The sequence below is a fragment of the Pantoea sp. LMR881 genome, from assembly GCF_027157825.1.
Classification (GTDB): Bacteria; Pseudomonadota; Gammaproteobacteria; order Enterobacterales; family Enterobacteriaceae; genus Pantoea; species Pantoea haifensis.
This window is the reverse complement of the sequence record NZ_JAPVOK010000002.1, coordinates 3,458,044-3,515,714: the sequence shown is the minus strand read 5'-3', so window position 1 is coordinate 3,515,714 and position 57,671 is coordinate 3,458,044. Positions and strand designations below refer to the sequence as shown.

The window sequence follows — 57,671 nt, the reverse complement described above, 5'->3', positions numbered from 1 at the left end:
TCGGCGCAGAGTATGTTTTACGCATGGTGCCGCGCGGAACGCATGATGTGAAAAAGTTTATTCGCCCTTCAGAACTGCTGGGCTGGGTTGATGAAACTTCCCTGCGCGAGAAAAACATCACCGGCCTGCACTACAATCCGCTGACCAACCGCTTCAGGCTCGGCGCAGGCGTGGACGTTAACTACATGCTGCATACGCACCGGGAAAGATAATTTACCCGTTTTAGTTTCTCCTCCCCTGACGGGAGGAGAAGGTTCGTCTCAGGGAAACATCACGTTGAAGGTGGTTTTTTTCTTGGTTCGGACATCAACGCTTCCAGCGCATCCACGCAGGCAAGATAGTGCGGCGTTTTTTATATGTGCCAGTACCGCCGCTTCATCCGCGTAAGCTTCATAAATGAAGAAGCGCGTAGGGATTGCAGGATCCTGTAAGACATCGAAACGTAAATTGCCCGGCTCCTGGATTGCGCCCAGATGATTATCTTTGAACACGCGCAGAAATTCGTCGATACAGTCGGCTTTAATATTGATTTCCACCATCGTCACTTCCATGGCCCCTCTCCTAGAAGTTGTAGTTATCGATATTCTCTTTGGTAAAGACCACACGCTCAGGAAGCAACACGATGCCGTTTCCTTTCGCCTTATAATCGTAGCCCTGAACGCTGTTCTCAGAGACGGTGACTTTGCCGACATCAGGCACCTCCAGCGAATCGCCGGGATTAAGTTCGCCTTTTAACACCTGATTAGCAACCGCGATGGAAATCTTGCCCTGCTTCACCACATCCCACAGACCAAACTGCTGTACCGTGCCGCGCTTGACGTAAGGCCGCATAACGTTAGGGGTACTGAAGCCCACAATAGTGACGTCTTTACGTCCGAGGTTTTCCGCCGCCTGAGCTGCGGCCGGTAAAGCGTTGGCGTCCGGCGCGATGATCGCATCCAGATCTGTCCAGGATTTCATAATGCCCTCTGCGGTTTGCAGTGATTTAGTGGCATCGTTATAGCCATACTGAGTCGTGACAATTTCCCAGCCTGGATGATCGTTGGCGATTTTCGCTTTCGCCTCTTTAACCCACTGATTCTGATCGGTCACCGTGGGGCTGGAGTAGAAAAAAGCCACTTTGGCTTTATCTTTTTTCACCTGGCTGGCGGCCATATCCACCAGCATGCCACCCAGTTGGGTTGGCGTTCCCTGATTAATATAAATAGAGCGACATTCCGGTTTGGTATCTGAATCCCAGGTTAGTATTTTAACGCCGCGTTGCATGGCGCGCTTCAATGCCGGGCAAAGTCCGTCAGGTGAAACAGCAGCAACCACAATCGCGTTATAGCCCTGATTAACGTAGTTGTTGATCATCTGAACCTGCCCCGAAACGCTGGGTTCAGTTGGTCCGTCATAGGTGACATCCACGCCCAGGGCTTTTCCGGCGTCGGTGGCCCCTTTTCCACCGCTGGTGAAATACCCTACCCCAACCAGCTTGGGAATAAAGGCAATTCGTTCGGCGGCCTGAAGACTCATGCTGATGCCCAGCGCACAGCTAAGCGCCAGTGTTAATCCCTGCATTTTCATCATTTCTACTCCCGGTCAGATGCGGGATGTCGCGTTATTCGCGCCCGCAAACGCCAGCATAACTGGCGCACAATGCCTGGATTCAGGCTCCACGAGCGTCCAATCACCGCAAGGATCAGCAGTGCACCCGACAGCGCGCTGCTCACCTGACTCGACACCCCTACCATTTGCAGTCCCTGTTGCAGAAAGCCAATCAGCAGCGTGGCCAGCGCAGTGCCCAGAACCGATCCTGCGCCGCCGTAGATATTTGCTCCGCCCAAAACCACGGCAGTTATTGCCGGCATCAGCAAAGGTGCGCCAAGATCGGCCCGGGCCGATCCGAAATAGGCGCTCATGATCACCGCCGCGATCGCTGACGCCAGCCCGACAAGGCTGTAAAGCGTCAGTAAGGTGCGATGCACCGGTAGTGCACCGTAGCGTGCCGCACGTAAATTTTGTCCCAGCAAAAAAACGTAGCGCCCGGTGCGCGTGCGGTGCATCAAGGCCCAGAAAAGAGCACCAAGCACAACAAACAGCAGCAGCGGCATCGGCATACCCAGTGGTGTCAGGTTGATCCAGTCGGTAAAGGCGGCTGGGAAGTTACCAATGCCTTCAAAGCCGGTAGCGCCTGCCAGCCCGGAGAGCAATAAGGCGCTGCCGCCGTATAAGTAAAGCGTGCCGAGCGTGATCACCAGCGGATTCACCCCGGTCCAGAGGATCAGTGCGCCATTAAGCAAACCGCACAGGCTACCAAGCAGCAGCGCGCAGAACAGCGCCACCGGCAACGGCCACTGGTTTTGCAGCATGATCCCCAGAGCAACAGCGCACAGCCCCACCACGGCGGCGAAGGAGATATCGATACCGCCGCTGACAATCACCAGCGTCAACGGCAGCGCAACCACCCCGACAGTAATAAAATCGCTGGTGCTAAACAGCAGCGTATCAACGTCTGACATGCGGGGATTGGCCCAGCCAAAAAGTACAATTTCCAGCACCAGAAGTAGCGCCAGTGCGCCTTCCCACTTCATATATCGCTTCATTCAGTGGCTCCTCTGCGCGAGGCTGAGGGTGGCGGAGAAGGGTGCGTTCTTTTTCGCACCGGCGGCTCCCTGAAGCGGGCATATTTCTGCCGTTTTATCCGCTCCGCCAGCGCACGGCGTAATCGCCCGTCAATCACCAAAACCGCCAGTAGCACCAGACCGGAGATAAAATCGTTCCACCATGCGGGCAACCTTAGCAGCACTAACACACTGTCGATTTGGGTTAAGAACCAGGCACCCAGTACCGCACCTAACAGCGTACCCGTGCCGCCCAGCAGGCTGACGCCGCCTAACACGCAAGCGGCAATCGCTTTCATCTCCATTCCCGTTCCGGTCTGATTGGGAATAAAACCAATTTGGGCAGCGAAGACGATACCCGCCAGCGCAGCCAGTACGCCGTTCGCCGTAAAGGCCAGCAGGCGCACCTGATTAACCGGTACGCCCAGCTGGCGCGCCCCTGTAAATTATCGCCTGTGGCGTAGAAATAGCGTCCGGTGGCACTGCGTGACAGAAACAGCATCATGACGATCAGCAGGAGCACGATCATCATTCCCAATGGAGAGATACCGGCAATGAGCGGCGCGGCAAAGATTTTCAGCTGCTCCGGCAAACCCTCAATCCATTTGCCTTCGGTCAGCAGCAGCATCAGCCCGCGATATAATCCCAGCGTACCGAGCGTGGCAACAATCGCCGGAATGCGCAGTCCCGTGACCAGCACACCATTGAAAAGCCCGGCCAGCATTCCCGCGCCGAGCGTGAACAGGCAGGCAAGCGGCAACGCCATGCCCTGATTAAGCAATACGCCGAGAACGGCTGCGCACAACCCCATGGTGGAGCCAGAGGAAACGTCTATGTTGCGGGTTAGCAGCACCAGCGTTGCCCCCATCGCCAGTAAAATGGCGATCTGCGCGCTGCCAAAAATCATTCCGATCAGTTGCAGACTGACACGGCCAGGGTCCAGCACTAAGGGCAGCAGAAACAGCAGCACAATCGCCAGCAGCGTGCTTACTTCACGATGGGTTTGCAGGTATTTCAGCATGCGCGCTCTCCCGCGTTCTGTACCGACCGTCCCCAGGCCAGCTGCATGATGTTCTCAACGCTGACCGCTGAATCGGCTAACTCGCCAACCTGCTCTCCCTGATGCATGACCAGCACCCGATCTGCCAGTTGCGCGATCTCATCAAGATCTGACGAGATAATGATCAATCCGACCTGCTGCGCCACCACGCTGCGCAGTAGCTGATAGATATCCGCACGTGCAGCGACATCTACGCCGCGCGTCGGCTCATCAACAATCAACACTTTTGGCATCGCTTCCAGACAGTTTGCCAGTAACAGCTTCTGTTGATTTCCACCGGAAAGCGTCCGCGCCGCCTGATCATCACGGCTGAGTTTAATGCTCAGGGCGCGCTGATAGCGCGTCAGCACGGCTGACTCCTGGCGTGGACGTAACCACCAGCTTCGACGCCGCAGCGTCAAAGCCGTCACGTTCCAGGTCAGAGGCGCATCAGGATAAAGGCCGGAGCTTTGTCGATCTTCCGGCAGATAGACCAGCCCGGCGCGCAGTCGCTCCGCGGTAGGAAGGGTCAACAGCGATTGCGTACGCAGCCGTACTGTTCCGCTGCTGGCGCGACGTAAACCGTATAGTGTTTCCGCCAGTTCTGTGCGTCCGGCACCGACAACACCTGCCAGTCCGAGGATTTCGCCGGCACGCACCTGCAATGAAATCTCACGAAAGCCCTCACCGCTCAACGCATCTACCGCCAGTAAAACCTCTCCGTCACCGCCTGACGGGCTTGCGCCCGCCTGCAACCACAGTTGCTGTTCAGCACTCAACCGCGACGGCGTCTCTTGCGGCATCATTGCCGCCACCAGCGCGTCATCGCTAATCCCGGACAGGCTGCCTTGCAGCACGACGCAGCCGTCACGCATTACGCTGACCTGCTGAGCCAGCGCGCGAATTTCGGGCAACTTATGCGAAATAAACACCACGCCAACGCCCTGCTCCGTAAGCTGACGCACCAGCCGAAACAGACGCTCGGTTTCAACCGGCGTTAACGAGGCGGTGGGTTCATCAAGGATCAATATCTGCGCGTCGCGCATCAGGCCACGCAAAATCTCCACCAGCTGTTGGTCAGCCATCTCCAGCGAGCCAGCTAATACATCCAGTGACAGGCTGCTGCCCATCTGGCTGAGTAACCTGTGCAACCTGCTGTCGCGGGCTTGCTGGCGTGGCAGGCGAAACAGAATATTTTCACGCACCGTTAGGCTGGGAAACAGCAGCGGTTCCTGCGGTACCAGATAAATCCCCTGCTGATGCGCTTTCGCTGGCGTCATCAGGGTAAGTGGCTGGCCCGCCAGCGAGAGCGTGCCGCTGTCCGGCTGCTCAATACCGGCAATGATTTTCATCAGCGTCGATTTTCCCGCACCGTTTCCGCCAAGTAGCGCATGGATCTCCCCGGCCCGTAGCTGGAACTGAATACCCTTGAGCACCGGCACGCCCGAGAACGCTTTCGTGACATCGGTAACCTGTAAAAGCAAGGCAGACTGCTTAGCGGATTGTTGTTGCGCCATCACGGCTCCGGTAAGAACAAATGATTTCTGGATTTAATAATGTTCACAATCCTGGTTAAGCTTTACGCAGAAAACTCTCGCAGCGGTCACAGATTGCGCGTTGGTGTAGTGCACGGGTATGCTGAGCGAGAAGTTGTTGTGTGAATTGCCAGTTAGTTCACATTTTATTCACATCCCTTACAGAACAATTGATTTAACTTTTATAAAGTGTTCATTATGAAAAGCGATATCAGCCCACTTAACGGGCTAACAGTGGATAACACTATGGGTGAGGAAGAGCTGTTGGCGCGCACCGCCTGGTTCTATTACCACGACGGTCTGACCCAGAATGAAATCGGCGAGAGACTCGGCCTTACCCGGCTTAAAGTGTCGCGTCTGTTGGAAAAAGGACGTCAGTCCGGAGTGATCCGCGTCCAGATAAATTCACGCTATGAAGGCTGTCTGACGCTTGAACATGCGCTGCTTGAACGCTTTCCGCTGAAACATCTGCGCGTGGTGCCTCAGCTTAATAGCCCCAATCTCAGCCAGCGGCTGGGTGTCGGAGCCGCACAGATGTTAATGGCCGTGCTTCAGCCACAGCAGCTTCTGGCGGTGGGATTTGGTGAAACCACCATGAATACTCTGCAGCACCTGAGCGGCTTTATCGCTTCGCAGCAGATTCGGATGGTGACGCTCTCTGGAGGCGTGGGTCCTTATATGACCGGCATCGGTCAGTTAGATGCGGCGTGTGGCATCAGTATTATTCCTGCCCCCTTACGTGCTTCAAATGCCAGCGTGGCGCAAATCCTGCGTCAGGAGCGCAGCGTACAGGATGTGATGCTGGCGGCCTGTGCTGCTGATGTGGCGATTGTGGGTATCGGCGCACTGGATCAAAAGCGGCAGGCCACCATTTTGCGCTCCGGCTATATCAGCGAAGGCGAGCAGCTGCTGTATGGCCGTAAAGGCGCGGTAGGCGATATTCTCGGCTACTTTATGCGCCCGGATGGGCAGCTGGCCGATCCGATGCCAATCCATGATGAGTTGATTGCTGTCAGCCCGGAAGAGCTGGCTACGATCCCAACAGTGATGGGCGTAGCGGGCGGCAAAGAAAAAGCCGAAGCGATTGTTGCTGCCCTGAAAGGCGCACGCATCAATGCGCTGGTGACGGAAGAAGCAACGGCACGCGCAATGTTGGCTTTTCTCTAGCTATCCACTCTGCGCGGCGAAGGTTCATTTGCTGTTTTTTCATCAGGAGAAACCGAGATGACAATTTCTTACGCCCCGCATTTGATGGCACTTGATGCTGGCACCGGTAGCATCAGGGCCGTTATTTTTAACCTGCAAGGCCAGCAGGTTGCCGTCGCGCAGGCTGAATGGCACCACCTTGCGGTGCCAGATGTGCCGGGTTCAATGGAGTTCGATCTGCAAAAAAACTGGCCGCTGGCCTGTCAGTGTATTCGTCAGGTTTTGCAGCAGGCTCAGCTTCCCAGCAGCGCCATTCGCAGTATCGCCTGCTGTTCGATGCGTGAAGGCATCGTGCTGTATAACAAAGCCGGTAAAGCAATCTGGGCCTGCGCCAACGTGGATGCCCGCGCCAGCCAGGAAGTCAGCGAACTGAAATCGCTGCACAACGGTGAGTTTGAACGTGAGGTTTACGCCTGTTCAGGACAGACGCTGGCGCTGGGTGCGATGCCGCGCCTGCTGTGGCTGGCGCATCATCGCCCCGATATCTATCGCCAGGCCGCGACGCTGACCATGATCAGCGACTGGCTGGCTAAATGCCTGAGCGGTGAACTGGCGGTGGATCCCTCCAATGCCGGAACCACTGGCCTGCTTGATTTACGCACCCGCAACTGGCGGCCTGAACTTTTGGATATGGCGGGTTTACGGGGAGACATGCTTTCTCCGGTAGCGGAAACCGGTACGCTGCTGGGTCATGTGACTGCCGAAGCGGCAGATGCCTGCGGTCTGGCCACAGGCACAGTCGTGGCGATGGGCGGCGGCGATGTGCAACTCGGCACGCTGGGTTTAGGCGTGGTTGAGCCAGGTGAAACGGCGGTGCTGGGCGGCACGTTCTGGCAACAGGTGGTCAATTTACCGCAGCCGCAGGTCGATCCGGCGATGAACATTCGCGTTAACCCGCATGTGATCCCGGTATGGCTCAGGCCGAAGCGATCAGCTTTTTTACCGGGCTGGTAATGCGCTGGTTTCGTGATGCGTTTTGCAGCGAAGAGAAACAACTGGCAGAGCGCCTTGGCGTAGGCTGCTATAGCCTGCTGGAAGCGATGGCGGCGCGTGTTCCCGTCGGTGCCTGGGGTGTGATGCCGGTCTTTTCTGATGCCATGCACTTCAATAAGTGGTATCACGCTGCCCCGTCATTTATTAATCTCTCAATCGATCCTGAACGCTGCAATAAACAGACGCTTTTTCGCGCACTGGAAGAGAATGCCGCGATCGTTTCTGCCTGCAACCTTGACCAGGTCACCGCTTTTTCCGGGGTGCGCGCTTCACATCTGGTATTTGCTGGCGGGGGCGAATGGCAAACTCTGGAGCCAGATCCTCAGTGACGTTACCGGACTGGCAGTAAAAGTACCGCAGGTTAAAGAAGCCACCGCCCTGGGCTGTGCTATCGCAGCCGGGGTTGCCGCTGGCGTTTATGACAATTTAGGCGATACCGGCCGTGCCCTGGTGCAGTGGGAACGGGAATATCAGCCCAACAGTGAAAACCATGCGCTTTATCAGCAGCAAAAAGCCACCTGGCAAAAAGTGTACGCTGATCAACTCACCCTGGTGGATAGCGGCCTGACGACATCCATGTGGAAAGCGCCAGGTTTGTAAGCGCATGCCGTGATGGGAAGTTAACGCCTTTGTCATAAAAAATTCATCACCTGTTCTGGCTAAGCCCGCCAGGGATAAGCCTGCTGACGCATTTTTGTACCAGGAAATTTTTCTTAGGGCAGCGATTGAATAAGAAATACGCGCTCGATCAAAAATAGGAATTTTTTCCTAAACCCGTTGACATGATGGCGGGCCTTACAACACGCGGCTTAAGAAATTTCGCAAAAAAACAACCCCCGTAACTATCATTTTTTCCTCTTGTTAAGCTGCGACAAATTACTAGAATAAGCCTTCATATAGTTATGATTTTGCCCGTAACCCCTAGATGTAGTGTTTATCCACAACATTATTCACAATGAATATGCTGTGCATAACACGGGATTTCTTTTAATTTTTGCATACTCACGCAAAGGTAAAAACGCGACATGAACCAAAGTCTGCTCGTTACTAAACGCGATGGCCGCCAGGAGCGCATTGATCTCGACAAAATTCACCGTGTACTGGACTGGGCAGCCGAAGGGTTGAACAACGTTTCCGTTTCTCAGGTTGAATTGCGCTCCCACATTCAGTTCTATGATGGCATTAAAACGTCTGACATCCATGAGACCATCATCAAGGCCGCTGCAGACCTTATTTCTCGCGATGCCCCTGATTATCAATATCTCGCTGCGCGTTTAGCAATTTTCCATCTGCGCAAAAAGGCCTACGGTCAGTTTGAACCTCCGAAGCTGTACGATCAGGTGGTCAAAATGGTTGAGATGGGTAAATACGATCGCCATCTGCTGGAAGACTACAGTGTCGAAGAGTTCGAGCAGATGGATGCGTTTCTTGACCACTGGCGTGATATGAACTTCTCCTATGCTGCCGTGAAGCAGCTTGAAGGCAAATATCTGGTGCAGAACCGCGTCTCAGGTGAAATCTACGAGAGCGCGCAGTTCCTGTATATCCTGGTCGCTGCCTGTCTGTTCTCAGCGTATCCGCGTGAAACGCGCATGGATTATATCAGGCGTTTCTATGATGCGATCTCGACCTTTAAAATCTCACTGCCGACGCCAATTATGTCCGGTGTGCGTACCCCTACACGCCAGTTCAGCTCCTGCGTGCTGATTGAGTGTGGCGACAGCCTTGACTCTATCAACGCCACCTCCAGCGCGATTGTGAAATATGTCTCTCAGCGTGCCGGTATCGGTATCAATGCGGGTCGTATCCGTGCGCTTGGCAGCCCAATTCGTGGCGGCGAAGCCTTCCACACCGGCTGTATTCCGTTCTACAAGCACTTCCAGACAGCAGTTAAATCCTGCTCTCAGGGCGGCGTGCGCGGCGGTGCGGCGACGCTGTTCTACCCAATGTGGCATCTGGAAGTGGAAAGCCTGCTGGTGCTGAAAAACAACCGTGGTGTTGAAGGCAACCGCGTGCGTCATATGGATTACGGCGTACAGCTCAACAAACTGATGTATCAGCGCCTGCTCAAAGGCGAAGAGATCACGCTGTTCAGCCCGTCTGACGTGCCTGGCCTGTATGATGCTTTCTTTGCCGATCAGGATGAATTTGAGCGTCTTTACACCAAATATGAAAAAGACGACAGCATTCGCAAACAGCGCGTGAAAGCCGTTGACCTGTTCTCGCTGATGATGCAGGAGCGCGCTTCTACAGGCCGTATCTATATCCAGAACGTCGATCACTGCAATACGCACAGCCCGTTCGATGCCAGCATTGCGCCGGTTCGCCAGTCCAACCTGTGCCTGGAAATTGCGCTGCCAACCAAGCCGCTGCAGGACGTGAACGACGAAAACGGTGAAATTGCGCTCTGTACGTTGTCTGCCTTCAACCTGGGTGCCATCGAAAGCCTTGATGACCTGGAAGAGCTGGCAACCCTGGCAGTGCGGGCACTTGATGCGCTGCTCGACTATCAGGATTACCCAATCCCTGCGGCTAAACGTGGCGCAATGGGTCGCCGCACGCTGGGAATTGGTGTGATCAACTTCGCCTACTATCTGGCGAAACATGGCGTGCGCTACTCAGACGGCAGTGCCAATAACCTGACGCACAAAACGTTCGAAGCGATTCAGTATTATCTGCTGAAAGCCTCAAACGCGCTGGCGAAAGAGCAAGGTGCCTGCCCGTGGTTCAATGAAACCACCTATGCGCAAGGCATTATGCCGATCGATACTTACAAGAAAGATCTGGATGCGATCTGCAACGAGCCGCTGCATCTGGACTGGGAAGGTCTGCGTGAGCAGGTCAAAACCCACGGCCTGCGCAACTCCACGCTCTCTGCACTGATGCCGTCTGAGACCTCTTCACAGATCTCCAATGCCACCAACGGTATTGAACCGCCGCGCGGCCACATCAGTATTAAAGCGTCGAAGGATGGCATTCTGCGTCAGGTGGTACCGGAGTATGAGCGTCTGAAAGATCAGTACGAACTGCTGTGGGAAATGCCGAACAATGACGGTTATCTGCAACTGGTTGGCCTGATGCAGAAATTTATCGACCAGGCGATTTCGTCTAACACTAACTACGATCCGTCGCGCTTTGCCAACGGTAAAGTCCCGATGAAGCAGCTGCTGAAAGATCTGCTGACAGCCTACAAGTTTGGTGTGAAAACGCTGTATTACCAAAACACCCGTGACGGTGCAGAAGATGCGCAGGATGACCTCGCACCTTCAATCCAGGATGATGGCTGCGAAAGCGGCGCGTGTAAAATCTAACGGTCAGGCGGGGATCTCTCCCGCCTTCGCTATTTCACGGGGCAGCTTCGCGCCCCGTTTACCATTGGACAGTTTGTATGGCTTACTCCACTTTTTCTCAGAACAAAAATGATCAGCTGAAAGAACCGATGTTCTTCGGTCAGTCTGTTAACGTGGCCCGGTTCGATCAGCAAAAATATGACATCTTTGAAAAACTGATCGAGAAACAGCTCTCGTTTTTCTGGCGTCCGGAAGAAGTTGATGTGTCACGCGATCGCATCGACTATCAGGCGCTGCCAGAGCATGAGAAACACATTTTCATCAGTAACCTGAAGTATCAGACGCTGCTGGACTCTATTCAGGGTCGTAGCCCGAACGTGGCACTGCTGCCGTTGATTTCTATCCCGGAGCTGGAAACCTGGATTGAAACCTGGGCGTTCTCGGAGACTATCCACTCACGTTCTTACACCCACATCATCCGGAATATCGTTAACGATCCGGCTGTGGTATTTGACGATATCGTGACGAACGAGCAGATCCTCGCACGCGCGCAGGATATCTCTAAGTACTACGATGATCTGATCGAAATGACCAATTACTGGCATCTGTTAGGTGAAGGAACCCATCAGGTTAATGGTAAAACCGTTACCGTTAATCTGCGTGCACTGAAGAAACAGCTCTACATCTGCCTGATGAGTGTTAATGCGCTGGAAGCGATTCGCTTCTATGTCAGCTTCGCCTGCTCCTTCGCCTTCGCTGAACGTGAACTGATGGAAGGCAATGCTAAAATCATTCGTTTGATTGCACGTGACGAAGCACTGCACCTGACCGGCACCCAGCACATGTTAAACCTGATGCGCACCGGTGAAGACGATCCAGAAATGAAAGAGATTGCGGCTGAATGCCGTGATGAGTGTTTCGATCTGTTTAAAAAAGCAGCAGATCAGGAAAAAGAGTGGGCAGAATATCTGTTCAGCGGCGGCTCAATGATTGGCCTGAATAAAGATATTCTTTGCCAGTACATTGAGTACATCACCAATATCCGCATGCAGGCAGTGGGCCTTGATCTGCCGTTCCAGACCCGCTCGAACCCGATCCCCTGGATTAACTCATGGCTGGTGTCTGATAATGTACAGGTTGCGCCACAGGAAGTAGAAGTCAGCTCTTATCTGGTCGGTCAGATCGATTCAGAAGTAGGCGAAGACGACTTTAACGATTTCCAGCTCTAGTCATGAGCCGTTCTGTTGTTATTCTGCGCACCTCCGGCACGCGGCTGGAGTGCGCAGACGATCACCCAAACCTGCTTCAGATGCTCGAAGCGCAAAATATTTGTGTAGAGTTTCAGTGTCGCGAAGGTTACTGCGGCTCCTGTCGGACGCGCTTGCTGAAAGGTGAAGTGCATTACGCGGAAAAGCCACTGGCCTTTGTTGAACAGGGTGAAATTTTGCCCTGCTGCTGCAAAGCAAAGGGTGAGATTGAGATCGCGCTGTGATAAACCGGGCGTCAGCAAGACGCCCGTTTAACTTAATGCTTCACCGTTTCCAGAATATCAATCCAGCCGTGGCCGGTACTGACTTCGCTGCCCTGTAACCAGCGGCGCAACATATTCATCGCCATCATGGCGACCACTTTCTGCCGTATTTCCTGATTGTGACGACCGTGCGCAAACTTCACCCGCTGTCCCCAGGAGGCTTCTGGCGTATGCAGCGCCACAGCTATTTCACCGTCTACTAACGCACCAACGGATAATGCCAACGGCGTCTGTTGACGCGTGGCCAGCATCTGTGTGCGCATCACCTGCACTTCCAGCGCCTCGTCCTGCTCAGGTAAAAGCTCAGCAGCACTGAGCGGCACTTCGGCAGCGGCTAACTGCCAGTGCAACAAGCCAGCGGTAAACTGCTCACTCACCGCCAGACGAAAATCCCGTGATTTCAGTTCACGCGCCAGCAGCGCCGGTAAACCTTCGGTGCCTTCGAAAATCGTGCATTCTGCCAGTTGCAGACGCACCTGTTGCCAGACCTGTTCCATCGCCACGCGCTGGCTGGCAGGACCGGTAAGCTTGATTTCAATAATGGGCATAGAAGAGCGGTATCCCATTACCGCCCCTTCTGGTAGCGCGAACGGCTCCAGCTCTGCTGCTAAATCGCTTTCACCGCGACCAAATGTCGTCAGACGCAAACAGAGCGGCGGCTCCGGCAATTCAAAGGCGCTTTTCAGGCGGGGAATAATCTGTTGCTCAACCATGACTTTAAATTCGGACGGCACGCCTGGCGTAAAGAAGATCCAGCAACGATTGAGTTTTAAGGCAAAACCGCAGGCAGTGCCAACCGGATTATCCAGCATTTCTGCATTGGCTGGGATCTCAGCCTGTTTACGATTGCTGGCTGCCATCGGGCGTCCACGACTGGCAAACCAGGCTTCCATTTTCTCCAGCCAGGCCTGTTGCAGCACCAGCTCAACGCCACAGGCAGCAGCTGCGGCCTGAGCACTGAGGTCGTCACTGGTCGGGCCGAGGCCGCCGTTGACAATCAAAACATCCGCTTCCAGACTGCGCGCCTTTAACGTTTCCACCAGCGAAGCCATCGCATCGCCAACAGTAGTGCGACTGGTCATTGGTAATCCGTGCTGGAACAGCACATCAGCCAGCCAGGCCGCATTGGTATCGACGATTTGGCCATGCAGCACCTCATCACCGGTTGACAACATCTCAACTCTTATCACGTTTCGTTCTCCTTTTGCCGGTGTTTTTACTGTAAGAGGCCTGTGGACGAAACACAATCTGTCGCATGAATCTGTGCGGGTTACAGCAAAAAAATGCCAATAAAAACGGCGGGATAACCCCACCGTTTGTTATTTTTATTGCTGATGTCGTTTAGCGGCGTGCCAGCAGTAAACCTAATACCAGCCCGGCGGTTGCGCCGATACCGATGCCCTGCCAGGGTTTCTCATGCACATAATCATCTGCACGATAAGCGGCTTGTTTAGCACGATAGTAATAGCTGTCTGACGCATGGCTGACGCGCGATTTCACATCATGCAGCGCCTGCTCCGCTTTGGTTTTGAGCTCAATGTACTTCTGGTCAGCCGGATCGCCTGATGACTTTAACACCTCTTCCAGCGTCTCGGTCAGCAGGGTTAAATCATCATCCAGGCCAGTCTCAAACGGTTCGTTCTGTTTTTCCATTGTTTCCTCCGTGTGCATTGCAAAGCAGTTCATTAACTATAGCCCCTTATTTCCGCTCTGCCGTAAACCCGCACCAGGAATCACCCGAGATTTCATCTGCTAACGTTAAGGTTGCTTGCACGCTACGTCTGAGACATACGCAAAGAAGTGTAATCCTGACGTGCGCCGCGTGAATTTCTCTTCGCTTCTTTGATTAATCTGATAAATTTTGTGCGGACTGAATTTTTCAAAGACCCGGCTGTCGTACCCTCCTGTTGCCTGCGATTATCAGGCCATGAAAGTGCTTTTTGCACGACAGTCACGACAAACTCGAACAGCTAAGGAAAGATTTCTGGCATGAATCGAAGAATGTTTATGAAAGCGTCAATGGCCTTCTCCGCTGTCAGCGGTATGACCGGCCTGTCAACGCTGTTTGCGCAATCCGCCTGGGCAGAAGATGGCATTGCTGACGGAACCGCAGTACGCTTCGATTTCGACGTATTGAAGAAAAAAGCGGCAAATCTGGCAAAGCAACCGTGGAGCGGCGCGCCGGGCGCACTTCCCGAAACGTTGGCCACTCTGACACCGCAGGCGTACAACGAAATTCAGTACGACGCCAGCCACTCATTGTGGAATAACATTGCTGACCGCCAGCTTGATGTGCAGTTCTTTCACGTGGGCATGGGCTTTAAGCGCCGCATTCGCATGTTTTCTGTCGAGGCTGACAGCCGTGAAGCGCGTGAAATTCACTTCCGCCCCGAACTGTTTAACTACAACAACGCCAAAGTCGACACCAGACAGTTAGAAGGTAAGAACGATCTGGGCTTTGCTGGCTTCCGTGCCTTTAAAAAACCTGAGCTTGCACGTCGCGATATCGTCTCCTTTTTAGGTGCCAGCTATTTCCGTGCGGTTGATGAAACCTTTCAATATGGCTTATCGGCCCGTGGCGTTGCCGTAAATACCTTCAGCAACGGCCAGGAAGAGTTCCCCGATTTCACTGCATTCTGGTTTGAAACGCCTGATGCCAACGACACCACCTTTACCTGCTACGCCTTGCTGGATGGTGCCAGCCTGACGGGAGCGTACAAATTTATCATTCATTGCGAAGATAAACGTGTCGTAATGGAAGTTGAAAATCATCTCTATGCACGTAAAGAGATTCGTCAGCTTGGCATTTCACCCATGACCAGTATGTTTAGCTGCGGCACTAACGAACGTCGTATGTGCAACACTTACCATCCGCAGATTCATGACTCCGATCGTCTGGCGATGTGGACCGGTAAAGGTGAGTGGATTGCCCGTCCGCTGAATAATCCGCAGCGTTTGCAATTTAATGCTTACGAAGATGAAAACCCGCGTGGCTTTGGTCTGCTTCAGCTCAATCATGACTTCAAAGATTATCAGGATGTGATTGGCTGGTACGACAAACGCCCGAGCCTGTGGGTCGAGCCGATGGGTAAATGGGGCAAAGGGGCCATCAATTTGATGGAAATCCCCACCACGGGCGAAACGCTGGATAACATCGTCTGTTTCTGGCAACCGGCAGAACCGGTTAAAGCGGGCAGCGAATTCAGCTTCTCTTATAAACTTTACTGGAGCGGCTTGCCGCCGGTTCGCAGCGATCTGGCCCGTGTTGACGCCACGCGCACCGGCATTGGCGGCTTCCCGGAAGGTTGGGCGCCAGGCGAACACTTCCCGGATACGTGGTGCCGTCGCTTCGCCATCGACTTTATCGGCGGCGATCTGAAAGCGGCGGCGCCGAAAGGCATCGAGCCGGTTATTACCGTGTCGTCGGGCACCTTTAAACAGGTGGAGATCCTCTACGTCGAGCCAATTAACGGCTATCGCATTCTGTTTGACTGGTATCCAGACAGCAGTGCCACTACGCCGGTAGAGATGCGCCTGTTCCTGCGAACAAAAGATGAAACGCTGAGTGAAACCTGGCTTTATCAATACTTCCCGCCACCGCCAGACCAGCGTAAATACGTTGATGACCGGCAGATGACGGTGAGTTAAACAAAACGGCGAGGGTAATCCTCGCCGTTGTTATTTCTGCATATCGATGTGAGGAATATTATCTTCAAGATAAACTTCGCTGACCACCGCAAAACCATGTCCGGCATAAAACCGCTGTAAGTGTGCCTGTGCCGAGAGAAAGACGCTGTGCGCTGGCCAGTGTTGCGCGCAGATCGCCAGCGCCTGCTCTATTAAGCGATGACCCAAATTAAGGCCGCGCGCCTTATCCGAAACGATCACCCGACCCATTTTCACCGGCTCGCCAGCCTCTTTCGCCGCGAGAATACGCGCATAGGCCACCACATCGTCGCCGCGTACGCCAAGCAGATGGCGATTATCCGCCACCAGATCCTGACCATCGATATCCAGATAGGGACAATTTTGCTCCACCACAAAGACGGTATTGCGCAACGCCAGCACGGCATAAAGCTGCTGCACGGTTAAATCACGATGGTGTAAATCCAGCCAGATAATATCCATAGGTTCTCCTTGTTAACGCCGTTACTATACGCTATTCACGTCGCCGCTGCGTTAAGGCAAAACCGGTGAAAAAGGCGCACAGGATGGCAGCCATCCAGGGCAAGCCGTGCAGAGTAAGTGACATCGCTGCGCCGCCAAGCGCCGGGCCAATGAGCGCACCGATCCCCAGGCGACGGAGAGCGCAGCATAGGCACCCGCCAGCTCAGCGCCCTGAAAACGTTGTCCGATTAGAGTAATGATCACTGTATAGATGCCGACAAAGACTCCGCCCCAGCAGAACAGTAAAAACCGTGCCAGCCAGAGCGAATGCAGCGCCAGCGGCCACATCAGCGCGCCCAGCGTGGATAACGCAGCCAACCAGACAATAAGCCCTTGCCGATCCAGTCGATCGGCTAACCAGCCAATCGGTAACTGCAATACAATGGCACCCACCATCAAAATAGTGATTAGCGAGGTGGCCTGCGCTTCAGGCCAGCCCAGATTCATGGCGTAAATAGCCAGCAGGTTCATGCCCGCCGCTTCCAGGGCAGCATTGAGTAAGGTGGCAGCCAGCGCCAGCGGTAACAGCTTCAGCCAGCGCGATAACTTACGCGGCGTGCGGATTTCGCTGTTAAGGCGCAAACCACGAGCGGTAAGCATTGTCCCCGCAGCAACAACCGCTAACAGCGCCGCCGTGATAAAGGCACTGCCGCCACTGCCCTGCAGCGTTAAGATAAACGGTCCCAGCGCAAACCCAGCTGACAGCATCGCGGTATAGGTTGCCAGCATCCGGGCACGATTGCGCTCAACGCTTTGCTGATTCAGCCAGGTTTCAGTGACGACCAGTATCACTTCGGTAGCCATGCCCAACAGCAGGCGCAGGGCAAAGCTGCTTCCTGACGGCAACAGGGGAAAAAGCGCCAACAGCCCAGCGACGCTGATCAATGATCCCATCAGAAGCCTGGCGGGCGTAAAGCGGCGACAAAGTGCCGGAAGCCACGGCGCTATCAGCAATACGCCCACAGCATGCATCGCTGCGTTGATGCCAATCAGTGCTTCACTGTAGCCTGCTGCTGAGAGACGAAGCGCGATAAGCGGTGCACTCAGCCCGTATGTCAGACCAAAAATCGTAACAGCCAGCAAAACCACACTGCTGTTGCGCGTCATTTGACCACGCTGCGCGATGGCGCCCTTTTCTGCTGCCACAGCGCATACCGTAAGCGTAACCCCTGCCACAGTCGAACCGGCCAGAGCTGGCTCGGGTGCGGTTCAATCACCCGCTTCAGCAAGCGTACATAATCCAGCGCCAGGCCGGGCGTCCAGGTCATCTCCTCTGCCCGACCACGTACCACACCCAGTAACCAAAAGTTGGGATCGCTTAGCAGGCGAATGCCGGCATAAGGCTGTTTAGCCAGTATGCCCTCAATGGCCACATCCAGCGCCTGGATCACCGTTGAAGAGCAGTTACGTGCTGTGAGGTTATAAGTGGTATTCGCACTGTAGCGTAACCAGTAATGGCGCAATGCAGCCTGGTTATAGTGAGGAAAAATAACCTGCTTATCCGGCCGACACCATGAGGCGATTTCAGCTGCCAGCGAGGGAAGAAAGCGGCCAGCGACATCGTTGTGTTCCCCGGCGCGTAACACCGCGCGAAAGTTACCGCTGTCGCGATCGATTTCATCGCGCGGATAGTGGCTGATATAGATATCCTCCGCGCCCATCGCCGCATGGCCAGTGGAAATCACCCCATTGTGATCCACTGCCGCAATATAACGATCGATAAGACGATAACGTTCACGTACTACGCTCGACCCGACAGGCGTCCAGACATAGACCGTTAAGGGTTGCGAAGGTGGTTGATCGGGAAACGGCGGATGCACATAGCGGCTACTGTGCCAGCGGCGTAATCCCGCGGCCTGAAACAGCGGCAGCACGGTAACCGAACTGTCATCGGTTAACAGATGTGCCTGACGCGCCATCAGCAGTAAATTGATGGCAATGCTCAACAGCAATAAGGCAAAGCAGAGCGGTACGGTGATGTGATGATGAAATGGCCAGTCGCTGATAATCAAAACGCTCAGCAGCAATTCCACTACGCCAGTGAAGCAATGTTTACGCCAGCGTACGCCCCGTAAAACCAGCGCGGCCGCGATGCGAAACATACCGTCGAGGAAAAAAGCGATACCGAACAACAGGGCTGAGACATCGTTGTTATCTTCAGGAATATCAAAGATGAGGAAGGCGACAAAAGAAAGCCCACGCCTTTCAGCATGGTTAGCCAGTCAATGAGCATCTCTTTCGTCAACGCCAGCACCATCTGGACGATGCCTTCAATAACGAAAAACGTAGCAAGGGTATCCAGCGGCACCGATAACAGACCATCACTGCTGATGTCGTAAAGTATCGACAGTGCCAGAATCAGTAACGCCACGCCGAAAAAGGCAAGCCAATACCAACGTTTACGCAGCACCTGTGCGCCGGTTAACAGAAAGATCAACTTGATCACAGGACCTCGCCGGGCGAAATCGACACTGATTAAAAATTAGCAATATCCGGCGCGATTGTCAGACAGCAGGCAAAAAAATCAGGCCCGGAGGCCTGATTTCGTCACATCTTCACGTTTACATCAGCGGCTGGGCCAACTGCACCAGGTTAATCAGCGGTTGCGGATAGACACCCAGTAACAGTACCAGAATCGCGGAGATCAGTACCACGACACCACCGGCGGTGAATGCCCAGTTTCCGGGCGTATCACGCGTATGCAGTTCTGGTGGGCTGAGATAAAGACTCACGGTAACGCGCAGATAGTAATAGAGGCCAATTGCACTGCCCGCTACAACCGCGCCGGTCAGCCACCACAGGCTGGCACTCACACCGGAGGCGATGACGTAGAATTTACCGATAAAGCCCAGCGTCATGGGGATACCCGCCAGCGACAGCATCATCACCGTCATGACCGCAGAGAGGATTGGGCGATGCCAGAACAAACCACGGTAAGAGTAGAGTGAATCAGCATCGGGGCCCCGGTACGGGCTGGACATCAGGCTCACCACACCAAACGCGCCCAGGCTGCTGAACAGATAACCGGCCAGATAGACGCCAGCGGTTTCCAGCGACAGCTGATGCGATTTCACGGCAATCAACGCCACCAGCAGATAACCGAGGTGGGCAATGGAGGAGTAACCCAACAGACGCTTGATGTTACTCTGGGAGATTGCCATCAGGTTACCGAACAGAATCGAAACAAAGGCGATAAGAGCCAGCACGGTGCGAACGGCTTCGCTGTCAGTCACTGGCGCGTACATAAACAGACGCATAATCACGCCGAAAATGGCGATTTTGCTCGCTGTAGCCAGGAAGGTCGATACTGGCGCAGGCGCACCCTGATAAACGTCTGGCGTCCAGAGATGAAACGGCACCAGCGACAGTTTAAAGCCAAGGCCGATAATCAACATGCCCAGCCCCACCAGCAGCAGCGGTTCCTGAATCATACTGTCAGTCAGGCTTCTGCCCAGTTCAACGAAGCTCAGGCTGCCTGAATCGGCATAGACCAAAGCAATACCGAACAGCAGGAACGAAGAGGCCGCCGCCGACAGAATGGTATATTTCAGTGCCGCTTCCAGTGAACGCTTTTGGCGGAACGCATAGCCAATCATGCCAAACAGTGGCAGCGACAGCAGTTCAATACCGATAAACAGTGAAGCCAGATGATTGGCGCTCGCCAGTACCACACCGCCCAGCGCCGCAATCAGCACCAGCAGATAGAACTCATCCTTGTTGTCCGGAAACCCGACCAGCCACGGATAGGCAAACGTACAGGTCGCGAGGCTCGCCAGCATGACCAGTGCGGTGTAAAACATGGAATAACCGTCTACGCGCATCAGTGGCGTGACGTCCATTGCACCCACCTGCCCGACAAAGTAGAGCGAGAAAAGCGCGAGGTTGAGGCCAATCACCGTCAGCGTGGCGTTAACGAAATGGTTGCGTCGCCAGGCAATGGACAGCATCACAACCACCACCGTCAATCCGACGATCAACAGCGGCAGCAACGCGATCAATTGTTGAGGAGTTATTGTCATGGCGAATTACGGCCTTGTAGTTGAAATTGAAGCGGTAAACCACTGCTGAATATTGCTCATCGCAGCGTGTGAGGTGTCCAGAATCGGCTGCGGATAAATCCCCAACAGCACCAGCAGAACCACCAACACCATAATGGTCAGAAACTCTCGCGGCGACATTCCCGCCAGCGGCTCTTTTGACTTTGCTTCGCCGTAATAGGCGCGCTGCATCATGATCAACGAGTAAACCGAGGCAAACACCAGACCGAACGTACCAATAACAATAATCACCGGTACGACCTGGAAGCTACCAGTCAGGATCATGAACTCACCAGCAAAGTTGCCGGTGCCCGGCATCCCCAGGTTAGCGACGGCGAAAAACAGTGACAGCCCCGGGATCCATTTGATGCGTGACCACAATCCGCCCATTTGACGCATATCACGGGTATGCAGACGCTCATACAGCTGACCGCACAGGATGAACAGTGCCGCAGCAGACAGGCCGTGCGCAATCATCTGGACAACTGCGCCCTGGAACGCCAGCTGGTTGCCGGTATAAATAGCAATCAACACAAAGCCCATGTGCGAAATCGAGGTGTAGGCAATCAGGCGTTTGATATCAGTCTGTGAAAATGCCATCCAGGCACCGTAGAAGATACCGATGACACCGAGCCACATTGCGACAGGTGCAAACTCTGCCGAGGCATTCGGAAACAGCGGCAGGCTAAAGCGCAGTAAACCATAGGCTGCGGTTTTCAACAGAATCCCGGCGAGATCCACTGAACCGGCCGTCGGGGCCTGGCTGTGCGCATCCGGCAGCCAGCCATGCAATGGCACTACCGGCATTTTTACAGCAAAAGCGATGAAGAAGCCCAGCATCAGCACATACTCAACGGTGCGTGACATTGGGGTGTTCAGCAGCTGTTCATAGTTAAATGTCCAGACGCCCGTCGCGTTGTAGTGCACAAATACCAGACCCAGAATGGCAATCAACATCACCAGACCTGACGACTGGGTATAGATGAAGAACTTGGTCGCTGCGGTAATACGGGTTTTACCGTCTGATGCCTTATGACCCCAAAGTGCGATGAGGAAGTACATCGGCACCAGCATCATTTCCCAGAAGAAGAAGAACAGGAACATGTCGATGGCAAGGAACACACCGATCACGCCGCCCAGAATCCACATCAGGTTAAGATGAAAGAATCCCTGATATTTGTTGATCTCATTCCAGGAACAGAGCACCGCCATTAAGCCCAGCAAACCGGTCAGTACCACCATCAGTAATGACAAGCCATCCAGTGCTAAATGAAAGCTGATACCAAAACGCGGTATCCAGGGTACGGAGAAATCAGATTGCCACTGCGGAATGCCCGCTGCCTGCGTCAGTGAATACCCCCCTGCAACCAGAGTTGCAGCGAAAGTGCCAACGTCAGCCCCATAGTGATCAGGGCGATCCAGCGTGGCATCTTCGCGCCAAGGCGCTCAGTAAGCCAGCAGAGCAAGCCACCGACGAAGGGTATGATGATTAGCCAAGGTAGTAGCACGGCGTATTATCCCTTTTTTTTGCTTTTGTTCGGGCTAGCTTACTGGCCATTTTCGTCTCTGCCCGTGCACGCAATCCTCACGTATTTCAGTACGCTCCGGTTGTTGTGCGCTGACAGTGACAAATCTGGCTACAGCGATAACGCCCTGACATCAGCTAATTTTGTCATTCTTAATGGGTAGGCTTTAAACCTACCCTGCTCATCAATCTTTAAATCACCAGCATCAGCGCCAGGACGACTACGGCACCGACGCTCATCGACGCGACATACCAGCGCAGATAACCGTTTTCACTCACGACCAACCCTTTGTTGGCGATGCGGGAAATCAGTGCAGGCAGATTCATCAACGCATTAAGCGGATCGCGCTGCAGCAGCCACGCAATGCCCAGATACGGTTTGACGAATACCTTGTCGTAAAGCCAGTCGAAGCCCCAGGCTGCAAACCACCAGGTGCCAAAGAAGCGGCCCGGTGCGCTGTTGGCCACGCGGGTTACTCTCTGACGATCGCCCAGCCACAGCGCGGCAGCAATCAGAATGCCGACAATCGCCACAACGCCAGAGGTGATTTCCAGTGCGACTTTTCCGCCTTCACCAAACTCACCGGCAGGCAGTACACCCGCCAGCGGAGGCGTAATCAAGGCACCCACGAAGGTCGACAGCACCAGCAGCACAATCAGTGGCAGATGATGAGTAATACCCTTACCGGCATGCGCATGAATTTTCTCTTCGCCGTGAAACACAATAAAAATCATGCGGAAGGTATAAATCGAGGTCAGGAACGCACCGACCAAACCTGCAACCATCAGATTAATATGGCCGTTGGCTAAAGCACCAAACAGGATTTCGTCTTTACTGTAGAAGCCTGCCGTAATCAGCGGCAATGCTGCCAGCGCAGCGCCCCCACCAGGAAACAGGTATACACCAGCGGAATGCTTTTACGCAGCCCGCCCATCCTGAAGATGTTCTGCTCATGGTGACAGGCCAGAATGACAGAGCCTGAAGAGAGGAACAGTAACGCTTTAAAGAAAGCATGCGTCATTAAATGGAAAATAGCGGCATCCCACGCCTGCACGCCTAATGCCAGGAACATATAGCCAATCTGACTCATGGTGGAGTAGGCAAGCACGCGTTTGATATCGGTTTGCACCAGCGCAGCAAAACCCGCCAGCACCAGCGTGATAGCACCCACAATGCCAACCAGATGCAGCACATCTGGCGTCAGCAGGAACAGGCCGTGGCTACGTGCAATCAGGTAAACGCCTGCGGTCACCATGGTTGCGGCATGAATCAGCGCCGAAACCGGGGTTGGACCCGCCATCGCATCGGCTAACCACGTCTGTAATGGCAGCTGCGCCGATTTACCTACCGCGCCACCTAACAGCATCAGCGTGGCCCATTGCAGCATATGATTATCAGCTGCAAAGTGCGCCGGAGCCAGTTCCATCATTTCGCGGAAGTTCAGCGTGCCCAGTTCGTTGTAGAGAATGAACAGAGCAAAGGCGAGAAACACATCGCCGACACGGGTAATGATGAACGCCTTCATTGCCGCTTTACCGTTATCCGGATTGCTGTAGTAGAAGCCGATCAGCAGGTAAGAGCATAGCCCCACCCCTTCCCAGCCGAGATACATCAGCATCAGGTTATCGGCCAGCACCAGAATTACCATGCTCGCAATAAACAGGTTGGTATAAGCAAAGAAGCGCGAATAGCCCTCCTCACCACGCATATACCAGCTTGCGAACATGTGGATAAAGAAGCCGACTCCCGTGACCACTGACAGCATGGTCAGTGACAAGCCATCCAGCGTCAGATTCACTTTAATGTCGAAGTTACCGACCTGCATCCAGGTCCAGAGCGCCTGCGTGAAGACCTGTTGACCATGCGCAAAAAAGTCAAATCCGGCATAGACCGTAACCAGTGCCGCAAGGCCAACCGAACCCATGCCAACCGTTGCCGACAGGTTCTCTGACCAGCGGCCGCGAGAAAACGCTAACAGCAAAAAGCCAATTAGCGGAAACAGTACCGTTAAATAGAGAAGATTCATCCGCGCATCTCGCTCACAGTATCAATGTTCAACGTCTGACGACGACGATAAAGCTGGAGCAGCAGCGCCAGACCAATACTCGCTTCTGCTGCGGCCAGGCTGATAGCCAGGATATACATCACCTGTCCGTCGGCTTGTCCCCAGTAGCTGCCCGCCACCACTAACGCCAGTGCCGCAGCGTTGATCATGATTTCGAGACCGATCAGCATGAATAACAAATTACGACGCAGCACCAGTGATGTCAGTCCAAGGACAAACAGCACGGCGGCAAGAATCAATCCATGTTGTAAAGGGATCATGCCTGCTCCTTATTCACTTGCTGGGCGTCAACCGAGCGGTTGCTCAGCACTTCGCCCGGACGCTCTTCGCGCCCGATATGGAACGCCACCACCAGGCCCGCCAGCAGCAGCATTGAAGCCAGCTCAACCGCCAGAACATAGGGGCCAAACAGACTAATACCCACCGCTTTAGCATCAATGATTTTGCCGTCAATGCCCTGATCGTTTGCAGTCAGGATAGCGTAGATCATTACCACTAAAAGCAGCAGTGACACGATGCCTGGCCCAATCCACAGCGAAGGCTTCAGCCATTCACGCTCCTGTTTTTCAGTGGTTTTGCCGAGGTTCAGCATCATCACCACAAACACAAACAGCACCATGATGGCGCCCGCGTAGACAATGATTTCCAGCGCACCAGCAAAGTAGGCGCCCAGCGAAAAGAACACACCGGCAATCGACAACAGCGAAACGATCAGGTACAGCAACGCATGTACCGGATTAGTGTGGGTGATAACGCGCAATGTCGTTAGCACCGCCACCAGTCCGCAAAGATAAAACGCAAATTCCATGCCTTGCTCCTTAAGGTAATAAGCCTTTAACGTCGACAGGTTTAGCTTCGTTTTCCGCTTCACCTTTATCTTTGCCGTCAATCGCCATACCCGCCATGCGGTAGAAGTTGTATTCCGGATATTTACCTGGGCCCGAGATCAGCAGATCGCCTTTCTCATACACCAAATCCTGACGTTTAAACTCGCCGAGTTCGAAGTCTGGCGTGAGCTGAATCGCAGTGGTTGGGCAGGCTTCTTCACACAGACCGCAGAAGATGCAGCGTGAGAAGTTGATACGGAAAAATTCCGGATACCAGCGACCATCTTTTGTTTCCGCTTTTTGCAGCGAAATGCAGCCTACGGGACAAGCAACTGCACACAGGTTACAGGCAACGCAACGCTCTTCACCGTCAGGATCGCGCGTTAACACGATGCGACCGCGATAGCGTGGTGGCAGGTAAACCGGCTCTTCGGGATACATTTGCGTTTCGCGTTTAGCGAAAGCGTGCATACCTATCATGAAAATACTGCGCACTGTCGTGCCGAAGCCAACGACAATCTCTTTTAACGTCATTTGTTAACCCCTTACTGCGCTGTGTAGAGAATCACTGCGGCGGTCGCCAGCAGGTTCAACAGCGTCAACGGCAGACACACTTTCCAGCCGAACGACAGCACCTGGTCATAGCGTGGACGCGGAAGCGCAGCACGAATCAGGATGAACATCATCATGAAGAACGCTGTTTTGATAGCGAACCAGATGAACGGCGGCAGGAACGGCCCATGCCAGCCACCAAAGAACAGCGTCACGATCAGCGCGGATACGGTGGTAATCGCCACATATTCGCCCACAAAGAACAGACCAAATTTCATACCGGCATATTCGATGTGATAACCATCGGCCAGTTCCTGCTCGGCTTCCGGCTGGTCAAACGGATGGCGGTGACACACCGCTACGCCAGCAATACAGAAGGTCAAAAAGCCGAAGAACTGCGGGATAATATTCCAGAGATGAGCCTGGCTATTCACGATGTCATTCATATTGAATGAACCCGCCTGCGCCACAACACCCATCAGCGACAGGCCAAGAAACACTTCGTAGCTCAGGGTCTGTGCAGAAGCACGCATTGCACCCAGCAGCGAGTATTTGTTATTACTCGACCAGCCCGCAAACAGCACTGCATAAACAGCAAGCCCGGCCATCATCAGGAAGAACAGCAAACCGATGTTCAGGTCAGTCACGATCCAGGTCGGCGAAACCGGCACAATCGCAAACGCCAGTAGCAGAGAAACGAAGGCAATAACTGGCGCGAGGGTAAAGATGAAGCGATCGGTGAACGGCGGAACCCAGTCCTCTTTAAAAAACATTTTGATCATGTCTGCCACCAGTTGCAGCGAGCCGCCCCAACCCACGCGGTTAGGCCCGTAGCGATTCTGGAACAGGCCGAGCAGACGACGCTCGGCAAAACTCATGAACGCGCCGCAGGCCACCACCACCAGCAGAATGACGATGGCTTTAACGATAGCCAGCAAAATGTCGATAACATCCGGTGTTAACCAGCTCATTGCGCCGCCTCCTGCAGTTTTTCAATGTTGCCGTTTGCCAGGAATGGCGGTACGCCCGGCATTCCCAGCGGCAGACCGACCTGCCCCGCCTGCAACGCAGATGAGAAACGCACAGGCAGGCGCAGCGTTTCACCGGCACAGATTAACTCGACTGACGCACCGTTATTGACACCCAATTTAGCGGCATCATCAGGATTGATAACTAACATCGGCTGCGCCATGCGCTTCTGGAAGGTTGCTGAACGCTGCGACATCTCTTCACTGCCAAACAGCTGATAGTAAGGTGCAACGCGCCAGTTATCGCCGCTGACAAATGAAGAAGGCACATTGCTGAACCACGGCAGTTGCGTTTCGCTGACCTCAAACAGACGCACACCTGGATCGCCATTACGTAATTTACCGCCCACTTCGTCCTGGAATTTATTCCAGGCCTGCGGTGAGTTCCAGCCCGGTGCCCAGGCAAAGGAATTTGCGAACGCGGCGCGCCCGGCTGGTTGTTACCTTCCATTGAGAAGGCAAACATTGAGTCTTTATCCTGCGGCTGACGTGGTTCGTGCACGCTGATGTTAGCGCGCGCGGCAGTACGTCCGCTGCTGCGATGAGGTGAGCGCGACAGCTTTTGTCCACGAATGCGGAAGCTGGCATCCGGTGCGGCATCTTTAATGCCTTTCAGCTGTGGCAGCGTGGTCACCACGGCATCGATCACATGGTCCAGCTGCGTCCAGTCAACGTGGCGGCTCTGCAGCGTACTGTGCAGTGAATGCAGCCAGCGCCAGCTTTCCAGCATCACAATGCTGTTATCGTAGTAAGCCGGATCGTAAACCTGGAAGAAGCGTTGCGCACGGCCTTCGTGGTTGATAGACGTACCGTCACTCTCCGCGAAGCTGGCGGTGGAGAAGACTAACCCCGCTTTTTCCAGCGTAGCGGTACGTTGATGATCGACCACAATAATGTTATTAGCGTTGGCTAATGCCTTATCCACCAGTGCTTTTGGTGCATGGCGATAGAGATCATTTTCCAGCACTACCACAGTATCGGCTTCGCCGTTGCGCAGCTGCTCCAGCGCAGCATCCAGCGTGTTACCCCCATTAAGCCCAGCCCCATGCTATTCGCATGGCCCGCTAACAGAGTGATACCGACGTCTGAACCCCGTGCTTTTAACGCTTTCGCCACGTTGGCTGCCGCTTCGATCATGGCGGTGCTGCCAGAGTGCGTACCGGAAATGATCAGCGGTTTTTTCGCACCGGCTAACGCCTGCACGATAACATCCAGCTTACCTTTCAGGCTGCTGTCAAAATCGTTAACGACCGGTGCCGTTTCATCCAGCGCACTGGCGATAGCGAAGCCCAGACGCGCCTGATCTTCTACCGGCGCACGGTAACTCCACGCGGCAATATCATCCAGGCGGGTTTCATCAACGTTAGTTACAAACAGTGGATGTTTGGCATGCTGACCAATATTGAGGATGGCGGCAATTTGCCAGTCAGCCACTTTCTGAGCGGCGGCCATTTCACGCGCTTTGCCCTTCACGGCCTGACGAACAGAGAGTGCCACACGTGCACCCACCTGGGTTAAATCTTCACCCAGCACCAGTACCGCATCATAGCTTTCCATTTCACGCAGTGACGGCGTATAAACGCCTCCTTCGCGTAAAATGTTAAGCATCAGCTCAAGCCGCGCCTGCTCACCTGCTGGCATGCCGGTCGAGAAATTCTCTGCACCCACAAGCTCACGCAGCGCGAAATTACTTTCGATGCTGGCGCGAGGCGAGCCAATACCGACCACTTTTTTTGCCTGACGCAGCACGTCGGCACCAGCGTTGACCGCCTGTTCAGCGTTGAGATGCACCCAGTCATTGCCACGCAGCAGCGCAGGATGGCGCGGGCGATCTTTACGGTTGACGTAGCCATAGCCGAAACGACCACGGTCACACAGGAAGTAGTGGTTTATGGTGCCGTTGTAGCGGTTTTCGATACGACGCAGTTCACCATAGCGTTCACCTGGGCTGGTATTACAGCCGACGCTGCACTGCTGGCAGATACTCGGGGCGAACTGCATATCCCACTTACGGTTATAGCGTTCGGAGTGGGTTTTATCGGTAAATACGCCGGTCGGGCAAATTTCTACCAGATTGCCAGAAAATTCACTTTCCAGCGTGCCATCTTCGGGACGACCAAAGTAGACGTTGTCATGGGCGCCGTAGACGCCGAGGTCTTTACCGTCAGCATAATCTTTGTAATAGCGCACGCAGCGATAACAGGCGATACAGCGGTTCATCTCATGTGAAACGAACGGGCCGAGATCCTGATTACGGTGGGTACGTTTCGTAAAGCGATAGCGGCGGAAGCTATGACCGGTCATGACGGTCATATCCTGAAGGTGACAGTTACCGCCCTCTTCACAAACCGGACAGTCGTGTGGATGGTTGGTCATTAACCATTCAACCACGCTCTCACGAAACTCTTTTGCTTCGCCATCATCAATAGAGATGAAAGTGCCATCAGACGCCGGCGTCATGCAGGACATGACGAGACGGCCACGGGTATCTTCGGCATTCTGGAATTGCTTCACCGCGCACTGGCGGCAGGCACCCACGCTTCCCAGCGCCGGATGCCAGCAAAAATAAGGAATATCAAGGCCCAGAGAAAGACACGCCTGTAGCAGGTTGTCCGCTCCGTTCACATCATACTCTTTACCGTCTACATGGATTGTAGCCATAGTGAACATGCTTCCGTAAGGCTCGTTAACAACGAGCGTTAATCATATTCTTGCCCCTGACTGCATCAGGGACAGCGGCGCAAGGCCAGGTTCCGTGTGCTGCGGTGATTTACCAGCGCGCTTTCAGCAGGTTTGGCTGAATACCACCAATCGATCGGGTATTGCCAAACACCTGCGGCGCGATGCCGGCTTCAAACTCTTCACGGAAATATTTAATCGCGCTTTGTAGCGGCTCAACGGCACCCGGCGCATGTGCGCAGAACGTTTTACCTGGACCGAGCTGGCGGCAAAGCTGCTGTAAGGTTTCGATATCACCCGGCTGGCCTTGCTTTTGTTCCAGCGCACGGAGGATTTTCACGCTCCACGGCAAACCATCACGGCAGGGCGTACACCAGCCACAAGATTCACGCGCAAAGAACTCTTCAAGATTGCGCACCAGCGACACCATGTTGATTTCATGATCAACAGCCATAGCCAGTGCCGTTCCTAAACGGCTACCCGCTTTACCGATGCTGGCGAACTCCATCGGCAGATCGAGATGCTCATCGGTCAGGAAGTCAGTTCCTGCCCCGCCCGGCTGCCAGGCTTTAAATCGCAAGCCATCGCGCATCCCGCCAGCGTAATCTTCCAGAATTTCACGAGCAGTGATGCCAAAAGGCAGTTCCCATACGCCTGGATTTTTCACGCGGCCGGAAAAGCCCATCATTTTGGTGCCGGTGTCATCGCTTTTTGACAGCCCTTTGTACCACTCCACGCCGTTAGCGAGGATGGCGGGCACGTTCGACAAGGTTTCAACGTTGTTAACGCAGGTGGGTTTACCCCAGGCACCCGCACTCGCCGGAAAAGGCGGTTTAGAGCGTGGATTCGCACGACGCCCTTCCAGCGAGTTGATCAGCGCCGTTTCTTCACCGCAGATGTAACGTCCCGCACCCGTGTGCACAATCAGCTCAAAATCGAAGCCGGTGCCCAGAATGTTTTTGCCGAGGTAACCCGCTTCCAGTCGCCTCAGCGATAGCGCGACGCAGATTCACCGCCGCTTCAATATATTCACCGCGCAGGAAGATGTAACCACGATAAGCTTTAAGCGCGAAGGCGCTGATCAGCATGCCTTCAACCAGCTGGTGTGGCATCTGTTCCATCAACAGGCGATCTTTATAGGTGCCTGGCTCCATTTCATCAGCGTTACACAGCAGGTAACGGATATTCATGGATTCGTCTTTTGGCATCAGACTCCACTTCAGGCCGGTGGAGAAGCCCGCACCGCCGCGTCCTTTCAGACCCGAATCTTTAACCAGCGCAACAATCTCATCCGGTGCCATGCCGTTGAGTGCTTTTTCCGCGCCGCCGTAGCCGTTTTTGCTGCGATATTCATCCATCCAGACCGGCTGCTGGTCATCACGCATACGCCAGGTCAGTGGATGGGTTTCCGCAGTACGAATGATCTGTTTGATGGTCATTGATACTGCTCCAGTAACGTGGCGATGGATTCTGGCGTCAGATGAACGTGCGTATCTTCATCCACCATCATGGTTGGTCCTTTATCGCAGTTGCCGAGGCAGCAGGTTGGCAGCAGCGTGAAGCGCCCATCGGTGGTGGTCTGACCCGGCTTGATATTGAGGTTTTGCTCCAGCGCAGCCTGAATACCCTGATAACCGGTAATATGGCATACCACGCTGTCGCAATAGCGAATTACATGGCGACCCACCGGTTGGCGGAAAATCTGACTATAAAATGTCGCTACCCCTTCGACGTCACTGGCGGGAATACCTAATACGTTAGCAATGGCGTGAATGGCGCCATCTGGCACCCATCCGCGCTGCTTCTGCACGATCTTCAGCGCCTCAATCGACGCTGCGCGCGCATCTTCGTAATGGTGTTTTTCGTGCTCAATGGCGTGATGCTCTTCCTCGCTCAGCACGAAGACCTCGTTTGGGTCGATCGTTTTAACGGCAATGTATTGATCGTGCATAATTAGCGGTCCACGTCTGACATAACAAAATCGATACTACCGAGGTACACGATCAGATCGGATACCAGGCTGCCACGGATCACTGAAGGGATCTGCTGCAGGTGCGGGAAGCTTGGCGTACGCACGCGGGTGCGGTAGCTCATAGTGCTGCCATCGCTGGTCAGGTAGTAACTGTTGATTCCTTTGGTCGCCTCGATCATCTGGAAGGATTCGTTAGCCGGCATAACCGGGCCCCAGGAAACCTGCAGGAAGTGAGTGATCAGGGTTTCGATGTGCTGCAAGGTGCGCTCTTTTGGCGGCGGCGTTGTCAGCGGATGATCCGCCTTGAACGGACCTTCTGGCATGTTATTCAGGCACTGCTCCAGAATACGTAGCGATTGCCACATCTCTTCCATCTTCAACTGGACGCGGGTGTACGCATCGCTGATACCGGCGCCAACCGGAATCTCAAAGTCAAAGTTTTCATAGCCTGAATAAGGACGCCATTTACGCACGTCAAAATCGACGCCAGTAGCACGTAAGCCTGCACCGGTCGTTCCCCATGCCAGCGCCTCTTCCATGTTATAAGCAGCCACGCCTTGCGAACGGCCCATCAATACGGAGTTGCGCAGTGCCGCTTTGTCGTACTCTTTCAGGCGTTTCGGCATCCAGTCGAGGAAGTCACGCAGCAGGCGTTCCCATCCTTTCGGCAGATCGTGCGCAACACCTCCGATGCGGAACCACGCCGGGTGCATACGGAAACCAGTGATCGCTTCCACCACATCATAGATTTTTTGACGATCGGTAAAGGCAAAGAACACTGGCGTCATGGCACCCACGTCCTGAATAAACGTGGAGATGTAGAGCAGATGACTGTTAATACGGAACAGCTCGGAAAGCATGACGCGAATGACATTCACGCGATCTGGCACCACGATACCGGCCAGTTTCTCAACCGCCAGCACGTAAGGCATCTCATTCACGCAGCCGCCCAGATACTCGACGCGGTCGGTATAAGGAATGTAGCTGTGCCAGGACTGACGCTCGCCCATCTTTTCAGCACCGCGATGGTGATAACCGATATCGGGTACGCAATCGACAATCTCTTCGCCATCCAGTTGCAGAATGATACGGAAAGCACCGTGCGCCGAGGGATGGTTAGGACCAAGGTTGAGGAACATGAAGTCTTCGCTGGCGGTGCCGCGCTTCATGCCCCAGTCTTCTGGTTTGAAAGTCAGGGCTTCCATTTCCAGATCTTCTTTCTGCTTGGTCAGTGTGAATGGATCGAATTCAGTGGCGCGTGCAGGATAATCTTTACGCAGCGGGTGGCCTTCCCAGGTTGGCGGCATCATGATACGAGTCAGATGCGGATGGCCATCAAACGTGACGCCGAACATCTCCCAGGTTTCGCGTTCGTACCAGTTAGCATTGGCGAAAAGTTTGGTGAGGGTCGGCACATGCATGTCGTTTTCAGAAACTGCGACTTTAAGCATGATGTCGCGATTTCGTTCAATCGACAGCAGATGGTAGAAAACGGAAAAATCCGCAGCAGGTAAACCTGCGCGGTTAGTGCGTAAACGCTCATCCATGCCATGCAGGTCATACAGCATGACGTAGGGTTTCGGTAATTTGCGCAGAAACTCAACGATTTCCAGTAACTGCTCGCGTTTTACCCATACCACCGGGATGCCGGTACGGGTGGCTTGCAGAGTAAAGGCATCCGGCCCAAAACGGTTACGCAGCTCGCCAATCACCGGATCATCCAGGTGATCCCGGGTTTGCCATGCTGGCTGAGCGAGATCTTGCGTGGTCAAATCTGTCATACGTTACTCACCATTCCGGCCTGTTTACAGGCGCTCAAATGAAGGCGTCAGGATGGAGGCCGTGCATTAATTGTGATGTTATGCTGCGGGCCCTTATCCCATCCGTGTACGGTTTGCTTAAACTTCGTCTGGCGTGCGCAGATTAGTGACCGCAATACGCTCACCGCGCTTTCTGTCGCGCTCTGACTGCATATTGGCACGATAAACGCCTTGATCACCCACCACCCAGGAAAGCGGACGGCGCTCTTTGCCGATCGATTCCTGCAGCAGCAGCAGGGCCTGCATGTACGCTTCCGGGCGCGGCGGGCACCCTGGGATATAAACATCTACAGGCAGAAATTTATCGACACCCTGCACAACGGAATAGATATCGTACATGCCGCCGGAATTCGCACAGGCTCCCATGGAAATGACCCACTTTGGCTCCAGCATCTGGTCATACAAACGCTGAATAACCGGGGCCATTTTGGTAAATGGCGTGCCAGCGATAACCATAAAATCGGCCTGGCGCGGTGACGCACGCATAACTTCTGCTCCAAAACGCGCCACATCGTGTACCGCGGTGAAGGAGGTCGTCATCTCTACGTAACAGCATGAAAGACCAAAGTTGTACGGCCAGAGGGAGTTTTTACGTCCCCAGTTCACCATGTCATGCAGGGCATTCTCAAGTTTGCCCATATAAACGCTGCGATGAACGTGCTGCTCCAGCGGATCGCTGACGATTTCCTGCTTTTGCAGAGGATAACGGTCGTTCTCACCACCGTTCGGGTCTATGCGGGTGAGCGTATAGTCCATCTTATTGCCTCTCTTTTACTGCTTGTGAGGATTGGTGTGACTGATCGTGTTGGTCTTAACCACGATGCGGCGACGTGCAGGAGCCCAATCCAACGCGCCGATGCGCACCAGATAGACCAAGCCCGCCAGGAGCACCAAAATGAAAATTGCGGCTTCCGCAAAGCCGACCCAGCCGCTTTCGCGGATTGAGGTCGCCCATGCGTATAAAAAGAGGGCTTCGACGTCGAAGATCACAAAGAACATCGCGACCAGATAAAACTTCGCCGACAGGCGGATATGGGTATCACCTACGGATTCGATGCCAGATTCGAACGGCGTATCTTTATGACGGGCGCGTGCTCTGCCGCCTAACAGCCATCCTCCGGTCAACATGAAAGCACAAAGGCCAAACGCGATGACGATAAATACGATAAATGCCCAATGATGAGCGATGATTTCGGTGGTTGTTGACATACTCTTTGCTTACTCATCAAAAGTGGCGCTGGCATCCTGCACGGGTTCTGGCAGCAAACTCACCACATCGATTCAAGGGAAGGATGAAAAACCTTATAAACTTTACTGTTATTATCAAATAAACAGCAATTTTATGTGGTTTTTTACTCCTTTCTATAACCTTTGTCAACTTTGACAAAAGTATCCAAACATTATTTTACACCTGCATCATATTATTAACATATGATGCCCTCCATGCCAGCTAAATCGCTTCAGTCTGTAAGGTTAATTTTAGTGTAGCGGGTATTTACATGCATGGATCGTGCATTTAACAAACATATTTTGACAGGAAAGAGGTAATTTTCCTTCCCCTTATCAGGGGTATTTTCTTGATCCAGAACACAGTTCTGCCCTTTTCGCACTAAAATTCAACAATCCGCGCGCAAATTTGAAACAGTGGTTCTGATTTTTTGACAAAAAAATTCCAACTACAAGGCGCTGTGAAATTAATTTTGTCAGATGATTACAGAAAGGAGATTAAAGGCAGGATAACGTTAAAATTTGCGGTAGATTAAATGCAAAAAAAAGCCTTTTACCTCAAACAGAAGATAAAAGGCTTGTTTATTGGCTTTTTAACAATTGCAGAAAGAATTTCAAACCGGTCAGGCAGTGAGTTTATTCTTCATCATCCAGCAGCAACGTACCGTCTGGATTCGCACTAAGATTGTAAGGATCGTTAGTGGATTGCATGGCATTGAAGATGGCCAGTGCCAGTTCATTCTCGCTGTCAGGATTACGGCACAGCAGATACTGGGTATCAGGCAATACGGGTAATCCCTCTGCTGCACCCATAACACGCAGTTCAGGACTCATCATTTCTACCGGTCGGGCTGTTACACCCAGGCCCGCCTTAACAGCAGCACGTACCGCCGCCAGCGTCGAAGCCACATAAGAGATGCGCCACGGAATGCCTGCTTCGTTCAGATGATCGATAGCCATATCGCGGTACGGGCTTGGTTCATCAAGCAGAACCAAAGGAATCGCTTCTCCACGCTGGAAAATGTAATCAGCAGCGCAATACCACAGTGTTGGGGAGGTACGCAGAACCTGATAGGTGAAATTGCCGGGACTGGATGTGGTAACAACTAAATCTACCTCACCCTGGTTCAGCATTTCCATCATGAAAGGATTACGTTTTACCCGAACATCAATTGCCAGTTTTGGATAAACCGAGGTTACGCGATTTAATAAAAACGGCAGGATGGTGTCCGATGTGTCATCAGATGCGCCAATTGTCAGCACACCCTGAATATTGCTGTACATCAGCGAGGTACAGGCTTCGTCGTTGAAGCGTAGAATTTTTCTGGCGTAACCTAACAGCTGGATACCGTGTTCGGTTAAGAGTTTATTACGTCCATGTCTGGCAAACAGCTCTTTACCTACCAGTTGCTCCAGACGTTGCATCTGCTGGCTTACTGCTGACTGCGTGCGGCAAACCGCTGCAGCCGCCGCCGCAAAGGTATTTAAATCCGCAACGGCAACAAAGGTTCTCAGCAGATCGAGGTCGAGATTCAGTATCGGACGATTTGCATTAGTCATGTTTTTTCTTCACTTATTAGATTTTTACGAACTACTACCCTGGTGTTATTACACATCTTATCAAGGTGATAAGCGGTAATGGTGCTTAATGGAAGCCCTGTGTGAAGACCGCCATAAAAATTGTCGAACAGATGTAGACGAACGCTAAACCGCAAAAAAGGGTAAAGCAGCGTCGCATAGACAGATACAACTTCTGAACTGAAGGCGCGGGGTGCGCAAAGGCAGTAAGCTGCGTAGTTGTCTAAATTCCCAGCAAAAAATAGGCTGCGGAACAAAATAAGGACTTCGCATTTTCATGATGCACTGCGAGTGAATGCCTCAAATAATAAATTATACTTAATCATTTTTGACTTCAAAATGGAAATGATTTTGTGAAAAACGCTGTAAATTTTGTCTCAAACCCCTTTCTGGCCCATCCTGCCACATCGTTAATGGCTTTTAAAACCCCTCGTTTTTGAAAATGGGTAGGCGAAGCGGTAAGATATGCCTGAAATACTCTTTATGTGCCCCAACCTGGCCCTGGTACTTGCGAAATTTCTGGCCTGTTTTTGTCTGTTACAAGTAATCAGAATCAGGTGCATTAGCATTGCTGATATCGCTATTCACAACGCGCGAGCATAAAACAATCATATGTAAAATATTGTTTAACTATTTCTCATGGCGCCTATTTCAGACGCGGATTTTAGAAACTAAAAAAAGTGAATAATTGTCCGCTCACGCATTGGATGACGGGGTTTACACGGCACTTTAGCCCAGCTAGCTATAAATAACGAAATAAAAGCCATACTTAGATTCTTTAACCAGAAATTGACAATATAGATAACTTTTTATCCATAGCGTTGCGGAAAAAATGTTGAACGCGCCAAAAGGCATGCACACCCTTCTTTTGTTTGCATCAGGAGAGTACATTGTGCAGGTTTGATTTCTGCGGCAGGTAAAAGGATTCTGCCCACAAAGGCGGTAACAATGACTTTTCAAATTGATAAATCCGGTAAGCTGGATAATGTCTGTTATGACATCCGTGGTCCGGTACTAAAAGAGGCCCGACGCCTCGAAGAAGAAGGTAATAAAGTCCTTAAGCTGAATATTGGCAATCCTGCACCCTTTGGCTTCGAGGCACCCGATGAGATTCTTGTTGATGTCATCCGTAATCTGCCCAGCGCGCAAGGTTATTGTGACTCCAAAGGACTCTATTCGGCGCGTAAAGCCATCATGCAGCATTATCAGGCGCGTGATATGCGAGACGTTACCGTTGAGGATATCTATATTGGTAACGGCGTTTCTGAACTGATTGTTCAGGCAATGCAGGCTTTGCTCAATAGCGGCGATGAGATGCTGGTTCCTGCGCCAGATTATCCATTATGGACGGCAGCAGTGTCGCTATCGAGCGGCAAAGCGGTTCATTACCTGTGCGACGAATCATCAGACTGGTTTCCGGATCTGGATGATATCCGTAGCAAAATAACGCCTCGTACGCGCGGTATCGTTATCATCAACCCGAACAATCCAACCGGTGCGGTGTACAGCAAAGAACTGCTGCTGGATATTGTCGACATTGCGCGTCAGCATAACCTGATTATTTTCGCCGATGAGATCTATGACAAGATCCTTTACGACGATGCTCAACATCATTCGATCGCGGCGCTGGCACCCGACCTGTTAACCGTAACGTTCAACGGCTTGTCCAAAACCTACCGTGTGGCTGGATTCCGTCAGGGCTGGATGGTGTTAAACGGTCCAAAGAAACATGCGAAAGGCTATATCGAAGGCCTGGAGATGCTGGCATCCATGCGTTTATGTGCCAACGTTCCGGCGCAGCATGCCATACAAACGGCGTTGGGCGGTTATCAAAGTATCAGTGAGTTTATTGTGCCTGGCGGGCGGTTATATGAGCAACGCCAGCGTGCCTGGGAACTGATCAACGATATTCCTGGCGTAACCTGCGTTAAGCCACAGGGCGCGCTGTATATGTTTCCGCGTATCGACGCCAAAAAATTCAACATTTTTGACGATCAAAAAATGGTACTGGATTTCCTGTTGCAGGAGAAAGTGCTGTTAGTGCAGGGCACCGCCTTTAACTGGCCATGGCCGGATCATCTTCGCATCGTTACGCTACCGCGCGTTGACGATCTTGAAATGGCGATCAATAAATTTGGCCGCTTCCTGCAAGGCTATCGTCAGTAATCACGCTTGCGTATACTGAATGTATCTTGGGAGAGCGCGTCTCTCCCCTGCCTGCAAACAGGAACGCGCATGACTCAAAGCCATTTTTTCGCCCATCTCTCTCGTCTTAAACTCATCAATCGCTGGCCATTGATGCGCAACGTGCGCACTGAAAACGTTTCAGAGCATAGCTTGCAGGTAGCGATGGTGGCACACGCATTAGCGGTGATTAAAAACAAAAAATTCAACGGCAATCTCAATGCCGATCGCATTGCGATGCTGGCGCTGTATCACGATGCCAGCGAAGTGCTGACCGGTGATTTACCCACGCCGGTGAAGTATTACAATGCGCAAATCGCCCATGAGTACAAAAAAATTGAAAAAATTGCCCAGCAAAAGCTGATTGAGATGCTGCCAGCTGAATTTCAGGATGTTTATCGTCCGCTAATCGATGAGCATCTGCATAGTGAAGATGAACAGGCCGTAGTGAAACAGGCTGATGCGCTGTGTGCTTATGTGAAATGTCTTGAAGAGCTATCCGCCGGTAACAACGAATTCTTGCTGGCGAAAGCGCGCCTGGAGAAAACCTTAGCGCAGCGCCGTTCGCCAGAGATGGATTATTTTGTTGAGGTATTTATTCCCAGCTTCAGCCTGTCGCTGGATGAAATCTCGCAAGACTCGCCGCTGTAAGCGCGGCGGCGCTTCATTACGATTGCAAGCAAAGCGTAAACTGCCCGTTCGCCTGTCGGGTAATCACTAAGGGTTCCAGCGATTGCAGCTGAAACATCACGTCACTTATGCGTGGTGTTTCAGCAGGCGCGTTTACAGCAATTACGGCACAACCTGCGTTTAATCCAGAAAGGATCCCGGCTGGTGCATCTTCCACCACGACACACGATGCAGGTACGAAACCGAGCTTTTCAGCACCCAGTAAATAAGCGTCCGGTTCCGGCTTGCCATTGCGCACCTGCTCAGCCGTGATAAACACCGCCGGCTGCGGCAGTCCCGCCGCTTTGTGACGCGCATGCGCAACAGGCACCGAGCCGGATGTCACAATCGCCCAGGGAATATTTAATTCATTAAGCGTGGAGAGTAACGCTTTCGCGCCCGGCAGCGCCTGCACGCCATCCGTGTCTTCCACTTCTGCCTTTTCCAGCGCGGTAAATTCAGCCTGAATGGTCTTTTCAGATGCATCAGGCAAAAAATGGCGCAGTGACGTAATCGCCTGTTTGCCATGAATGAAATTCAGGATTTCATCCGCAGCGATGTTATGACGCGCCCCCCAGTTGCTCCAGGCGCGCTCTACCGCCGGTAACGAATCAACTAATGTGCCATCGAGATCAAACAGAAAACCGCTATACGTCACGCGTTACTCCTTATCAGGCGTTAATTACTTGCGCAATTTCGTTCGCGCTTAAATGGTATTGACGCGGGCAAGTCTGCCACAAAGCCAGCATCCGTTGATACTTTTCCCACATCGGTGTTTGTGCATTGAAACCATGGTTACCGGAATCAAACTGGGTATAGCGCCCTTCTGTATTCACTATAAAACGCACGTAGCCAAGATAATGCGCCTCGGTTGCCGCATCGAATCCGAGAAAAGCTAAACGGCGCTCTTCAAGCGGGCCTTTTTCTTTGAGGTTCGACCAGGAGACATGCAGCGCATGGTGCATCTCCATGATGTCAATGACGGTGCGACAGGTTGCTTCAGAAAGCTCACTAAAATCTTTGTCCAGTTCACGCAGCTGCAAGCCGTAACCGCGTTCGATGATGGTTTGATAACGGCTAAATCGCTCAGCATTTTCGGGCTCAAGCATCGCCATAATTTTATATTGATTGGCCAGAATCAAGCGTTGTGCATGGGTCATTTCCATCATTTACTCCCGGCCAGCAAGGCCGCTCAAGTTTTATACGATAGTGAAATGATTGCACAGGGTGAGCGATGCGGGTATGTCCGCATCGCTTTTCTTTGATTTAACCCCAGGTTACTGACGAATTGTTACTGCCGCAGCCCGGAGAATTGATCAAAGGTCATCGAGAAAAGTACGGTCCAGCTGTTTAAAGGCGCGCTTGAGGACATCAGCCAGCGACTGATAAGTCGGCTTGCCTTCAACTGGCGCAATCGCCTGCCCTGCTTCTTCAAGTTTTGCGCGCACTTCATGGAACCAGTGCAATAAGGTGGGCGGAAGCGGCGTAATGGAACGCTTTCCTAACCACCACAACCCCTGCATCGGCAAGCTACAGGCAAACAGCGCAGTCGCCACGGCTGGGCCAAGCTGTCCACCCAGCGCGATTTGCCAGGTCAGCGTGAACACCGCTAACGGTGGCATAAAACGAATAGCGAACCGGGTCACCGTCGATACCCGGTTTTCAGGAAAGATGGGTGCCAGGCGTTTGTCACTTGGCCAGGTTTTCATATAGTGCTGTCCGCGTTGAAAAATACGGAACCAGCCGGTATTGCCAGATTCATTCGCCATGGCGGACCTCAACTAATACAGCAATCATTAAAAAATATTTATAACTACACAACTTTACGTGACATCCTTCAATTTTTTTGTCTTTAGAAGTGACTCCAGCTATTCTGACGCCGTTTCAACACCCTTTTGGAAGCGGAAACCACCTCCGGGAAGATGTCCGAGCCATATTTAGACAAATAGATTTCAAATTTTTGCGTAAAATTACCGGAAATTTTTGCGATGCGTCATTAATTTGGTGCACGCATGATGTTTATCATTAATCTACCAGCTTTCATGGGCTACGCTGATAGTCTGATTGCGTTTTTTTAGCCACTCTTAACAAATAGGTACTTCCATGTCGAGTAAGTTAGTACTGGTTCTGAATTGCGGCAGTTCTTCCCTTAAGTTTGCCATCCTGAACCCCGCCAATGGCGATGAGTTCCTGTCTGGTCTGGCTGAATGTTTCCACCTTCCTGAAGCGCGTATCAAGTGGAAACTTGATGGGCAGAAACAAGAAGCAGCCTTGGGTGCTGGTGCCGCACATAGCGAAGCACTCAACTTCATTGTTAAAACCATTCTGGCACAAAAACCAGAACTTTCGGCACAAATCGCTGCAATCGGCCATCGTATCGTTCATGGCGGTGAAAAACTCACTCAATCAGTCGTTATCAGCGAAGAGGTCATCCAGGGTATTAAAGACGCCTCTTCTTTCGCTCCGCTGCACAATCCAGCGCACCTGATTGGTATTGATGAGGCGATGAAAAACTTCCCGCATCTGTCTGATAAGAATGTCGCGGTATTCGACACGGCTTTCCATCAGACAATGCCTGAAGAGTCCTATCTTTATGCACTGCCGTACAAGCTTTACAAAGAACATGGCGTTCGTCGCTATGGCGCCCACGGCACCAGCCACTTCTATGTCACCCATGAAGCCGCAAAAATGCTGAACAAGCCGCTGAGCGAGCTGAACATCATTACCTGCCATTTAGGTAACGGAGGCTCAGTATCGGCAATTCGCAATGGCGAATGCGTGGATACCTCAATGGGATTAACGCCGCTGGAAGGTCTGGTAATGGGCACGCGAAGCGGTGACATCGATCCGGCAATCGTCTTTTTCCTGCACGATGCGCTTGGAATGAGCGTAGATGCTATCAATAAGCTGCTGACCAAAGAATCGGGACTGCTGGGCCTGACTGAAGTCACCAGCGATTGCCGCTATGTTGAAGACAATTATGCCACCAAAGAAGACGCTAAACGTGCAATGGATGTATTCTGTCACCGCCTGGCGAAATATATCGGCAGTTATACCGCACTGATGGAAGGCCGTCTTGATGCAGTGGTCTTTACGGGCGGTATCGGTGAAAATGCGGCGATGGTTCGCGAACTTGCGCTGAAAAAACTGGGGCTGCTTGGATTTGAAGTGGATCACGAACGCAATCTGACGGCGCGCTTTGGCAAGTCTGGCTACATCAATAAAGAAGGCACGCGCCCGGCACTGGTAATCCCAACCAATGAAGAATGGGTCATCGCTCAGGACGCGGCGCGCCTGACTGCTTAACTCTTTTCTCCGTCAGCTCAGGCTGACGGCGTTGTTTTGACACCCTGCAACACCTGAGAGGTTCAACCGTGTCACGTACAATCATGCTCATTCCGACCGGTACCAGCGTCGGCCTGACCAGCGTCAGCCTTGGCGTTATTCGCGCGATGGAACGCAAAGGCGTTCGTCTCAGCGTATTCAAACCTATTGCACAACCGCGTACCGGTGGCGATAAACCGGACCAGACCACCACCATCATTCGTAAAAACTCCTCTATTCCTGCGGCTGAACCGTTGCAGATGTCGCGGGTTGAATCGCTGCTCGGATCAAACCAGCAAGACGTCTTAATGGAAGAGATTATTGCGCGCTATCATGCTAATACGCAGGATGCTGAAGTGGTGTTAGTCGAAGGGTTAGTGCCGACCCGTAAGCACCAGTTCGCTACCGCATTGAACTATGAAATTGCCAAAACCTTAAATGCGGAAATCGTGTTTGTTATGTCGCTGGGCAATGACTCTCCGGCGCAGCTTAAAGAGCGCATTGAGTTAACGCAAAGCAGCTTCGGCGGCAAGAAAAACAAAAACATCACGGGCGTTATTATCAACAAGCTTAATGCGCCGGTAGATGAGCAGGGTCGCACGCGCCCGGATCTTTCCGAAATCTTTGATGACTCCTCTAAAGCCAGCATTGCCAATATCGATCCCGATCAGCTGTTTGCTGACAGCCCGCTGCCGGTGCTGGGTTGTGTGCCGTGGAGCTTTGATTTAATCGCTACGCGCGCTATCGATATGTGCCGCCACTTAAATGCACGCGTCATCAACGAGGGTGAGATTCAAACGCGCCGCGTTAAGTCTGTTACCTTCTGTGCCCGCAGTCTGCCGCACATGCTGGAGCATTTCCGCCCCGGTTCATTGCTGGTTACTTCAGCCGACCGCCCGGATGTGCTGGTTGCCGCCTGCCTGGCAGCGATGAATGGCGTTGAAATTGGTGCCATTCTGTTAACCGGTAACTATGAAATTGATCCGCGTATCGCCAAACTCTGCGAGCGGGCTTTCCAGACTGGCCTGCCGGTCTTTATGGTAAAAACCAACACCTGGCAAACCTCCCTGAGCCTGCAAAGCTTCAATCTTGAAGTGCCAGCGGATGATACTCAGCGTATTGAAAAAGTGCAGGAATACGTTGCCAGCTACATCAATGCTGAGTGGGTTGAGTCACTTACGGCAACCTCTGAACGCAGCCGCCGCTTGTCGCCACCAGCGTTCCGTTATCAACTGACTGAACTGGCGCGCAAAGCGGGCAAACGCATCGTGCTGCCAGAGGGTGACGAGCCACGTACGGTTAAAGCAGCTGCAATCTGTGCCGATCGTGGCATTGCGACCTGTGTGCTGCTGGGAAATCCAGATGAGATCCAACGAGTCGCCGCTGCGCAAGGCGTTGAATTAGGCACCGGCATTGAGATCGTCGACCCGGTTGTTGTGCGTGAAAACTACGTTCCACGTCTGGTTGAGCTGCGTAAGAGCAAAGGCATGACGGAAGTCGTGGCGCAGGAACAGCTGGAAGACAATGTGGTGCTCGGTACTATGATGCTGGAAAGCGGTGAGGTTGACGGCTTAGTCTCTGGTGCGGTTCACACCACGGCTAACACCATTCGCCCACCATTGCAGCTGATCAAAACAGCCCCGAACAGCTCACTGGTTTCGTCCGTATTCTTTATGCTGCTGCCAGAGCAGGTTCTGGTTTATGGTGACTGTGCGATCAACCCGGACCCGACTTCTGAACAACTGGCTGAGATCGCTATTCAGTCTGCTGACTCTGCTAAAGCGTTTGGTATTGATCCGCGCGTGGCGATGATCTCCTACTCAACCGGGACGTCTGGTGCCGGTAGCGACGTGGAAAAAGTGCGTGAAGCGACCCGCATTGCGCAAGAGAAACGTCCTGACCTGGTGATTGATGGCCCGCTGCAATATGACGCAGCCATCATGGAAGATGTGGCTAAATCGAAAGCGCCAAACTCAGCAGTTGCGGGGCGTGCAACAGTGTTTATCTTCCCGGATCTGAACACCGGTAACACCACTTACAAAGCGGTACAGCGTTCAGCCGATCTGATCTCTATCGGCCCAATGCTGCAAGGTATGCGCAAGCCGGTCAACGATCTCTCTCGCGGCGCACTGGTTGATGACATCGTCTATACCATCGCCTTGACTGCTATTCAGTCGAAACAGGCTGAAGGCTAACTACTCTCAGCGACAACAAAAGCACGCAGCGATGCGTGCTTTTTTTACCTCTTTTCCTCTCCTCCCTGGCAAGAATCAGATGCAGCCCCGTATTGCACAGCCTGGTGCTGGACTTCTCGTCGCATAAAAAGCTAAAAATAGAACAGGCGAGTTTCCTGATGGCAACCGGTTTGAAAAAGCATGAGGTGGAGATATGAGCAACAGTGAAGTGCAGGCACGTCGTCTCAATGCCACACCGCGCGGCGTAGGCGTAATGTGTGATTTTTATGCGGTAAAGGCCGAAAATGCCACGCTGTGGGATCATCAAGGCCGGGAATACACCGATTTCAGTGCCGGAATTGCCGTATTAAACACCGGGCACCGTCACCCAAAAGTGATCGCCGCGATAAAAGATCAGCTCGATTGTTTTACCCACACCGCCTTTCAGATTGTCCCTTATGAAAATTACATCGCGCTGGCAGAAAAGCTCAATCAACATGTGCCCGTTGCCGGTCGCGCAAAAACAACTTTTTTCACAACGGGTGCCGAAGCCGTTGAGAACGCCATCAAAATTGCACGAGCGGCCACCGGCCGTCCCGGCGTGATCGCCTTTACTGGCGCGTTTCACGGTCGCACCCACATGACCCTGTCGCTGACCGGCAAAGTGACGCCGTATAAAACCGGCTTTGGTCCGTTTGCGGGTTCCGTCTTCCATGCGCACTATCCGAACGCGCTGCACGGCTGTCGCCTTGAAGACGTGCTGGAGAGCCTGCAGGCAATCTTTCGCAGCGATATCAGCCCACAACAGGTTGCGGCCATTATCTACGAACCCATTCAGGGCGAAGGCGGTTTTAATGTGGCACCTGCGGAATTTGTGAACGCCTTGCGTCAGCTGTGCGATCAACATGGCATTTTACTGATTGCTGATGAAATCCAGTGCGGCTTTGCCCGTACCGGCAAGCTGTTCGCCAGTGAATATTATCCCGATGTTCAGCCCGATTTAATTACGATGGCAAAAAGCCTGGCAGGCGGTATGCCGCTGTCAGCGGTATCGGGACGTGCTGAAGTGATGGATGCCCCTTTGCCTGGTGGATTAGGCGGCACCTATGCTGGCAGCCCGCCAGCCATTGCTGCCGCGCTGGCGGTGCTTGAGGTGATTGAAGATGAGAATCTTTGCGCGCGCGCAAATCAGCTTGGTGACCAGTTAGTTGAAACACTTAAAAGCGCGGGTTGCAGAGCACTGGCAGAGGTGCGCGGTCGTGGCTCAATGATCGCCGCTGAATTTCACGATGCCAGCGGCAAACCTTGTGCTGCAACCGCTAAAGCAATCCAAAACGAGGCGCTGGCCCAGGGCCTGATACTGCTTACCTGCGGGGTGCATAACAATGTGATTCGCTTCCTTTACCCGCTGACTATCCCTGATGCGCAGTTCCATACAGCCTTGACGCGCCTGGCTGCTATTCTGGCCGAACACTGATTCACCGAAATAGCCTTACACTCACCTTAGAGGGCGATCGGGCGAAGCTGCCTCGATCCGATCGCTCTCTCTGGCAATACATTCAACCTTACTTTTCGCCGTTACGGCTTAACCACAACGATAGCGCCTTCAACGAATCGTCTGTGAACTCATCGCAACGCGCGGTAATTTCATCCGGCGTCATCCACAATACTTCATCGACTTCTTCTTCCTGCATGGCAAACGGGCCGTGAGAAACACAGCTGAATAAACCGCCCCAAACGCGGCAGTGTTGATCTTCAAAGTAGAATTTACCGTGCTCAGCGAAAGGAACATCAGCAATGCCCAGTTCTTCTTCCGCTTCGCGTCGTGCTGATTCCAGCAGATCTTCACCGCTCTGTACCACGCCACCCGCTGTAGCATCCAGTTTACCCGGCATGAAATCTTTAATTTCAGTGCGGCGTTGTACCAAAATCTTGCCCATGCCATCGTGTACTACGATGTAGGTAGCGCGGTGACGCAGACATTGTGCACGCATTTGCGCACGGGTTGCCTGTGCTACGACTTCATTCTCTTCGCTAACGATATCGACCCACTCAACGTCGCTACCCATTTGATCCACCATCCGTACCCACCTGTTTAGACGTGCCCTGTAGCACGCACTGATTGCCAACGCTTTATCATAGTGTGGCGTAAGGTAATCACTTCCGTTAGCTTGAGCAAGCCACAAAAATTATCGATTTTTGCCACTTTCCGCCAACCACAGCTGTACCGAAGCCCGCTGCCACTGAAATTCAGCGTAATGCTGAAGTTGCACCGGCAAGTTGTCGCCGTGTAACACGAGTCGGTTAAGCATCACCGCTAAATCGGTGTCGGCAATCGACCATTCGCCAAACAAATTCTGCTGCCCTTCAAGCAACAGGCGTTGTACTGCGGCCACTAACTTGTCCACAGACTGCTGCGCGGTTGGGGTTAAAGGCGGAAAACGCTCACCTGCAAACAGGACTTCCGTCGGACGCTCCTGCCGAATCCACATGAAGTCGCTGCGTAACCATGCCTGCATTTCACGGGCCCGGGCGCGTTTCTCCCGATCGCGTGGATAGAGGCGTTCAAATTCCGGCGCAGGGAACCGCTCTTCAAGATATTCGGTGATAGCGGAGGATTCGCTGAGGAAAAGTTATCAACCTGTAGCGTGGGTACGCGGCAGGTTAAAGAGAGCTCACGATATTCCGCAGCAAGTTGCTGATTGCGTGACAGGTCAATGCGTTTGAGACTAAAAGGGATGCCTTTTTCCGTGAGCGCAACGTAAACCGACATGACGTAAGGGCTAAAAAATGATGAATCAGACCATAGGGTGATGGACGGATAATTCATCTGCTACCTCAATTAGCTATCAGGGTTGCATCATGTTTACCGATTTTTATTTACGAAGGCAACGCCTGGCTGGTCCGATGTTTGCTCTCAGGCGTGAAACATCGAAGCGGCTCACGCCACACTTGCCTCGCTCTTCTATGCTGAATAAAGCGGAAAACAAAAAAACGATACATCCCCGATAATTCGCGCTGCAGAAAAATGAGACATTGTCCCTGCCTGTGGCTTGAAGTATGACGGGTAATAAGGAGTCGCAACATGCATATCTTAATTACGGGTGGGACAGGATTGATTGGTCGTCACCTGATCCCTCGTCTGCAACAGATTGGTCATCACATCAGCGTTGTCACCCGTGATGTTGTTGGCGCACGTGACAAGCTGGGTGAAGGTATCGCATTTTGGTCCGGACTGGCGCAACAGCAGAATCTGGATGGCGTTGATGCGGTGATTAACCTGGCTGGCGAACCCATCGCCGATAAGCGGTGGACTGAAATTCACAAGCAACAGCTATGCGAAAGTCGCTGGCAAATCACCGAGCGTATCGCCTCACTGATTAACGCCAGCCTCTCGCCACCAAAGGTGTTAATTTCTGGCTCGGCAACGGGTTTTTATGGTAATACGGGTGAACTGGTACTGACAGAAGATGATCCGGGGCATGATGAGTTTACCCATACGTTGTGCTCACGCTGGGAACAACTGGCGCTCAGCGCCCAAAGCGAGCGGACACGTGTCTGTTTGCTGCGTACCGGCGTGGTCCTCGCAAAAGAGGGCGGCGCGCTCAGCAAAATGAAACTGCCCTTCAGGCTAGGCATTGGTGGGCCGATCGGCAGTGGAAAACAATATTTGCCGTGGATCCACATTGACGACATGGTGAACGCTATTCTGTGGCTGCTGGACAACGAGGATCTGCGCGGTCCGTTCAACATGGTGGCGCCTTATGCGGTGCGCAACGAACAGTTTGCCGCCACGCTGGGCCATGTAATGCATCGTCCGGCCTTTATGCGTACACCTGCCAGTGCCATCAAACTGATGATGGGCGAATCGTCGGTGTTAGTGCTGGGCGGGCAGCATGTGCTGCCAAAACGGCTGGAAGCCTCAGGATTTGGCTTTCGCTATTATGATTTACAGGAAGCGTTGCAGGATGTGGTAAAAACCTGAGACACCCTGGCAAAATATCCCGCGCCGCAACGACGCGGGATATTTTTTACTTCAGTGAGCCTTTAAGGAATTGTTGCAGGCGCGGACTTTTTGGATTGTTAAACAGTTCGTCTGGCGCTCCCTGTTCTTCAATTTTGCCCTGATGCAGAAAGATGACGTGACTGGACACGTGGCGGGCAAACTCCATTTCATGCGTGACCACCACCATGGTTTTGCCCTCTTCTGCCAGCTTCTGCATGATGCGCAGCACTTCGCCCACTAATTCAGGATCGAGCGCCGAGGTCGGTTCATCAAACAGCAGCACTTCCGGCTCCATTGCCGGGGCGCGTGCAATTGACACACGCTGCTGCTGCCCCCGAGAGAGATGCACCGGATATTTTATCCGCGCACGTTCATCAATTCCGACTTTATCGAGGTATTTAATCGCACGTTCACGCGCTTCCGCTTTGCTCAAACCGAGTACCTGAATCGGTGCCTCCATGACATTTTCCAGCACCGTCATGTGACTCCACAAGTTGAAGTGCTGAAATACCATGGTTAAGCGAGTGCGCAACGTGCGCAGCTGCTCTTTATTTGCGACCTTAAGCTGACCGTCGGTGTCGCGTACCAGGCCAATCTGCTCGTTGTTTACATTAATCGTGCCTTCGCTTGGCTTTTCCAGGAAGTTAATACAGCGCAGGAAGGTACTCTTTCCTGAACCTGACGAGCCGATAATGCTGATGACATCCCCGGCATCGGCCTGTAACGACACCCCTTTCAGCACTTCATGTTCACCGTAACGTTTATGCAATTCGGTGACGCTTAATTTATTTTCAGCCATAGTCTTACTCAATGCGATGAAGAGGGTTTCACGTGCGCTAGCCAGCGGCGCTCCGCCAGGCGGAACAGGCTAATCAACACGTAAGAGATAATGAGATAAAGCACGGCGGCGATGCCAAATGCGGTAAACGGCTGGTACGTTGCCGAATTAATATCACGCGCAATTTTTAGCAGATCCGGGACCGTGGCGGTAAACGCCAGCGCCGTCGAGTGCAGCATTAAAATCACTTCGTTGCTGTACACGGGCAAAGCCGTGCGCAGCGCAGAAGGCAGAATAATGCAGCGATAAAGTTTGAAGGTTGAGAAACCATAAGCGCGGGCCGCCTCAATTTCACCGTGTGGCACAGCACGTATCGCACCGGCGAAAATCTCCGTGGTATACGCACAGGTATTTAACGTAAACGCCAGCAGCGTACAGTTGAGACCGCTACGGAAGAAGGCGTTAAGCAGTTCAGTGCCTTTCACAATCTCCAGCGTGTACATGCCGGAATAAAACACCAGCATTTGCACATAAAGTGGCGTGCCACGGAAGACATAGGTGAACAGCCACACCGGCAGGCTGATCCAGCGATTGGGTGACACGCGGGCAATGGCTAACAGCACGGCCATGCAGCCCCCTGCTACCACGGAAAAAATCAGCAGCCAAAGGGTGATCGCAACGCCGGTAAAGCGATAGCCATCGGTCCAGAGCAGCGATTTCCAGTATTCCTGAATAATATCAATCATAACTCTGCCCTTTTCACACCCACTGAGTAGCGGCGGTTCAGCCACCACAACACGCCATTCGACAGCGTGGTAAACACCAGATAAATCACACCCGCGACGATCGCGAAGTAGAAAGGTTGCCAGGTACTTTTACCGGCCAGTTGCGTTGCTTTCACCACATCTTCCAGGCCCAGCAACGACACCAGTGCCGTGGCTTTCAGTACCACCTGCCAGTTGTTTCCAATGCCAGGCAGTGCATAACGCATCATCGCCGGAAATAAAACGCGGCGAAAAACCTGCGAACCGGTAAAGCCAAAGGCGGTTGCCGCTTCAATTTGCCCTTTTGGTACGGCGAGGAATGCACCACGGAAGGTTTCGGTAAAGTAGGCTCCGTAAATGAAGCCAAGCGTAATAATACCGGCCACCATCGGGTCGATATCGAACTGGGCAACGCCAAGCGCATCAGTGACCTGGTTTAAGGCAATTTGCAGACCGTAGAAGATCAGCAACATGAGAACAAGATCGGGAACGCCACGGATCAGCGTGGTATAGCCTTCAAAAATTACGGCTAAAAGTCGACTGCGCGACAGCTTAGCACCCGCGCCAATCAAGCCGAGGATAACCGCCAGCAGCACTGAACTGAGCGCCAGCTCAAGCGTCACCAGTGTGCCTTTAAGAATTACATCAGAATAGCCATACAACATGGAAAGGTCCTGTCGTGGGGTTAAACAAAGTGCTGCCTGCTCACATCAGCTCGCAGCTATACCTAAATAATTCGCGTTGCAGGAAGGCAGCAAGTTCGCTCCTCCCCGCAAGCTTACTCAAGTAAGTGACCGGGGGAGCGAGCGCAGCCAACGCACCTGCAGCGCGAAGTATGACGGGTATAAAGGACAGGTTTAGTTAGTCACCATATACATTAAAATCAAAATACTTCTTCGCCAGCTTGTCGTAAGTCCCGTCTTTGCGCATCTCATCAAAGGCTTTGTCGATAGCGGTTTTCAGTTCAGTATCCCCTTTACGCAGGCCCATACCGGTGCCGACGCCAAAGATTTGGTCATCTTTCACGGCCGGACCGGCAAAGGCGTAGTTCTTACCGACAGCCTGCTTCAGAAAGCCTTCACTTGCCTGAATTTCGTCCTGGAACGCAGCATCAATACGGCCCGCATTCAGGTCCTGATAAACCAAATCCTGGTTAGCATACGGCGTGACGGTTACGCCTTTTGGTCGCCAGTATTGATTGGCATAGGTTTCCTGGGTTGTACCCTGCAACAGACCAATATTTTTGCCTTTCAGAGAGTCGACAGTTGGCTCAATTTTTGCGCCTTTCGGTGCCACTAAGCGTGCATTGGCAGCGTAGAGTTTTTCAGAAAAGGCGATCTCTTCCTGACGTTTTGCTGTGATTGAAAGTGATGAAATGATGGCATCAATTTTCTTGGCTTTAAGAGAAGGAATGAGCGCATCGAAGTCGCTTTCAACGTAGGTGCATTTAGTGTTAATGCGTTTGCAAATTTCATTGGCCAGATCGATATCAAAGCCCACTAACTGCCCTTGCGCGTTTTTTGACTCAAACGGTGGGTAAGTTGGATCAGTTCCGATGCGGATAGAGCCAGGAGCGCAGCGAAGACGCTGGCGGCGCTGGACAAGCCCAACATCAGAGAAAGAGCCAGAACACGCTTTTTCATAGATTACCCTCAAGTAAGTGCTTTTTGTTATGTGCTACGTGATGTGTTTGCGCAGGTTAATTTGCATGTTTCATGCCAGTTCTGCAAGTTATCAGCATACTTAGCGTGACGCTGAACAGGCGAAAATGCGCTGTTTGTGAGGGAATATATCAGCGATGTCACCGAGAAAAAGCGATGTTGTTAACTTTTGGTGCATTAAATGCACGAAGAGTGATCCCTGGCGCGCGGATGCACCATAAAAGTGCAATCTATGCACCTTGCCAGCGCGTAAACAAATCTTCCGGTAATTCGATATCAAACTGGTCAATAACGCGATTTACGGTTTGATCAACCAGCTCTTCAATGTTTTGTGGACGATGATAGAAGGCAGGAACCGGTGGCATGATAATGGCCCCAAGCTCAGCAGCAGTAGTCATCATGCGTAAATGGCCCAGATGTAGCGGTGTTTCACGTACACAAAGCACCAGCTTGCGCTGCTCTTTCAATACCACATCGGCGGCACGTGTTAATAAAGAATCGCTGTAGCTGTGCACAATACCCGACAGGGTTTTCATTGAGCACGGCAGAATGGCCATGCCGAGAGTTTTAAAGGAGCCAGAGGAAATCGTTGCCGCAATATCGCGCACATCGTGCACCACATCCGCTAATGCCTGCACATTCCGTAAGCTGTAATCGGTTTCCAGCCCCAGCGTCTGACGCGCCGCCTGGCTCATCACCAGGTGTGTTTCCACCTCTTCCACCTGCTGTAAAACCTGCAGCATGCGCACGCCGTAGATCACGCCGCTGGCACCAGAAATGCCAATGATGAGTCGTTTCATAATTCAGCCTTGCTGTCTCAAAGTGGGCCATCATAACGCGGCTGCATAAAATAGAAAAAGGCGAGATTGCTCTCGCCTTTTTTCACTGCCGGTACGGTTTACTGGCTTAACACAAAGTCTCAGCCTTCGTTGTGCAGTTCGAGGTTCTCGACCTCATTTTGACGCGCAATCGCTTTTGCGTCGTCATTACGCAAGGATTCGAGATATTCCAGATAACGCTGGTCAACATCTTTGGTGACGTAAACCCCGTTAAATACCGAGCATTCAAACTGGGTAATGTCTGGGTTCTCTTCACGTACTGCTTCGATAAGATCGTTCAGGTCCTGGAAAATCAGTGCATCGGCTTTGATCAGCTGACAAATTTCATCCACTTCACGACCGTGAGCAATCAGTTCAGTTGCGCTTGGCATATCAATGCCGTACACATTCGGGAAACGGATTTCTGGTGCCGCTGATGCCAGGTAAACACGTTTTGCACCCGCTTCACGCGCCATCTCAATGATTTGCTCTGAGGTGGTGCCACGCACAATAGAGTCATCAACCAGCAGGACGTTTTTATCACGAAACTCAGCGCGGTTAGCGTTCAGTTTGCGGCGCACTGCGCTGCGACGTAACTGCTGACCCGGCATGATAAAGGTACGGCCCACATAACGGTTTTTCACAAAACCCTGGCGATACGGTTTATCCAGAATACGGGCAATTTCCAGCGCGATATCAGTTGAAGTTTCTGGAATCGGGATAACAACATCAATATCCAGATCTTCCCACTCGCGGGCAATTTTTTCGCCCAGTTTGGTGCCCATACGCACACGTGCACTGTAGACAGAAATTTTATCGAGGAAAGAGTCCGGACGTGCAAAATAGACGTATTCGAACAGGCACGGATTGCTTTTCGGGTTTTCGGCACACTGGCGGGTAGAAAGCTGGCCCTGCTCAGTAATATAAACCGCTTCACCCGGTGCAACGTCACGGATAAATTCAAAGCCCAGCGTATCCAGCGCCACGCTTTCAGAGGCCACCATGTATTCGGTGCGGCCATCAGCGATAACTCGCTTGCCCAGCACCAGCGGGCGAATACCGTTCGGATCGCGAAACGCAACCATGCCGTGACCGATAATCATCGACACAACCGCATACGCACCACGCACCTGCTGATGTACTGCGGCCACGGCGGCAAAGATATTGTCAGCTTCCAGCGGATAGTGCTGAAAACGATCCAGCTCCTGCGCGAAAATATTCAGCAGAATCTCAGAGTCTGAAGTGGTGTTAACATGGCGACGGCCTTTTTCGAACAGCTTTTTACGCAGTTCGTGCGCGTTGGTCAGGTTACCGTTGTGCGCCAGAGTAATACCGTACGGCGAGTTTACATAGAAGGGCTGCGCTTCAGAGGCGCTGGAGCTGCCCGCCGTTGGATAACGTGCGTGACCGATGCCCATATTGCCCTGCAAACGCTGCATGTGGCGTGCTTCGAAAACGTCGCTGACCAGGCCATTTGCCTTACGCAGGCGGAAGCAATTCAGCGCATCAATAGTACAAATGCCTGCGGCATCCTGCCCGCGGTGCTGAAGCACCGTTAACGCGTCATAGATCGACTGGTTTACCGGCATGAAACCGGTGATACCGACAATACCGCACATGTTGTCATTTCCTCATTAAGCCGCACTCCCGGTAGCGTCACCGGGGTAAAAAACTCGACGTGCTTTTCAGGTAATCAAAAAACCACCTGATTATATAACTGAACTGGGGAATGAGTTGAGACTGTTGCCAGTCCGGACTTTTCGAAAATCCTGTGAATGTATCAAGGAAAAAGAGCATAGCAGCTACAATCAGCACACCACGCAACGCCCCGAAACAGACTCCCAATACCCGGTCGGTTCCCGACAAGCCAGTTTTTTCCACCAGCGAGCCGATAACGTAGTTCACAATCGCTCCCACAATCAGGGTAGCCACGAACAGCACCCCGATAGCGATACCGTTACGAACCAGTTCGTCGTCAAAACCTGTAAACCAGACTGCAAGGTAGGCGTAGTAATGACTGGCGACAAAAAACGCACATCCCCAGGTAACAAGAGATAAGGCTTCCCGAACAAACCCACGGATCAGGCTGACCAGAGCCGAAAAACCAACTACCGCAATAATGACGTAATCAATCCAGATCATGAACTCTTCCAGCGCCAGCGCATTTGCACCCCTGCATCCAGTTCGGGGCGCATTCTAACAGAAAAAGAAAACGTTTGCGTAGCGGTTTTCTTTTTCTGTTTCCATAAAAAGGGCGATGAAAAAATCCCTTCCTCGCCCATGGGATTATCAAAAATTTAACGTCTTGAAAACTAACTTACTTATGCTTTTTTAATCCTTTAACCGGGCATCTCCAGATTAAAAAGAGGCTGCCTGTTATTGCTATCGGCAACATCAATTGATCTTTTAGCGGGTGCTGTACGGTTTAACCACACCACCTAAACCGGAAAGGCTTTTTAGCTCAGAAACAGAGCTTTGCAGCTTCGCTTTTGACGCGTCAGGGCCAACATAGATGCGGGTAATTTGTCCCTGCACTGGCGTAGACGGTACGGTAAAAGCGCGATAGCCCGATAAACGCAACTGCGCGACGATCTCATTGACCTTGCTGGCGTTCTTCAGGGCACCAAGTTGCACCACATAAGCCTGACCAGCTGGTGCGGACTCTGCTGCTTTTGGCTGTTCCGCCGGTTTAGGCTGTTCAACTGGCTTCGGTTGCTCAACCGGCTTAGGCTGCGGTTTTGGCCTGGGTTGCTCAACCGGTTTCGGCTTAGGCTGACTCACCGGCGGCACAGGCGCAGGCTGATGAACTGGCGGCGGCGTGACGACACTGGGTTCGCTGTTATCCGCGGGTTTGTTACTGCCATGCTCAGCCACGCTGTTCGCTTTACCGCTGCTGTTATCCACTGCCGCGCCGGCACCTTCAGGTGGCTGAGCGGGCAGAGACTGGGTCACCGGCGGCACCATTTCACTGTCCTGCTGATCGTCTGGTTTAGGCACTAGCGGAATAGCGGCGAACTCTTCTTTATAATGCTTCTTTTTGCCATCCAGCAGCCCTGGCAGCACAATCACGCCAACGGCGACCAGAATAATGGTTCCGACTAAACGGTTTTGAAACTTACTCGCCACGCTCTTTCTCCGTTTCCATCGATTCCATGACCTGCGCAACGGTGTGGAAGGAGCCACACACCAGTACGATGTCCTGCGGCTGTGCCTGCTGGCGCGCCTGCTGCCATGCGCTGTCAACATCGGCAAAAGCCTGCGCCTGCGGCAAATGCATCATTAACTGTTCAGCGGTTGCACCGCGCGGCCCTTCCAGCGGCGCGCAGTACCAGTAATCAACCTCTGGTGCTAATGCCGCCAGGGTGCCCGCAATATCTTTATCATGCAGCATGCCTACCACGGCATGAACCGCACCCTGCGCGGGTAAAGTCGCAAGACGCGACGCCAGATAGGCTGCCGCATGTGGATTGTGTGCCACATCCAAAATCACGCGCGGTGATTCGCTTACGGTCTGAAAACGCCCCGGTAAAACCGCCAGCGGCAGGTTGGCACGAATCTGCGCTTCACTGACCGTTAATCCCGACGCACGCAGCGCAACCAGCGCAGTGGCAGCATTCGGCAAAGGCACCTGTGGCAGCGGCAGATCGCTAAGATCGCCCTGCACATCGCGCAGCGACCAGCTTTCGGCTTGTTGACGATATGACCAGTCCCGGCCGCGCTGTAGCAGTTGCGCGCCCTTCTCGTTTGCTACTGCAGCAATACTGTCTGGCATATCAGGTTCGCCAACTATCGCCGGTTTGCCTGCGCGAAACACGCCTGCTTTTTCGCGGCCAATGCTTTCACGATCCGGGCCCAGCCAGTCGGTGTGATCCAGCGCGATGCTGGTAATGACCGCCACATCAGCATCAACGATATTGGTGGCATCCAGACGACCGCCGAGGCCGACTTCCAGAATCACCACATCAAGTTGTGATTGCCGGAACAGGTTCAGGGCCGATAACGTGCCGAATTCAAAATAGGTTAGCGAGATATCACCGCGTCCAGCTTCGATTTCTGCAAAGCTGGCAGTGTGCAGGGCTTCACTCAGCTCCTGACCCTGAACGCGCACGCGCTCGGTATACCGCACCAGATGCGGGGAGCTGTAAACGCCCACGCGATAACCGGCTGCTATCAGCAAGGTTTCCAGGGTGCGGCAGGTTGTGCCTTTGCCATTGGTGCCCGCGACGGTGAAAACGAAAGGCGCAGGCTTCAGCAGATCCAGACGTCGCGCCACCTGGCGAATACGATCCAGTCCCAGTTCTATGGCCTGAGTATGAAGGTGCTCAAGATAATAAAGCCACGTGGCCAAAGGCGACGTGGCTTGAGGAAGGTGAAGAGTGTCCATATGTCCCGTTTTGCAAATTTATACCCGGTCTGTGAAGGGTATACGGTGCATTGGTAAAAGGCGCGACCGGCGCGCCTTTCTATCTCCTGTCAGGCCTCGTTGCTCTCCGGCTCAGTCGTTGGTGCAGACTGGTCACCATCATGCAGCGGTGCCGGCAGGTTCGTCATTTTTGCCAGCAGGCTCGCCAGTTTATAGCGCATTTCCGGGCGACGGATGATCATGTCAATCGCACCCTTTTCAATCAAAAACTCACTGCGCTGAAAGCCCGGTGGCAATTTTTCACGCACGGTTTGCTCGATAACACGCGGCCCGGCGAAACCGATCAGTGCTTTTGGTTCCGCGACGTTCAAATCGCCCAGCATCGCAAAGCTGGCAGAGACGCCACCCATGGTTGGGTCAGTCAGCACAGAGATATAAGGCAGACCGCGTTCCTGCATTTTTGCTAATGCTGCGCTGGTTTTTGCCATCTGCATCAGCGACATCAGAGCTTCCTGCATACGCGCGCCGCCACTGGCGGAGAAGCAAATCAGCGGGCAGTTCTCTTCCAGAGCCTGCTCAACCGCGCGGACAAAACGCGCACCCACGACAGAACCCATCGAACCGCCCATAAAGGCAAATTCAAAAGCTGCAGCCACAACGGGCATACCGTGAAGTTGGCCTTTCATTACGATCAGCGCATCTTTCTCATCGGTTGCTTTTTGTGCCGCAACCAGACGATCTTTATACTTCTTCGAGTCGCGGAACTTCAGCAGATCTTTCGGTTCCAGCTCGCTGCCCAGCTCTACCAGTGTACCCTGATCGAGAAAACTCGCGAGGCGCTCACGGGCATGCATACGCATGTGGTGGTCGCACTTCGGGCAGACTTCAAGATTACGCTCCAGCTCGGCACGGTAAAGTACCTGGCCACAACTGTCGCACTTCGTCCAGACCCCTTCAGGGATGTTGGCGCGGCGCGCAGGCGTAATATTGCTTTTATTAAGAATGCGTTCAATCCAGCTCATTGATGACCTTTCTGTTAAAACTGACCTGGTCCAGTCGTCTTGATGCTGCTGATTTAGCCTCAGCAGACGGGAAATGTCGCTCATTAAACCACAACCCGTTCAGACTGTGGATAAAAATCTGGTCTTACCCCTGAGCGACGTGACCGTTTACGGCTGTCAGTGCTGTTTAGCCTGACGGCGATGACGCCAGATTTCAATCACACCCGGCAAAATTGAGACCACGATAATGC

44 protein-coding genes and 10 pseudogenes (2 of these 54 only partly in view) are annotated in these 57,671 nt (G+C 52.8%); 13 read left to right on the top strand and 41 right to left on the bottom strand.

The genetic code is table 11. The annotated features are described in order from the left end of the window. A pseudogene (gene ubiG, locus O3W44_RS18440) lies at positions 1 to 212 on the top strand (bifunctional 2-polyprenyl-6-hydroxyphenol methylase/3-demethylubiquinol 3-O-methyltransferase UbiG) (it extends 513 nt beyond the left edge of the window). 59 nt (positions 213 to 271) lie between these two features. Here ubiG and lsrG read toward each other — a convergent pair. The 5 genes and pseudogenes from lsrG to lsrA form a co-directional block, all read right to left on the bottom strand. After that, positions 272 to 551 (bottom strand): annotated as a pseudogene (lsrG, locus tag O3W44_RS18435) ((4S)-4-hydroxy-5-phosphonooxypentane-2,3-dione isomerase). A 10-nt stretch (positions 552 to 561) separates the two neighbouring features. Further along, on the bottom strand, positions 562 to 1,569 hold the full coding sequence (lsrB, locus tag O3W44_RS18430; protein ID WP_269294485.1) for an autoinducer 2 ABC transporter substrate-binding protein LsrB: 1,008 nt from the start codon (positions 1,567 to 1,569) through the stop codon (positions 562 to 564). A gap of 5 nt (positions 1,570 to 1,574) precedes the next feature. After that, a complete protein-coding gene (lsrD, locus tag O3W44_RS18425) occupies positions 1,575 to 2,588 on the bottom strand; it encodes an autoinducer 2 ABC transporter permease LsrD (RefSeq protein WP_269294185.1) in 1,014 nt (337 codons plus the stop codon). Further along, positions 2,585 to 3,627 (bottom strand): annotated as a pseudogene (lsrC, locus tag O3W44_RS18420) (autoinducer 2 ABC transporter permease LsrC). Before lsrC ends, lsrD begins: the two are co-directional and overlap by 4 nt. Next, positions 3,621 to 5,162 carry an autoinducer 2 ABC transporter ATP-binding protein LsrA gene (gene lsrA / locus O3W44_RS18415; RefSeq protein ID WP_269294184.1) on the bottom strand — a complete coding sequence of 514 codons (1,542 nt, stop codon included), beginning with the start codon at positions 5,160 to 5,162 and terminating at the stop codon, positions 3,621 to 3,623. The pseudogene lsrC and the gene lsrA overlap by 7 nt, the downstream one beginning before the upstream one ends. A gap of 216 nt (positions 5,163 to 5,378) precedes the next feature. Here lsrA and lsrR point away from each other — a divergent pair, with 216 nt between their 5' ends. From lsrR to yfaE, 5 genes and pseudogenes are all read left to right on the top strand, one after another. Beyond that, the gene (gene lsrR, locus O3W44_RS18410; RefSeq protein ID WP_269294183.1) at positions 5,379 to 6,347 is read left to right on the top strand and encodes a transcriptional regulator LsrR; all 969 of its coding nucleotides are present in this window, start codon (positions 5,379 to 5,381) and stop codon (positions 6,345 to 6,347) included. A gap of 57 nt (positions 6,348 to 6,404) precedes the next feature. Continuing rightward, positions 6,405 to 7,979, top strand: a pseudogene (gene lsrK, locus O3W44_RS18405) (autoinducer-2 kinase). Positions 7,980 to 8,404: 425 nt separating this feature from the next. After that, positions 8,405 to 10,690, top strand: a complete 2,286-nt coding sequence (nrdA, locus tag O3W44_RS18400; protein WP_269294182.1) for a class 1a ribonucleoside-diphosphate reductase subunit alpha — start codon at positions 8,405 to 8,407, stop codon at positions 10,688 to 10,690. 77 nt (positions 10,691 to 10,767) lie between these two features. Further along, positions 10,768 to 11,898 (top strand): class Ia ribonucleoside-diphosphate reductase subunit beta, encoded by a 1,131-nt coding sequence (nrdB, locus tag O3W44_RS18395; protein WP_269294181.1) that lies wholly within the window; start codon positions 10,768 to 10,770, stop codon positions 11,896 to 11,898. Between the two features lie 2 nt (positions 11,899 to 11,900). After that, a complete protein-coding gene (yfaE, locus tag O3W44_RS18390; protein WP_269294180.1) occupies positions 11,901 to 12,161 on the top strand; it encodes a class I ribonucleotide reductase maintenance protein YfaE in 261 nt (86 codons plus the stop codon). Positions 12,162 to 12,193: 32 nt separating this feature from the next. On the opposite strand, the gene O3W44_RS18385 is transcribed toward yfaE, so the two are convergent. Together O3W44_RS18385 and elaB are read right to left on the bottom strand one after the other, a co-directional pair. Beyond that, positions 12,194 to 13,390, bottom strand: coding sequence for a nicotinamide mononucleotide deamidase-related protein YfaY (locus O3W44_RS18385; RefSeq protein WP_269294179.1), 1,197 nt, complete (start codon positions 13,388 to 13,390; stop codon positions 12,194 to 12,196). A 151-nt stretch (positions 13,391 to 13,541) separates the two neighbouring features. Beyond that, on the bottom strand, positions 13,542 to 13,853 hold the full coding sequence (elaB, locus tag O3W44_RS18380) for a stress response protein ElaB (RefSeq protein WP_269294178.1): 312 nt from the start codon (positions 13,851 to 13,853) through the stop codon (positions 13,542 to 13,544). A gap of 336 nt (positions 13,854 to 14,189) precedes the next feature. Between elaB and O3W44_RS18375 the strand changes: the two genes are divergently transcribed. Beyond that, positions 14,190 to 15,848 carry a glucan biosynthesis protein D gene (locus O3W44_RS18375; protein ID WP_269294177.1) on the top strand — a complete coding sequence of 553 codons (1,659 nt, stop codon included), beginning with the start codon at positions 14,190 to 14,192 and terminating at the stop codon, positions 15,846 to 15,848. A gap of 30 nt (positions 15,849 to 15,878) precedes the next feature. Here the strand turns inward: O3W44_RS18375 and O3W44_RS18370 are convergent, their stop codons facing one another. From O3W44_RS18370 to lrhA, 18 genes and pseudogenes are all read right to left on the bottom strand, one after another. Then, complete coding sequence (locus tag O3W44_RS18370) at positions 15,879 to 16,328, bottom strand: GNAT family N-acetyltransferase (protein WP_269294176.1); 450 nt, start codon at positions 16,326 to 16,328, stop codon at positions 15,879 to 15,881. A gap of 51 nt (positions 16,329 to 16,379) precedes the next feature. Beyond that, entirely contained in the window at positions 16,380 to 17,513 is a 1,134-nt protein-coding gene (locus tag O3W44_RS18365; protein WP_269294175.1) for an MFS transporter, read from the bottom strand. Beyond that, on the bottom strand, positions 17,471 to 18,469 hold the full coding sequence (locus O3W44_RS18360) for a hypothetical protein (protein WP_269294174.1): 999 nt from the start codon (positions 18,467 to 18,469) through the stop codon (positions 17,471 to 17,473). The genes O3W44_RS18365 and O3W44_RS18360 overlap by 43 nt, the downstream gene beginning before the upstream one ends. Then, a complete protein-coding gene (locus O3W44_RS18355) occupies positions 18,400 to 18,813 on the bottom strand; it encodes a hypothetical protein (RefSeq protein WP_269294173.1) in 414 nt (137 codons plus the stop codon). The genes O3W44_RS18360 and O3W44_RS18355 overlap by 70 nt, the downstream gene beginning before the upstream one ends. A gap of 115 nt (positions 18,814 to 18,928) precedes the next feature. After that, positions 18,929 to 20,386, bottom strand: coding sequence for an NADH-quinone oxidoreductase subunit NuoN (gene nuoN, locus O3W44_RS18350; protein WP_269294172.1), 1,458 nt, complete (start codon positions 20,384 to 20,386; stop codon positions 18,929 to 18,931). 6 nt (positions 20,387 to 20,392) lie between these two features. Continuing rightward, positions 20,393 to 21,912: pseudogene (gene nuoM, locus O3W44_RS18345) on the bottom strand (NADH-quinone oxidoreductase subunit M). A 209-nt stretch (positions 21,913 to 22,121) separates the two neighbouring features. Further along, positions 22,122 to 23,956: pseudogene (gene nuoL, locus O3W44_RS18340) on the bottom strand (NADH-quinone oxidoreductase subunit L). Next, positions 23,953 to 24,255 carry an NADH-quinone oxidoreductase subunit NuoK gene (gene nuoK, locus O3W44_RS18335; protein WP_013509877.1) on the bottom strand — a complete coding sequence of 101 codons (303 nt, stop codon included), beginning with the start codon at positions 24,253 to 24,255 and terminating at the stop codon, positions 23,953 to 23,955. The pseudogene nuoL and the gene nuoK overlap by 4 nt, the downstream one beginning before the upstream one ends. Continuing rightward, entirely contained in the window at positions 24,252 to 24,803 is a 552-nt protein-coding gene (gene nuoJ / locus O3W44_RS18330) for an NADH-quinone oxidoreductase subunit J (protein WP_269294171.1), read from the bottom strand. Before nuoJ ends, nuoK begins: the two co-directional genes overlap by 4 nt. A gap of 10 nt (positions 24,804 to 24,813) precedes the next feature. Further along, complete coding sequence (gene nuoI / locus O3W44_RS18325; protein WP_269294170.1) at positions 24,814 to 25,356, bottom strand: NADH-quinone oxidoreductase subunit NuoI; 543 nt, start codon at positions 25,354 to 25,356, stop codon at positions 24,814 to 24,816. A gap of 11 nt (positions 25,357 to 25,367) precedes the next feature. Beyond that, on the bottom strand, positions 25,368 to 26,345 hold the full coding sequence (gene nuoH / locus O3W44_RS18320; RefSeq protein ID WP_269294169.1) for an NADH-quinone oxidoreductase subunit NuoH: 978 nt from the start codon (positions 26,343 to 26,345) through the stop codon (positions 25,368 to 25,370). Continuing rightward, positions 26,342 to 29,063: pseudogene (nuoG, locus tag O3W44_RS18315) on the bottom strand (NADH-quinone oxidoreductase subunit NuoG). The gene nuoH and the pseudogene nuoG overlap by 4 nt, the downstream one beginning before the upstream one ends. 109 nt (positions 29,064 to 29,172) lie before the next feature. Continuing rightward, a pseudogene (gene nuoF / locus O3W44_RS18310) lies at positions 29,173 to 30,520 on the bottom strand (NADH-quinone oxidoreductase subunit NuoF). After that, positions 30,517 to 31,032: an NADH-quinone oxidoreductase subunit NuoE gene (gene nuoE / locus O3W44_RS18305; RefSeq protein WP_269294168.1), complete on the bottom strand. Its 516-nt coding sequence runs from the start codon at positions 31,030 to 31,032 to the stop codon at positions 30,517 to 30,519. Before nuoE ends, nuoF begins: the two are co-directional and overlap by 4 nt. A gap of 2 nt (positions 31,033 to 31,034) precedes the next feature. Beyond that, entirely contained in the window at positions 31,035 to 32,834 is a 1,800-nt protein-coding gene (nuoC, locus tag O3W44_RS18300) for an NADH-quinone oxidoreductase subunit C/D (protein WP_269294167.1), read from the bottom strand. A 117-nt stretch (positions 32,835 to 32,951) separates the two neighbouring features. Beyond that, positions 32,952 to 33,629 carry a NuoB/complex I 20 kDa subunit family protein gene (locus tag O3W44_RS18295; protein WP_269294166.1) on the bottom strand — a complete coding sequence of 226 codons (678 nt, stop codon included), beginning with the start codon at positions 33,627 to 33,629 and terminating at the stop codon, positions 32,952 to 32,954. Between the two features lie 15 nt (positions 33,630 to 33,644). Next, positions 33,645 to 34,082, bottom strand: a complete 438-nt coding sequence (locus O3W44_RS18290) for an NADH-quinone oxidoreductase subunit A (RefSeq protein WP_269294165.1) — start codon at positions 34,080 to 34,082, stop codon at positions 33,645 to 33,647. 654 nt (positions 34,083 to 34,736) lie between these two features. Then, positions 34,737 to 35,660: a transcriptional regulator LrhA gene (lrhA, locus tag O3W44_RS18285; RefSeq protein WP_269294164.1), complete on the bottom strand. Its 924-nt coding sequence runs from the start codon at positions 35,658 to 35,660 to the stop codon at positions 34,737 to 34,739. A gap of 966 nt (positions 35,661 to 36,626) precedes the next feature. On the opposite strand from lrhA, the gene O3W44_RS18280 reads away from it, so the two are divergent. After that, entirely contained in the window at positions 36,627 to 37,844 is a 1,218-nt protein-coding gene (locus tag O3W44_RS18280) for a pyridoxal phosphate-dependent aminotransferase (protein ID WP_269294163.1), read from the top strand. A gap of 69 nt (positions 37,845 to 37,913) precedes the next feature. Next, complete coding sequence (gene yfbR / locus O3W44_RS18275) at positions 37,914 to 38,513, top strand: 5'-deoxynucleotidase (RefSeq protein WP_269294162.1); 600 nt, start codon at positions 37,914 to 37,916, stop codon at positions 38,511 to 38,513. Between the two features lie 16 nt (positions 38,514 to 38,529). Here the strand turns inward: yfbR and O3W44_RS18270 are convergent, their stop codons facing one another. The 3 genes from O3W44_RS18270 to yfbV form a co-directional block, all read right to left on the bottom strand. Further along, a complete protein-coding gene (locus O3W44_RS18270; protein ID WP_269294161.1) occupies positions 38,530 to 39,189 on the bottom strand; it encodes a sugar phosphatase in 660 nt (219 codons plus the stop codon). A gap of 13 nt (positions 39,190 to 39,202) precedes the next feature. Further along, positions 39,203 to 39,697, bottom strand: coding sequence for a YfbU family protein (locus O3W44_RS18265; RefSeq protein ID WP_269294484.1), 495 nt, complete (start codon positions 39,695 to 39,697; stop codon positions 39,203 to 39,205). Between the two features lie 150 nt (positions 39,698 to 39,847). Beyond that, positions 39,848 to 40,300, bottom strand: a complete 453-nt coding sequence (gene yfbV, locus O3W44_RS18260) for a terminus macrodomain insulation protein YfbV (RefSeq protein ID WP_269294160.1) — start codon at positions 40,298 to 40,300, stop codon at positions 39,848 to 39,850. Positions 40,301 to 40,634: 334 nt separating this feature from the next. Here yfbV and ackA point away from each other — a divergent pair, with 334 nt between their 5' ends. The 3 genes from ackA (at position 40,635) to O3W44_RS18245 (ending at position 45,506) form a co-directional block, all read left to right on the top strand. Then, complete coding sequence (gene ackA / locus O3W44_RS18255; protein WP_269294159.1) at positions 40,635 to 41,837, top strand: acetate kinase; 1,203 nt, start codon at positions 40,635 to 40,637, stop codon at positions 41,835 to 41,837. Positions 41,838 to 41,905: 68 nt separating this feature from the next. Then, a complete protein-coding gene (pta, locus tag O3W44_RS18250) occupies positions 41,906 to 44,050 on the top strand; it encodes a phosphate acetyltransferase (RefSeq protein ID WP_269294158.1) in 2,145 nt (714 codons plus the stop codon). Between the two features lie 193 nt (positions 44,051 to 44,243). After that, positions 44,244 to 45,506, top strand: coding sequence for a 4-aminobutyrate--2-oxoglutarate transaminase (locus O3W44_RS18245; protein ID WP_269294157.1), 1,263 nt, complete (start codon positions 44,244 to 44,246; stop codon positions 45,504 to 45,506). A gap of 88 nt (positions 45,507 to 45,594) precedes the next feature. On the opposite strand, the gene yfcD is transcribed toward O3W44_RS18245, so the two are convergent. Together yfcD and yfcF are read right to left on the bottom strand one after the other, a co-directional pair. After that, positions 45,595 to 46,110, bottom strand: coding sequence for an NUDIX hydrolase YfcD (gene yfcD, locus O3W44_RS18240; RefSeq protein WP_269294156.1), 516 nt, complete (start codon positions 46,108 to 46,110; stop codon positions 45,595 to 45,597). Between the two features lie 108 nt (positions 46,111 to 46,218). Next, positions 46,219 to 46,859: pseudogene (gene yfcF, locus O3W44_RS18235) on the bottom strand (glutathione transferase). Between the two features lie 255 nt (positions 46,860 to 47,114). On the opposite strand from yfcF, the gene O3W44_RS18230 reads away from it, so the two are divergent. Beyond that, the gene (locus O3W44_RS18230) at positions 47,115 to 48,014 is read left to right on the top strand and encodes a TIGR01777 family oxidoreductase (protein WP_269294155.1); all 900 of its coding nucleotides are present in this window, start codon (positions 47,115 to 47,117) and stop codon (positions 48,012 to 48,014) included. Positions 48,015 to 48,060: 46 nt separating this feature from the next. Here O3W44_RS18230 and hisP read toward each other — a convergent pair whose 3' ends face one another. From hisP to O3W44_RS18175, 11 genes and pseudogenes are all read right to left on the bottom strand, one after another. Further along, a complete protein-coding gene (hisP, locus tag O3W44_RS18225; protein WP_269294154.1) occupies positions 48,061 to 48,834 on the bottom strand; it encodes a histidine ABC transporter ATP-binding protein HisP in 774 nt (257 codons plus the stop codon). Positions 48,835 to 48,842: 8 nt separating this feature from the next. Then, the gene (locus tag O3W44_RS18220; protein WP_269294153.1) at positions 48,843 to 49,559 is read right to left on the bottom strand and encodes an ABC transporter permease; all 717 of its coding nucleotides are present in this window, start codon (positions 49,557 to 49,559) and stop codon (positions 48,843 to 48,845) included. Beyond that, complete coding sequence (locus O3W44_RS18215; RefSeq protein WP_269294152.1) at positions 49,556 to 50,242, bottom strand: histidine ABC transporter permease HisQ; 687 nt, start codon at positions 50,240 to 50,242, stop codon at positions 49,556 to 49,558. The genes O3W44_RS18220 and O3W44_RS18215 overlap by 4 nt, the downstream gene beginning before the upstream one ends. 196 nt (positions 50,243 to 50,438) lie before the next feature. After that, positions 50,439 to 51,220, bottom strand: a pseudogene (argT, locus tag O3W44_RS18210) (lysine/arginine/ornithine ABC transporter substrate-binding protein ArgT). 248 nt (positions 51,221 to 51,468) lie between these two features. Continuing rightward, entirely contained in the window at positions 51,469 to 52,038 is a 570-nt protein-coding gene (locus O3W44_RS18205) for a UbiX family flavin prenyltransferase (RefSeq protein WP_269294151.1), read from the bottom strand. A gap of 119 nt (positions 52,039 to 52,157) precedes the next feature. Next, positions 52,158 to 53,675 (bottom strand): amidophosphoribosyltransferase, encoded by a 1,518-nt coding sequence (gene purF / locus O3W44_RS18200; protein ID WP_269294150.1) that lies wholly within the window; start codon positions 53,673 to 53,675, stop codon positions 52,158 to 52,160. A 37-nt stretch (positions 53,676 to 53,712) separates the two neighbouring features. Further along, positions 53,713 to 54,198: a colicin V production protein gene (cvpA, locus tag O3W44_RS18195; RefSeq protein ID WP_269294149.1), complete on the bottom strand. Its 486-nt coding sequence runs from the start codon at positions 54,196 to 54,198 to the stop codon at positions 53,713 to 53,715. Positions 54,199 to 54,462: 264 nt separating this feature from the next. Next, positions 54,463 to 55,182 (bottom strand): cell division protein DedD, encoded by a 720-nt coding sequence (dedD, locus tag O3W44_RS18190; protein WP_269294148.1) that lies wholly within the window; start codon positions 55,180 to 55,182, stop codon positions 54,463 to 54,465. Continuing rightward, positions 55,172 to 56,440 carry a bifunctional tetrahydrofolate synthase/dihydrofolate synthase gene (folC, locus tag O3W44_RS18185; RefSeq protein WP_269294147.1) on the bottom strand — a complete coding sequence of 423 codons (1,269 nt, stop codon included), beginning with the start codon at positions 56,438 to 56,440 and terminating at the stop codon, positions 55,172 to 55,174. Before folC ends, dedD begins: the two co-directional genes overlap by 11 nt. An 89-nt stretch (positions 56,441 to 56,529) precedes the next feature. Beyond that, positions 56,530 to 57,441 (bottom strand): acetyl-CoA carboxylase, carboxyltransferase subunit beta, encoded by a 912-nt coding sequence (gene accD, locus O3W44_RS18180; RefSeq protein ID WP_269294146.1) that lies wholly within the window; start codon positions 57,439 to 57,441, stop codon positions 56,530 to 56,532. 156 nt (positions 57,442 to 57,597) lie between these two features. Next, a protein-coding gene (locus tag O3W44_RS18175) for a DedA family protein (protein ID WP_269294145.1) crosses the window boundary here: on the bottom strand, positions 57,598 to 57,671 show its end. Its footprint extends 580 nt past the window's final position; 74 of the gene's 654 nt are visible here — the last part of the coding sequence; its start codon lies beyond the right edge, outside the window; its stop codon occupies positions 57,598 to 57,600.

What these genes read in the sequence shown, in the direction of transcription:
- O3W44_RS18295 (WP_269294166.1), bottom strand. Translation starts at nt 33,629, where the DNA reads ATGGACTATACGCTCACCCGCATAGACCCGAACGGTGGTGAGAACGAC.
- ackA (WP_269294159.1), top strand. Translation starts at nt 40,635, where the DNA reads ATGTCGAGTAAGTTAGTACTGGTTCTGAATTGCGGCAGTTCTTCCCTT.
- lsrR (WP_269294183.1), top strand. Translation starts at nt 5,379, where the DNA reads ATGAAAAGCGATATCAGCCCACTTAACGGGCTAACAGTGGATAACACT.
- hisP (WP_269294154.1), bottom strand. Translation starts at nt 48,834, where the DNA reads ATGGCTGAAAATAAATTAAGCGTCACCGAATTGCATAAACGTTACGGT.
- accD (WP_269294146.1), bottom strand. Translation starts at nt 57,441, where the DNA reads ATGAGCTGGATTGAACGCATTCTTAATAAAAGCAATATTACGCCTGCG.
- O3W44_RS18370 (WP_269294176.1), bottom strand. Translation starts at nt 16,328, where the DNA reads ATGGATATTATCTGGCTGGATTTACACCATCGTGATTTAACCGTGCAG.
- O3W44_RS18220 (WP_269294153.1), bottom strand. Translation starts at nt 49,559, where the DNA reads ATGATTGATATTATTCAGGAATACTGGAAATCGCTGCTCTGGACCGAT.
- yfbV (WP_269294160.1), bottom strand. Translation starts at nt 40,300, where the DNA reads ATGGCGAATGAATCTGGCAATACCGGCTGGTTCCGTATTTTTCAACGC.
- O3W44_RS18245 (WP_269294157.1), top strand. Translation starts at nt 44,244, where the DNA reads ATGAGCAACAGTGAAGTGCAGGCACGTCGTCTCAATGCCACACCGCGC.
- yfaE (WP_269294180.1), top strand. Translation starts at nt 11,901, where the DNA reads ATGAGCCGTTCTGTTGTTATTCTGCGCACCTCCGGCACGCGGCTGGAG.
- lsrD (WP_269294185.1), bottom strand. Translation starts at nt 2,588, where the DNA reads ATGAAGCGATATATGAAGTGGGAAGGCGCACTGGCGCTACTTCTGGTG.
- O3W44_RS18360 (WP_269294174.1), bottom strand. Translation starts at nt 18,469, where the DNA reads ATGTTTCGCATCGCGGCCGCGCTGGTTTTACGGGGCGTACGCTGGCGT.
- nuoH (WP_269294169.1), bottom strand. Translation starts at nt 26,345, where the DNA reads ATGAGCTGGTTAACACCGGATGTTATCGACATTTTGCTGGCTATCGTT.
- lrhA (WP_269294164.1), bottom strand. Translation starts at nt 35,660, where the DNA reads ATGACTAATGCAAATCGTCCGATACTGAATCTCGACCTCGATCTGCTG.
- O3W44_RS18375 (WP_269294177.1), top strand. Translation starts at nt 14,190, where the DNA reads ATGAATCGAAGAATGTTTATGAAAGCGTCAATGGCCTTCTCCGCTGTC.
- nrdB (WP_269294181.1), top strand. Translation starts at nt 10,768, where the DNA reads ATGGCTTACTCCACTTTTTCTCAGAACAAAAATGATCAGCTGAAAGAA.
- O3W44_RS18215 (WP_269294152.1), bottom strand. Translation starts at nt 50,242, where the DNA reads ATGTTGTATGGCTATTCTGATGTAATTCTTAAAGGCACACTGGTGACG.
- O3W44_RS18265 (WP_269294484.1), bottom strand. Translation starts at nt 39,697, where the DNA reads ATGGAAATGACCCATGCACAACGCTTGATTCTGGCCAATCAATATAAA.
- purF (WP_269294150.1), bottom strand. Translation starts at nt 53,675, where the DNA reads ATGTGCGGTATTGTCGGTATCACCGGTTTCATGCCGGTAAACCAGTCG.
- nuoI (WP_269294170.1), bottom strand. Translation starts at nt 25,356, where the DNA reads ATGACGTTAAAAGAGATTGTCGTTGGCTTCGGCACGACAGTGCGCAGT.
- elaB (WP_269294178.1), bottom strand. Translation starts at nt 13,853, where the DNA reads ATGGAAAAACAGAACGAACCGTTTGAGACTGGCCTGGATGATGATTTA.
- O3W44_RS18230 (WP_269294155.1), top strand. Translation starts at nt 47,115, where the DNA reads ATGCATATCTTAATTACGGGTGGGACAGGATTGATTGGTCGTCACCTG.
- O3W44_RS18205 (WP_269294151.1), bottom strand. Translation starts at nt 52,038, where the DNA reads ATGAAACGACTCATCATTGGCATTTCTGGTGCCAGCGGCGTGATCTAC.
- lsrA (WP_269294184.1), bottom strand. Translation starts at nt 5,162, where the DNA reads ATGGCGCAACAACAATCCGCTAAGCAGTCTGCCTTGCTTTTACAGGTT.
- nrdA (WP_269294182.1), top strand. Translation starts at nt 8,405, where the DNA reads ATGAACCAAAGTCTGCTCGTTACTAAACGCGATGGCCGCCAGGAGCGC.
- folC (WP_269294147.1), bottom strand. Translation starts at nt 56,440, where the DNA reads ATGGACACTCTTCACCTTCCTCAAGCCACGTCGCCTTTGGCCACGTGG.
- nuoK (WP_013509877.1), bottom strand. Translation starts at nt 24,255, where the DNA reads ATGATCCCTTTACAACATGGATTGATTCTTGCCGCCGTGCTGTTTGTC.
- O3W44_RS18290 (WP_269294165.1), bottom strand. Translation starts at nt 34,082, where the DNA reads ATGTCAACAACCACCGAAATCATCGCTCATCATTGGGCATTTATCGTA.
- yfbR (WP_269294162.1), top strand. Translation starts at nt 37,914, where the DNA reads ATGACTCAAAGCCATTTTTTCGCCCATCTCTCTCGTCTTAAACTCATC.
- nuoN (WP_269294172.1), bottom strand. Translation starts at nt 20,386, where the DNA reads ATGACAATAACTCCTCAACAATTGATCGCGTTGCTGCCGCTGTTGATC.
- nuoC (WP_269294167.1), bottom strand. Translation starts at nt 32,834, where the DNA reads ATGACAGATTTGACCACGCAAGATCTCGCTCAGCCAGCATGGCAAACC.
- O3W44_RS18280 (WP_269294163.1), top strand. Translation starts at nt 36,627, where the DNA reads ATGACTTTTCAAATTGATAAATCCGGTAAGCTGGATAATGTCTGTTAT.
- yfcD (WP_269294156.1), bottom strand. Translation starts at nt 46,110, where the DNA reads ATGGTGGATCAAATGGGTAGCGACGTTGAGTGGGTCGATATCGTTAGC.
- nuoE (WP_269294168.1), bottom strand. Translation starts at nt 31,032, where the DNA reads ATGCACGATCAATACATTGCCGTTAAAACGATCGACCCAAACGAGGTC.
- cvpA (WP_269294149.1), bottom strand. Translation starts at nt 54,198, where the DNA reads ATGATCTGGATTGATTACGTCATTATTGCGGTAGTTGGTTTTTCGGCT.
- lsrB (WP_269294485.1), bottom strand. Translation starts at nt 1,569, where the DNA reads ATGAAAATGCAGGGATTAACACTGGCGCTTAGCTGTGCGCTGGGCATC.
- nuoJ (WP_269294171.1), bottom strand. Translation starts at nt 24,803, where the DNA reads ATGGAATTTGCGTTTTATCTTTGCGGACTGGTGGCGGTGCTAACGACA.